We start from the raw sequence: 54,157 nt of genomic DNA, 5'->3' as shown, positions 1-54,157 counted from the left end.
CCGTGGTCGAGGTGCAGCACACGTTCTACGAACCGCCGGCGGACGCCGTGCTGGCGCGCTGGCGGGCCCAGGTGCCGGCCGACTTCGAGTTCACGATCAAGGCCTGGCAGATCGTCACCCACGAGTCGAACAGCCCCACCTACCGGCGGATGAAGCGGCCGCTGCCCGCCAGCGCACGTGGTCAGGTCGGAGCGTTCCGGACGACACCTCCGGTCCTCGACGGCTGGCAGCGGACCCTCGAGTGTGCCCGCGTCCTGCGGGCAAGTGCCGTGCTGCTCCAGTGCCCGAAGAGCTTTCGCCCCACGGCCGACAACGTCGCACGGCTGCGCAGCTTCATGTCGCAGGTGGAGCGGCCGGCCGGGCGGCTGCTGTGGGAGCCCCGTGGCGAGTGGCCCACGCAGCTCCTCACGGAGCTCTGCGCCGAGCTGGACCTCGTCCACGTCGTCGACCCGATGCAGACCGAGACGGTGACGCCCGAGCAGACCTACTACCGGCTGCACGGCACCACGGGCTCGCGGCACGTCCACACCGATGACGAGCTGCGCCGGCTGCGGGACCTGGTCGACGACCGGCCGTCGCCGTACGTCATGTTCAACAACCTGCCCCGCACAGGCGACGCAGAGAGGTTCCTCAGCCTGCTCGAGGGCTGACGGGTACGGCGGGCTCTCCTTTCCGTTGCCCCACCACGCTTGACCTTGACGCAGCGTCAACCCTGCACGCTTTTCCTTGACCACCAGGAACCAGGGGAGGCGCCATGACCAGCGAGCACGCCATCCAGGTGCAGGACCTGCACAAGTCGTTCAAGGACCTGTCTGTCCTGCGGGGCGTGGACTTCAACGTCGCCCGGGGCAGCATCTTCGCCCTGCTCGGCTCCAACGGATCGGGCAAGACCACGGTGGTCCGGATCCTGACCACGCTGCTCAAGGCGGACGCGGGCACGGTGAGCGTGGAGGGTCTGGACGTGGCCACACAGGGGGCGCGGGTTCGCGAGAGGTTCAGCCTCACCGGGCAGTTCACCGCAGTGGACGGGGTCCTCACCGGCCGGGAGAACCTCGTGATGGTCGCCCGCCTCCGCGGCCTGGGCGACCCCGGCCGGATCGCCGACGAGCTCCTCGCGCGCTTCTCGCTGACCGACGCAGCCGGCCGGAAGGTGGCGACGTACTCCGGTGGCATGCAGCGCCGCCTCGACATCGCGATGAGCCTGATCGGGGATCCGTCGGTGATCTTCCTCGACGAGCCCACCACCGGGCTCGACCCCCAGTCGCGTATCGAGGTGTGGAGCAGCATCAAGGCGCTGGCCGCGGCCGGCACCACGGTGCTGCTCACCACCCAGATGCTCGAGGAGGCCGAACAGTTGGCCGATCGGATCGCGATCCTGCACGAGGGCCGGATCATCGTGGACGGCACTCTCGCCGAGCTCAAGGGCCTGCTGCCCCCGGCGCAGGTCGTGTACGTCGAGAAGCAACCCACGCTCGAGGACGTCTTCCTCGCCCTGGTCGGCGACCCTGCCAGCACGACGAGCTGAGGGAACGACCATGACGAAGCAGTTCGCGCGCCACACAGGCATCCTGACGGGACGGTCCCTGCGCCACATCGCCCGCAGCCCCGACACCATCATCACCACCGCGATCATGCCCATCGCCTTCCTGCTGCTGTTCGTCTACGTGTTCGGCGGCGCGATCGAGGCCGGCACGGACGACTACGTGAACTACCTGCTGCCCGGCATCTTGGTGATCACGATCGCCTCGGGTATCGCCTACACCGCGTTCCGGCTCTTCCTCGACCTGCAGGGCGGCATCTTCGAGCGGTTCCAGTCCATGCCGATCGCACGCTCGGCGGTGCTCTGGGCGCACGTGCTGACCTCGCTGGTCGCCAACCTGGTCTCACTCGTGGTGGTCGTGCTCGTCGGGCTGCTGATCGGCTTCCGCACGGAGGCCGGCGTGCTGCCCTGGCTCGGCGTCCTCGGCCTCCTTCTGCTCTTCACCCTGGCCCTGACCTGGCTCGCAGTGATCCCTGGCCTGACCGCGAAGACACTGGACGGCGCGAGTGCGTTCTCCTACCCGCTGGTGTTCCTGCCGTTCCTCAGCTCGGCCTTCGTCCCGACCGAGACCATGCCCGGTCCGGTGCGGGCCTTCGCGGAGAACCAGCCGGTGACCGCGATCGTCAACTCGATCCGCAGCCTGTTCGCCGAGCAACCGGTCGGCAACGACCTCTGGATCTCGTACGCCTGGTGCGGAGGCCTGCTCGTCGTCGCCTACGCGTTCGCGATGGGCGTCTACCACCGCAAGATCGCGTGAGCGTCCGCCACAGGGGCGCCCGATCGGGCAGGGTGGTCCCATGCTGAGCATCGGGCACCTGGCGTCGTACGCCGGCGTCACGGTTCGAGCGGTCCGGCACTACCACCAAGTCGGCCTGCTCCCCGAGCCCGCACGAGATGCTTCCGGCTATCGCTCCTACGGCGCGGACGCGGTCGTTCGCCTGGTCCGGATCCGGACCCTGGCCAACGCCGGGGTGCCCCTGGCGCGGGTGCAGCAGCTGCTGGATGCCGACGAGGAGGCCTATGTCGAGGCGATCGGCGAGATCGACCGCGACCTGCGCGGTCGGATCCGTGAGCTGCAGGCACACCGGCGACAGATCGCGACGCTCACGGCCGGGGACGCCGTGGCGGTGCCAAAGGAGGTGCGCGACTACCTGGATCTGGTGCGTGCCACCGGAGCGCCCGAGCAGCTGATCGCCGCCGAGCGGGATGCCTGGATCCTGGTCGCGGCGCGTTATCCCAGCCTGATCAAGGACTTCATGGCCGACAAGGTCGATCAGCTCCAGGACCCGCGGAACATCCGTTTCTACCAGCTGATCGGTCGGATGCTCGACGGCACCGAGGAGGAGCAGGAGCGGATCGTCCTCGAGCTGGCCGACCTCCTGGTCGAGCTGTTCGAGGAGGCCGCCGCCAGCGGCCAGCTCGAGCAGCAGGAGCTGGCCATGGACGACGATGCCTTCGTGCGGCTGCTGGACTCGATGTCGGAAGGGCAGCCCGTCGTCGCGCGGCTGCGCGAGCTGCTCGCAGAGCGTGGCTGGTCGGGCTGGACCCGCGTCGAGAGACGAACGTCGTGACCCAAGTGGTCGTGCAGCGAACGCAGTCGCGACCCCCATGGTGGTCGAGCAGCGAACGCAGTGGCGACCCCCATGGTGGTCGAGCAGCGAACGGAGTGAGCGGACAGTCGAGACCACTTCGGCACCCCGCGCGCAGTCCTCACCCGTCAGGTGGCTCCCGCCCACCAAGGCTCATCCGGCGTACGCCGGGCGGTGGCACGAACGCGAACTCGTTGGGTCCGGTGGCGATGATGTGCCAGGGCCCGGCGTGGACGAGCCGGTGGTGGTGCCCGCAGAGCAGAATCAGGTTGGCCAGTGAGGTCTCACCGCCGTCCACCCAGTGAATGAGGTGGTGGTCGTGGCACATCACCGGTGGCCGGGTGCAGTTCGGGAACCGGCAGTGCTTGTCGCGGGCGACGAGGGCTTTCCAGATCGCGGCGGTGACCAGGCGCAGCTGGCGGCCGACGTCGAGGACCTCACCGTCGCTGCCGAGAACGATCGGGATCACGTGGGCATCGCACGCCATCCGGCGCACCGCGGCGACGTAGAGGTCCTCGCCGGTCTCCGTGGTCCCGAAGCCGGTCTGCTGTTGCAGGTCGGCCAAGGGAATGGTCACCGAGACCCGCGGGCTCGCTCCGTGGCACTCGGGGAGCAGGTCTGCGGTGGCGGCGCGGTCGCAGAGATCAACCAGCGCATCCAGCATCCGGGCCCCGTGATCGCGCGGGTCGCGGCCGTCGTGCCCGCACCCGGGGATCACGCACGTGCCGGGGTCGCAGACCGGGCCAGCGGCGGGCTGGGGCTTCGCCAGCGGGAGCAGGGTGGCGCGGAGGATAGCGCCGTCCTCGGCCGAGCAGCGGCCCTTGATCCAGCAGCCCCCTGCGGTGTCGAACCGCACCAAGAAGTCCCGGTCGAGGTGGGCGGCGCGGTCCTCACGGTCCAGTTCGCGTTCGGTGCGGCGTTCCTCGCCGTCGGGGTCAACGCTCGTGACCAGGATCCGGCCGAGCTTGGCCAGCTCGGTGGCGTCGAGCGCCTTGGCCTCGGCGAGCATCGCCTGGCAGCCGCGGGTGCGGAGGTCCGGGTCGGTGGGGAGGTCCTCGACGGCTCGTTCGATCACCTGGGCCTTGGTGACCGAGAGCCACCCGTCCGCGAGCGCCACACCGACCGGGGCCAGCACCGGGGTCTGCACGGCTGCCGCGAGCCGCACCGTGGCGGACCCGGCGCCCTTGCGACCGCCCGCAACGGCGGTGACGAAGTCCTGGGTGGAGGCCCACCCGACCGGTTTGACGGCGTTGGTGACCTCGAGCTCGTGGACCACCTGGAGCTCGACGGCATCCAGGGTCGACTTCAGCGCCTCGATCTCGGCGACGGTGTCCATCAGCTCCTCGCTGCGACCGGCCGCCCACAACGTCTCGGTCAGCCCTTGGACCTCGCGGCGGATCCGGGCCAGCTCGGCCGCGACCCGACCGGCGCACGAGGCGCCCGGAGGGGTGTCCGGAGGGGTGTCCGGCTGGCTGGTCATGAATCAATCCAAGCAGCGACCACCGACAGTTTCCGGCGAGATTCCCCTTGTTTGACAGGCCATTCTCGAGGAAATCGAGAAGTTTCCTGTGTGAAGAGCCGGGTTGCTCCGCTCACCCGGTGTGGTCTCGACTTTCCGCTCACTTCGTTCGCTGCTCCACCACCTTGCGGTTGCGGTTCGACCGCTCGACCGCATCGGTCCGCAATGATCGGGCGGCGGGACAGACTGCCCATGCAGGCTGGAACGCGAAAGGAGGACCCCATGATCGCTGCGCTCAACGCAACCGTTGAGGCCGTGGAGACTCTGCTGACGACCGAGCCGTCCACCCAGGTCAACGCAACTGACCTGGCGCGCAACCTCGGCACGACCGAACACCATCTACGGCGGATGTTCTCGTCGCTGGCCGGGATGCCGCTGTCGGAGTATGCGAAGCGGCGGCGGATGTCATTGGCTGCTGCCGATCTCCTCGCCGCTGATGACGACCTGCTCACAGTTGCGGTGCGTTACGGCTACGGCTCGACCGAAGCCTTCGGACGGGCGTTCCGGGCCGTGCACGGCGTCGGCCCGTCCGACGTACGACGGGACGGGGGTCCACTACGCACACAACCGCGGATCAGGTTCCACCTGACCGTGCAAGGAGGCATCCCCATGGAAACTCGCATCGTCGACCTGCCCGCCGTCCGTCTCGTCGGTCACGCCCGACGGGTTCCACTCGTGCACGACGGGGTGAACCCGTTCATCGCCGAACACGTCGCGTCGATCCCTGTCAAGGAGACCGTCCGGCTCAAGACCCTCAACGACACCGAGCCGAAGGGCGTCCTGGCAGTCAGCGACGACCTGGACCCCGACCGCAGCGAGGGCACTGAGCTGACCTACCTGCACGGCGTTGCCACGACCACCGAGCCCGAGGGCCTCGACATCATCGAGGTGCCCGCCGGCACCTGGGCCGTGTTCCGCATCGACGGCCCGTTCCCGGCAGCGCTGCAGGAAGCCTGGGCCGCCACCGCGACTGAATGGTTCCCCTCGCAACCCTGGCGGCTGCGAACCGGACCTGAGATCGTCGCCACGCTCGCGTTCGACCCGGCCGCAGCCACGGCAACCTGCGAGCTCTGGCTGCCCGTCGAACCCGGGTAGGCAGCCGGTGGGACCAAGGATGTCTCGGGGGCGTCGAGGGCGGCATGATCGGATGCCTTGTGATCCTGGCCAGGCAAGAACGGCGCCGTGCCGATCGACATGGTTCGAGTCCCCATCTGCGCCACGGTGGCTGAAGCCATGGTGGACCGCCGGACCGGACTTACCTGGACGAGATCGGTTGGTACGCGGACAACTCCCGCGGTGTCCTGCACCCGGTCACACCCGGTCGAGCCGCAGGGTGGACTCCACAGCCGCGACGGAGACCATGGACCCCGCACCGGCGCCGTACTTGGCGCGGTACGCCGCGTCCACGCCGGAAGTGACGTCCGGGTCCGTGTTGCCGAGGTCCTCGACGGTGACCTCGGCCTCCAGACCCGGCACCCGGATGCCGGCGCGGCGTGCGCGCAGTGCTGCGCCGAACCAGCCGGTGTCCCGGCGATACCAGGTGCGGACGTAGACCTGCCCGTCGCTGCAGACGACCCAGATCGGCACCGAGCGCTGTGCACGGCCGTCCGGGCGGTGCACAGCGATCTCCAGCTCGGTGGCTGCGTCGAGCAGGGCGAGCTCGTCGGCGGTCCAGGGAGCCGTCATTCCAGGGGCCTTCCTCTGCAGGTCACCACTGCTCACCAGGGGACGGTGCCGGCGTCCTCGAAGAACCCGCCGGTGGGGCCGCCGTCGGGCAGGGTCGCGAGGCGGATCGGGGTGGCCGCTCCCTGATCGGGGGTGCGGACGCCGCGGAACCCGTTGAGGTCGGTCGCGACGTAGCCGGGGCAGGCCGCGTTGATCAGGATGTCGGTGTCGGCGAGCTCGCGCACGTACTGCAGCATCACGGCGTTGAGGAACGTCTTCGACGTCGAGTACGCCGCCGCGATCGGCCCGGTGTCGTCCTCAGCGGTGTTGGCCTGCCGCGTCAGGGAGCCGACGCCGCTGGAGACGTTCACGATCCGCGGGGAGGACGCACGCCGCAGCATCGGCAGCATCGCGTTGGTGACGCGCATGACCCCGAAGACGTTGGTGTCGATCACCGTCCGGATGTTGTCGAGGTCCACCAGGGTGGGCTCCTGGGGCAGGGTGCCGGTGATGCCGGCGTTGTTGACGAGCACGTCCAGCCCACCGGCCTGCTCCTCGATCATGGTGGCGGCGGCGTTCACGCTCTGGTCGTCGGTGACGTCGAGGGGTACGCCGAACGCGTCCAAGCCGGCGGCCTGCAGCTTGGCCACGGCGGTGTCGCGCCGGGCGTCGTCGCGGGCGCCGACGCCGACCCGGAAGCCCAGCGCGCCCAGCCCTTCCGCGATGGAGTAGCTGATGCCCTTGTTGGCGCCGGTCACCAGGGCGGTTCGTGTGTGTTGGTTGTTGTTCTCGGTCATGGCTTCATCGTGGCTCCGTGCCCAGCAGCGCTCCAACACCGCTTGGGTGGGCAGCGATACCCTGCCGGTATCGGTGGTCGAGGTGGAGGTGGTCGCTGTGGAGACCAGGGAGCTGCGGTACTTCGTGGCGGTGGCCGAAGAGCTGCACTTCGGCCGCGCAGCCGAACGGCTCGGCATCGCCCAGCCGCCGTTGTCGCGCGCCATCGGTCAGCTCGAGCGGCGCCTAGGCGCGACCCTGCTGGAGCGCAACAGCCGCTCGGTCACCCTCACCGACGCCGGCGCAGTGCTGCTGAGCGAGGCCAGGGCCGTGCTCGACGCGGTGGCGGCTGCGGAGCGCCGTACCCGGCGGGCGGCCGCTGCTCCCACAGGACGGGCGGGTCTGGTGTTCGCCTCCAAGGCCGGAGCCGCCAACGAGCTGGTGGCCAAGCTGCTGGACCGGTACGCCGCTGAGCCGGACGCCGTGCCGGTCGAGGTGCTGCTGTGCGGGCCGGGGGAGCAGGCCCGGACGCTGCGCGACGGCCGGGCCGACGTCGCCATCCTGCATCTGCCGTACGACGACGTCTCTGGCCTGGACACCGAGGTGATGCTGACCGAGGAGCAGGTGGTCCTGCTGCCGGCCGGGCACCCGTTGACCGCGCGCGACCAGGTCCGGCTCACCGAGGTCGAGGAGACGGGCGGCCTGCCCGCCCCACGCTGGCCCGACCGGGACGGCAACTACCCCGAGGGTCCCGGTCCCGCGGTGCGCGACCACAGCCAGCTGCTGCAGCTGATCGCCCTGGGACGCACCTACCTCACGGCGCCGGAGTCGGCCCGCGACCAGCTGGGCGAGGGGGTGGTCGCGGTGCCGCTGGTGGACGCACCGAGGGTGACCACGCTGATCGCCTGGCCGTCCCAGAGCCGGTCCCGGGAGCTCGCCGCGTTCGTCAGCACCGCCTCCAGTCTCTAGGAGCCTCTGCCCGCGGGCAGAGGCCGGGTTCTGCCTCCGGGCCGATGCGCGGAGGGGCTGCCACGGCTTGGAATGGGGGCATGCAACCAACCCCCCTGCACCACCCCTCCGGACACCTCTCTGACCCGGTCGTCACCGTGCGCGGACTGACCAAGTCGTACGGCGGACGCGTCGTCGTCGACCACCTCGACCTGCACGTCGGGGCCGGTGAGATCGTCGGTCTCATCGGCGCCAACGGTGCCGGCAAGACCACCACCGTCGAGATCCTGCAGGGCCTGCGCAGGCCCGACTCCGGCGTGATCCGGGTCCTGGGCATGGACCCGGTCAAGCAGGCCGACCGCCTGCGACTGCAGGTCGGCAGCCAGCTGCAGAGCAGCGGGCTGCCCGACCGGCTGAAGGTCGCCGAGGCGGTGGACCTGTTCGCCGGCCCGCACGCGCGGGACCGGGACCGGCTGCTCGAGCAGTTCGGCCTCGGACGACTGCGCCGCTCCCCGTTCGCCGGGCTGAGCGGGGGAGAGCAGCAACGTCTGTTCCTGGTGCTGGCGCTGCTGAACCGGCCGCGCCTGGTGATCCTCGACGAGCTCACCCAGGGCCTGGACCCCGCCGCCCGCCGGGAGGTGTGGTCGGCGGTCGCGCAGCTGCGCGACGAGGGCACCACCGTCATGCTGGTGACGCACGAGCTCGACGAGGCGGAGGCGCTGTGCGAGCGTGTCGTCGCGATGCGCCAGGGGCGCGTGCTCGACCAGGGCACACCGGCCGAGCTGGTCGCCCGGCACGCCACCGGAGTCACGGTCCGGTTCGGCCTCCCGCAGGACGGCAGCCCGGCGCTCCGGGAACAGCTCGAGCGGCTCCCCGGCGTACACCGGGTGAGCCAGGAGCGCGACCAGGTCGCGATCGAGGGAGCGCGTGAGGCCATCGCCCACGTGGGCGCGTGGCTGGTCGCGTCCGGGCAGCCGGTGCCGGCCGACCTGCGCGTCGACATCCCCGACCTGGAGTCGGCGCTGCTGACCCTGCTCGACCAGCCCACCGACGTCCCCGAGACCAGGAAGGTCGCATCATGAGCACGTTCGCTCCCACCGAGGCAGACACTGCCGGCGCCCATCCACAGTCAACCGCCGGGCCCACGCCGAAGCACCGCTCGGCGACCCGCCGCCTGGTCACCACCGAGCTCCGGCTGCTCAGCCGCGAGCCGTTCACCCTCACCTTCGTGCTGGTGTTCCCGATCGTGTCCATGCTGATCATCGGTGGGTCCTTCGGGACCCAGCCCGACGAGGTGTTCCCGGTGAACCCGTCGCACTGGTACGTCGCTTCCTACTTCACCGTGGTGATCGGAGCGACCGGACTGATCATGCTGCCGGTGCACATCGCCACCTACCGGGAGCGGGGCGTGCTGCGCCGGTTCGCGGCGTCCGGGTTCCCGCGGTGGTCGTTCGCGTTGGCCCAGCTCGTGGTCGGGCTCACCGCGATCGCGGTCTCGGGGGCGCTGCTGCTGGCCGTCGCCGCGCCGGTCTACGGCATCCCCACGGTCGAGGACCCGGTGCGGGTGGTGGCCGGCGTGTTCGTCGCCTCCGTGGCGTTCGTCAGCATCGGGGTCCTGCTCGGGACGCTGCTCCCCTCGGCGCGGGCTGCCCAGGCCGTGGGGCTGCTGCTGTTCTTCCCATCGTTCCTGCTCGGCGTCGGCGGCCCGCCCCCGGCGGTCATGTCCGACGCCCTGCGGGAGATCTCCGAGCGGTTGCCGCTGTCCCTGGCCAACCAGGCGATCCGGGAGCCCTGGCTCGGGATCGGGGACGCCACGGGCGCCCTGCTGGCGGTCACCGTGATTGCCGTGGCTGCCATGGCGCTGGCGGCACGGCGCAGCGCCCTGTGACGTCTAGGGTCGCTCCCATGACGGAGTGGAGGACGCGAGCCGCGGCACCTGCCGCGCTCGCGTTCTTCGCGCTCCTGGGCGTGCTGATGACGCGTCAGCCGACCGTGGTGGCGCTGTGGTCGGCTGCGCTCGTCGTCGTCTCCGCCCTGGCGCTCGCGAGGTGGGCCGTATCGGGGTGGCGGCTCGCCCTCGGGCTGGTGATCCCGGTCGCGGGACTGGTGGTGCTCGGTCACGAGCAGTCCTCCAACCTGTCCTGGATGGGGCTGTGCGTCGTCGCCGCCTGGGCCGCGCTGTCGTCCGCGTTGCCGGTGGCCCTGACGACACTCGCCGTGCTCCTCGCCGGCCCGCTGTGGGAATGGGCGATCCATCCCTCCGAGCCCGGATGGGGTGCCTGGATCATCGGCACCGCCTTCACCACCATCGCCTGCGTCTTCGCGCGAAGACTCCGCCTGACCGTGATCGAGCTCGACCGCACCCGGGCCGAGCTCGCCGCGCGCAGCAAGGCCGAGGAGCGCAGCCGGATCGCGGGCGAGGTGCACGACGTGATCGGCCACGCCCTGACCGTCTCGCTGCTGCACATCGGCAGCGCCCGGCTCGCGCTCGAAGACGAGCCCGAGGAGGCGCGGGCCGCCCTGGTCGAGGCCGAGCGGCTGGCCCGACAGAGCCTGGAGGAGGTGCGCGCCACCGTCGGCCTGATGCGCACCGACGACCCGGCCCGGATGGCCCCGCTGCCCGACGCACGCGACATCGCCGACCTCGTGGACTCCTTCCGCCGGGCCGGCGCCTCCGTCGAGCTCGAGGTCGAGGGAGACCTGTCGTCGATGGGACCCACCCGCGGGCTGGCGGCGTACCGGATCGTCCAGGAGGCCCTCACCAACGCGGCCCGGCACGCGGCCGGCGAGCCGGTCTCGGTGAGCGTCGTCGTCGGCGATGCGGGGGTCTCGGTGACCGTGTGCAACAGCGGCATCCCCGACCCGGCCGCCGCTCCCGGCTCCGGGCTGGCCGGCATGCGCGAGCGCGCCGAGAGCGTCGGTGGCCGGCTCGACGCCGGTGCTGTCGAGCAGGGCTGGCGGGTCGAGGCGGTGCTGCCGTCATGACCGGGGACGTCGTGCGGGTGCTCCTGGTCGACGACCAGGAGCTCGTCCGCACCGGCCTGCGCGGCATCCTGCGCACGCGGTTCGGCTTCGAGGTCGTCGGAGAGCTCGCCAGCGGCGAGGAGATCGTGGATGCGGTGGCGACCCTGCGTCCGGACGTGGTGGTGATGGACGTGCGGATGCCACGGGTCGACGGGGTTGCCGCGACCCGGTTGCTGGCCGACGTACCCGATGCGCCGCCGGTGCTGGTCCTGACGACCTTCGAGGACGAGGAGGTCCTCGCCGGTGCGCTGCGCGCCGGAGCGGCCGGCTTCCTGCTCAAGTCGGTCCCGGCGGAGGACCTGCAACGCGCCGTACGGGCGGTCGCCGCCGGAGACTCCTGGCTGGACCCCGCCGTCACGGGGCGTGTGCTCACCGCCTACCGCGGCGTGCAGGAACCACCGGTGTCCGGCGCGGCGCTCGAGTCGCTGACACCGCGGGAGCGGGAGGTGCTGGCCCTGATCGGCGGCGGCCTGAACAACACCGAGATCGCCGGCCAGCTGTTCCTCGGCGAGGGCACGATCAAGACCCACGTCGGGCACATCTTCGCCAAGCTCGGCCTGCGTGACCGTGCCGCCGCCGTGGTCTTCGCCTTCGACCACGGGCTGGTCCAGCCGGGGCGCCGGTCAGGGTGAGGTCCGCGTCGGGTACGTGGGGTGTCTTGTTGAATGGCTTCGCAAAGGGGGGTGACCCGCCACGCGGCCGTGCTGACCTTGACGTGACGAGGGTGGTGCAGAGAAGTCGGGCATGTCCAGTCAGGCGAAACCCCCTGCCGGTGTTGAAAGCTCCGCTACTTTGGCCCGCCCAGTCCCATCTGGGAGAAGAGAGGCCAGCATGAGCAAGGCAGCATCGGCGAGTGGTACCCCTGGGACCGCTTCCGGCTCCGCGAAGTCCACGTTGAACAAGACAACACCCTCGCCCCCGGCGAAGAAGGCGACGACCGCCGCCAAGAGGGCCCCCGCCGTAAAGAAGGCAGCATCGGCCAACAAATCGATCACCACGGCGACGAAGGCTTCTCCAGCGGCCAAGAAGTCCGGCACGGCCAAGAAGGCGACCCCCTCGGGCACAGAAGAATCCACGACAGCCAAGAAGTCGAACCGGGCCACGACGGCCATCCCCTCGGCTAGGAAGACCTCTCAGGTCGCCAAGCAGCCCAGCAAGGCTGGGAAGTCGCGTTCGGCCGCGAAGAAGGCGACTCCCGCTCGAACCAACGTTGGATCTCGTGCTGCCCGAACCGCGAATGAGCGGACACGTGACCACACGGAGAACGCGGACAGCGCGACCCAAGCAGCCTCTTCGAAGTTCTTCAAGAGAGCGAGACGGAGAGCAGAGAGCGTTCTGAACGACCCGGAGCAGTTGCGACGGATCACTGATGAAGCGAACCGCTCAGGCGCTAACCGGACCGGTCCCTTTACGACTGTGCTCGGTGACTTCAAGGCGCTGATCCGACTGGTGGTCGCCTACGCGCGTGGCTACTACAGAGACATCCCAACCGACCAACTTGTGCTAATCGTGGCCGGGCTGATCTACGTGATCTCACCCGTCGACCTGATCCCTGACTTTCTCCCCGGGGGCTTCGCTGATGACGCTGCAGTGATCGGCTGGTTGCTGAAGATGGTCCACGACGAACTGAACGACTTCCGCGACTGGGAGCAAGGGCAGACGTCCGGCTGAAGACAGCATGCTGAGGATCGAGGAATTCTGTCGGGATGCCTGTGCGACCGGCTCGCACACGTCTCCATAATCGCGGGGCCGACTGACAGAGAACCGGGCTCTCGCCGAAGGCCTACGACGCAATCGTGCGGCGCGGCCGGCACCGGTCCCTTCACTGCGTGCGGGTGGCCACGCAGGATGTTGGCGACAATAAAAAGAGCTCGTGGTCGATGTCGAGATGCCGGGCGGTCGTTCGACGTAGCGCCTGGTCGGCGGGTTGACCACCGCCGAGATCGCTCGTGGGTTCCTGGCCACCGAGTCCACGATGGCCCAGCGCATCTCGCGGGCCAAGAAGACCCTGTCCGAGGCCCACGCCGAGTTCGAGGTGCCTACCGGGCCGGAGCGGACCAAGCGCCTCGACGACGTGATGGCCGTGATCTACCTGATCTTCAACGAGGGCTACACCGCCACCGCGGGTGAGGACTGGATGCGCCCCGACCTCGCGAGCGAGGCCACGCGGCTGGCGCGGATGCTGGCCGAACTGGCTTCCGACGAGCCCGAGGTGCTCGGCCTGCAGGCCCTCCTGGAGATGCGTTCGCGGACCGCAGCCCGGCTCGACGAGCACGGCGTGCCGGTCCTGCTCGAGGCGCAGGAGCGAACGCAGTGGGACCAGCTGCTGATCCGGCGTGGGCTGGCGGCCCTGGCGCAGGCCGAGCGACTGGCTGCGGGCGGCAAGCCGGTCGGGAAGTACTTTCTGCAGGCCATGATCGCCGCCCAGCACGCCCGCGCGCAGAGTGCGGAGGAGACGGACTGGCGCCGGATCGCTGGGCTGTACGACGTGCTGTCCCACGCCGCGCCGGGTCCTGTCGTCGAGGTGGACCGGGCCGTGGCCCACGGGCGGGCGTTCGGGCCGGACGCGGGGCTCGCGGTGCTGGAGCAGGTCGACGAGCGGATGTTGGCCGACTCGCCACTGGTGCCGAGTGTGCGCGGTGATCTGCTCGAGCGTGCGGGACTGCACGCGCAGGCGAGCGCGGCGTTCACCGAGGCGTCCGCGCGCACCTGGAACGACAGGGAGCGCACCCTCCTTGCTCCCCGGGCCGAGCAGAACCGGCCGCAGACGTCCTCGGCCGATTGAGCCCGGCTCGAGGGCCGGCTGCTCCTAGGTCGCGATCAGCGCCGGGTGTGCTGCGTCCACCGGGACGATCTCGCGGCCCAGCGGCCACAACGAGATCGGGATCATCTTGAAGTTCGCCAGCCCCAGCGGGATGCCGATGATGGTGACGCACAGGACCGCACCCAGTAGGGCGTGCCCGATCGCGAGCCATAGACCCGAGAAGATGAACCAGAGCACGTTGCCGATGCCCGAACCGACGCCGGCTCCGGGCTTGGTCACCACCGTCTGGCCGAACGGCCACAGCGCGAAGAGGCCGATCCTGAACGACGCGATCCCGAACGGGATCCCGATGATGGTGATGCACCACAGCACTCCCGCAGCCACGTAGCCGAGGAACAGCCAGAACCCGGAGAAGACGAGCCAGAGGACGTTCAGTACCAGGCGCATGTCTCCCCAAGGGGTTGTCGGGACGATCCTCTCGATGCTCCCACGCCTGCGGAACCTCACGCGGCGAGAACCGGCAGGCCGATGCTCAGGGGGCGTTCGGGGGAGCGATGCTCGCGGGGGGCTGCCATCCGCCCTCGGTGCGGATCGACTGGGTGATCCGTCGGCTGATCTCGCGCAGGTGGCGCGTCTGCGTCTGGGTCAGCGGGTCGAGCACCAGCCGGTGGACCGTGGCCACGTGTCCCGGGGTGGCTTGCTCGACCCTCTCCGATCCGAGGTCGGTGAGGATCGCGAGCGTGTACCGCCCGTCGGTGGGGTCCGTCGTACGTCGCAGCCAGCCCTTGGCCTCCAGCCGCGAGGCCGCGCGGGAGAGCCGGGAAAGCGAGCTGTTGGCATAGCTGGACAGCACGCTCATCCGCAGAGTGCGGTCGGGTGCGTTCGCCAGCGCGTAGAGCACGCCGTACTCGAAGTGCGTCAGGTCGGCGTCGCGCTGGAGCTGGGCGTCCAGTGCGGAGGGGAGCCACTCCAGGACGGTGGCCAGGGCCGACCAGGTCTCGAGGTCCTCCCCGCTGAGCTCGACGGGAGTGCTGGGGTCCGGCATGGCAGCACAGTACGTGACAGGGGCGCCGCACGCCGCTTCGTTGACTTGATCAGGAAAGTCATCACGCGTACTGTTCACTTGACTGAGCAAGTGAATCGGCTGCGACGACGCAGCCGTTCCTGCCCGAGACGATGGAGACACATGGACCTGCACCTGTCCGGCAAGAGCGCGTTCGTGAGCGGCTCGACGCAAGGAATCGGCTACGCGATCGCGAAGTCGCTGGCACAGGAAGGGGTCTCGGTCGTCCTCAACGGACGAGACCACCACCGCGTCCGTGCGGCGGTTGCCGCCCTGGAGCAGGCGGTTCCCGGGGTGGCCATTTCCGGGATCGCCGCGGACTTCGAGGACGCCGGCCAGGTGGCCCGGCTGCTGGAGTCCCTGGGCGAGGTCGACATCCTGGTCAACAACGTCGGCCTCTTCGAGCTTCAGGAGTTCGGCGACATCGCGGACGAGGACTGGCAGCGCTACCTCGAGGTCAACCTGATGAGTGGCGTACGCCTCTCCCGGCACGTGCTCCCCGGGATGCTCGCCCGGAAGTGGGGGCGGATCATCTTCATCGGGAGCGAGTCGGGGGTGAACGTCCCCGGCGACATGGTGCACTACGGCGTCACGAAGGCGGGGATGCTCGCGCTCGGCAACGGCCTCGCGAAGCTCACCCGCGGCACCGAGGTCACCGTGAACACGATCCTCGGCGGTCCGACGTACTCCGACGGTGTAGCTGCCACCGTCGCGCAGATCTCTCAGGCGCAGTCGGTGCCCAGCGAGGTGCTCAAGGAGGCGATCATCGGTGGGAACCAGACCACGCTCCTGCAGCGCTTCATCGACCCGGGCGAGATCGCGCACCTCGCGACCTACCTGGCGAGCCCGCTGGCGTCCGCGACCAACGGCACGGCCGTGCGCGCTGACGGGGGAGTGCTGACCGCGATGCTGTGAGGTTCGGTGCTTTACCCCTCCCGGACGAGCGCGCAGGATGTCGGAGGACGGAGAAGATCCGTGGGCGATGTCGAAGTGCCCGGTGGCTGTTCGACGTACGTGCGAGACGGCAAACGCCCGCAACCACTAGGAGTGATCCAGATGCCACGTTTCATGGGATTCGTCAGGATGGAAGAGAACCTCGACACCCCGCCGCCACCGGCGCTGATGGAGGCGATGGACGCCCACATCGGCGAACGCGCCGAGAAGGGGGTGTTCCTCGACGGCGGCGGTCTCTACGGGACCGAGGACGCCGTGAACTTCGTGGTCCGCAAGGGCGAGGTCAGCCGGGTCGACGGGCCGTACGCCGAGGCCAAGGAGGTCGTCGGCGGCTGGGCCATCATGGAGTACGCCACCCGCGAGGAGGCCGTGGCCGACCAGGAGGAGTTCGCCGCGCTGCACGCGAAGCACTGGCCCGAGGTCACCGTGATCTCGACGCTGCGCCAGATCTCCACCGGTCCGGACAACCCCGGCGACTGAGCGGGGTTCACTACGCTGGCCGCGTGCCGGCAGAGACCACGAGCAACGACCCGGCCGAGGCCGTTCACGCCGCGTGGCGGGCCGAGTCGGCCCGCCTCGTCGGCGCGCTCACCCGGATGACCCGGGACGTCGGGCTCGCCGAGGACCTCGCGCAGGACGCCCTCGTGGCCGCGCTCGAGCAGTGGCCGGCCACCGGTGTCCCGGACAACCCGGGCGCGTGGCTGATGACGACCGCCAGGCGGCGCGGGGTCGACCACTTCCGGCGCGCCGACAACCTGCGCCGCAAGCTCGGCGAGCTCGAGCACGCCCGCCGTGGAGAGGAGGGGGAGGTGCCCGACCTCGACGGCCAGGTCGACCACATCGAGGACGACGTCCTGCGGCTGATCTTCCTGTCCTGCCACCCCAGCCTCTCCGCGGAGTCCCGGGCGGCGCTCACGCTGCGGCTCGTCGGCGGACTCACCACTGCCGAGATCGCCCGCGGGTTCCTGGTCCCCGAGTCCACCATGGGCCAGCGCATCTCGCGTGCCAAGAAGACCCTGTCCCAGGCCCGTGCCGAGTTCGACCTGCCCACGGGAGCCGAGCGGACCAGGCGCCTCGACGACGTGATGGCCGTGATCTACCTGATCTTCAACGAGGGGTACACGGCGACCTCCGGTGAGGACTGGATGCGCCCCGACCTCGTCAGCGAGGCGACGAGGCTGGCGCGGATGCTGGTCGATCTTGCTCCCGGCGACCCCGAGGTGCTCGGGCTGCAGGCGCTGCTGGAGATCCAGGGCTCACGGACGGCCGCCCGGCTCGACGAGAACGGACTGCCGGTCCTGCTGGAGGCCCAGGACCGGACGCAGTGGGACTGGCTGCTGATCCGGCGCGGGCTGGCTGCCCTGACGCAGGCCGAGCGTCTTGCGGCGGGTGGGCGGCCGGTCGGGAAGTACTTCCTGCAGGCCGCGATCGCCGCGCAGCACGCCCGCGCAGCGCGTGCCGAGGAGACCGACTGGCGCCGGATCGTGGCCCTGTACGACGTGCTGGCCGGCGCCGCGCCCGGGCCCGTCGTCGAGGTGAACCGGGCCGTCGCCCACGGGCGAGCGTTCGGCCCCGACGCCGGCCTCGCGGTCCTGGCCGGAGTTGACGAACGGCTGCTCGGCGACGGCCCGCTGGTGCCGAGCGTGCGTGGAGACCTGCTCGAACGAGCCGGATTGCACGCCGAGGCGAGCGAGGCGTTCACCGCGGCGGCCGCGCGCACCAGGAACGTGAGCGAACGCGCCCTGCTGGAGCGCCGGGCCGAGCAGAACCGCAGGTGATGATCGCTCAGGCGCGGTCGTGGAGAGTGATCTGGCAGCCGTCCGGGTCGGCTACGTGACCAGGGCCGCGGAGGCGCCCGCGGGCAGGGCCCTGCCGACGCGACTGACGGCTAGCGGCCGACGCAGCCTCAAGAAGGCGACCGCGGCGGTCCGGTCCGTCGAGGTCAGGATGCTCTCCGGGATGACCGAGGCCGAGCAGGCGAACGCGCTCCGCAGCCTGGAGAGCATGATCCGGTCCCTGCGGGTCTAGCTCACGATCCTCGGCGTCTCGACGGGTCACCGCGTATCCGACAGGCCTTGCAAGGTCGCCAGGACGCCGCCGTGGTCGCTCAGCTTCGCGCCGTCGACCACGTTGTTCCACCCGTCGACCTCGGTCGTGAAGGCTCTGCCTCGTCCGGGTCCTGCACAGACATGGTCGATGGGCGGGTGCTCCAGGACGTCCGCACCGAATCTGTCGGTCGTGGTCAGGCACGTGAGGTCGGCCCGCGTGAGCTCGGCGTTGAGCAGCGCTCGGCAGGCCTTCGTGCCGAAGTAGTGCTTGCCGCCGAGATCCTGGTTCAGGTCGCCGGCCACGACGAGGGTGGCCTCGGGGAAGCGCTGTCGGAGGGAGGCCCATTCAGACCCCTGGGTGGCCACCACCCGAGGGAACTCCTCCCAGCCCTTGGCAGGCCGGTCCTTGTCCGGTCCGACGTCGCCGTTCCAGGGCAGCACCGTCCCGTAGACGATGACCTCGCCGGCGTCGCCGGCATCGAGTCGTGCCGCGATGCACCGGTGCGGATCACCCGTCGGAAGCAGCTCGAGCACAGGAAGCGACGTCCAGATGGTCGTCCACCTGCCGCCGGGCGTCTTGTATCGCTGCTGCGAGTGGATGGGCCTGTGGGTCGCGGACAGGTCGAGGTCGTCATGGGTCTCGGTGAGGACCCACACGTCTGCTGCTCGGGAGGCAAGGAGGTCGAGCCGGAGCTGGTTCTTCTCGACGCCTCGCGCGTACTCGACGTTCCAGGTGCCGATCCGAAGCTCTCTCACCGGGATTCACTCATCACGGGAGCAGAGTAGGCATCAGACGTTTCCGGTGGTTCAGTTCTGCTGCTTGGAACGCAGCCGTGGCGATGACCGGGACCCGTCTTTCGGCGAGTTCCCGGTGGGTCTCGGATTGTGGTCATAACCGCAGGTCAGCCGCCCTTTTGTGTCAGTGATCGGTGCTTCAATTCAGTCATGAGCACCCAGCCGGTCGACCACCTCCACCCGGTGGCCGACTTCGCCAACCGGCTGGTCGCTCGGCTCGACTCGCTTGCGGTCGCGCCAGTGATGTCGATGAGTCCGGCGGAGAAGCGCGAGACGCTGTTGGCGCTGGCCCAGGGACGGGCGCAGCTCGACGCGCTCCGGCTGAGGTTGCTCGCCGAGGCGGAGCGCAGCGAGGCCACCGTGGACACCGGTGCCGCGACGGCCGCGGACTGGCTGGCGGTCGAGACCCGGCAAGTACGCCGCGACGCCCGTTCGGATCTCAACCTGGCGCTGAAGCTGGAGGACCACGAGGTGCTGTCTGCGGCGATGGCGACTGGTGGGGTGAACCTCCCTCAGGCTCGAGCCATTGTCGCGTCATTGGACCGGCTTCCCCGCACCGGCCTGTTCGCGGTCTCGGCCGAGCAGCGGGTGGCTGCGGAGGCCCACCTCGTCGGACTGGCTGCGGATCACGACGCGAAGATGCTCCGTCTGCTGGGGCGGCACCTGTTCGAGGTGATCGCACCTGAGCTGGCCGAGGAGTTCGAGGGCCGTGCGCTGGAACGCGAGGAGGCAGAGGCCCTGCGGCGTACGACGCTGACGATGCACGAGGACGACGAAGGGACCTGCCACGGACGGTTCCGGATCCCCGCCCTGCACGGCCAGATCCTCACCAAGATGATCCTCGCGCTCACGTCACCTTCGCGAGCCGTCGGCGTCAACGCCACCGGGATCGACCCGGACCTGCCCACTCCGGTGCGCCACGGGATTGCTTTCACCCAGCTGCTTGAGGCGGTCCCGTCGAAGTCGCTGCCCCAGGCCGGCGGCTGCGGCGCCACCATCGTCGTGACCATGCCCCTCGACCAGCTCATGGCTCGCCTTGACGCCGCAGGGGTGTGCGCCTTGGACACCGGCGGCCGTACCTCTGTCTCTGAGGCCCGCCGTCTGGCGTGCCGTGCGGGGGTCATCCCGATGGTGCTGGGCGGGAGGAGCCAGGTCCTCGACGTCGGCCGCAAGCGGCGCTTCCACACCGAAGCCATGCGCTTGGCGATGGCCGTCCGCGACGGTGGCTGCACCGCGGAGCACTGCGAGACCCCGCCGGGTCTCTGCCACGCACATCACGACAGACGCTGGGCCGACGGCGGCCACACCAACGTCGCCACGGGTCGCCTGCTGTGCCCGCACCATCACCGCAAGGTGCACGACCCGCGGTACCGCGCGCATCGGTTGCCCAACGGAAAAGTGCGCTTCCACCGACGGGAGTGACGGTCTGGAGACGCGGCGAAGGCTGCTGCGGTGTAGGTGAGGTAGGTCCGGTTGCGCAACACTGCGGTCATGTCGATCGATCCAGGCGCCCTCGTGACTCCAGTCGTGGGTGGGTCGCTGACGCTGCTCTGGCTGGCCGCGCTGGTCCAGGCATGGCGGATGCCGGACGCGGCGTACGCCTCGCAGAAGGAACGAGCAGTCGTGTTCGTGGCGATGGTGCTCTTCACCTGGGCCTCGGCTCTGGTGTGGTTCCTCTGGTACCGACGCCAGCTGCAGGACGAGCTCAACCGAAAGAGTCTCGTCGACCTGTAGGGAGGTGCGTACGTGGGCAGGTCCGAGGATCGCTCAGCCCACGTGCGCGGTGAGGACCTGCCCGTCCTGGACCTGCCAGCGCTGGTCGAGCCGGACGTTGTCGAGCAGCCGGCGGTCGTGGGTGACCAGTAGTAGGGCGCCGTCGTACGCCTCCAGCGCTTCCTCGAGCTGCTCGATCGCGGGAAGGTCGAGGTGGTTGGTGGGTTCGTCGAGGACGAGGAGGTTCACCCCGCGGGCCTGGAGCAGCGCCATCGCGGCACGCGTGCGTTCACCGGGGGAGAGGCTGCCGACCGGGCTGGTCACCTGGTCTGCCTTGAGGCCGAACTTCGCCAGCAGGGTGCGTACGTCGGCGGGAGCCATCTGCGGCAGCACCGCCTCGAACGTGTCCCCCAGCGGGAGGTCCTCGGCGAGCCCGGTCCGGGCCTGGTCGATCTCGCCGACCGCGACGGAGGCGCCGAGACTTGCCCTCCCGCTCTCGGGAGCGAGCCGGCCCAGCAGCAGCCGCAGCAGCGTGGTCTTCCCGGCGCCGTTAGGGCCGGTGACGCCGATCCGGTCGCCCGCGCTGACCTGCAGCGAGGCCGGGCCGAACCTGAAGTCCCCGAGGGTGGCGGTGGCCTGGTCGAGGGTGGCGACCACGGAGCTGGAGCGAGGGGCGCTGCCGATGGTGAACTTCAGCGCCCACTCCTTGCGGGGCTCCTCGACCTCCTGGAGACGCGCGATCCGCGACTCCATCTGGCGGACCTTCTGAGCCTGCTTCTCCGAAGACTCGGCCTGTGCCTTGCGGCGGATCTTGTCGTTGTCGGGCGACTTCTTCATGGCGTTGCGGACACCCTGGGAGCTCCACTCGCGGGTGGTGCGGGCGCGGCCGACCAGATCGGCCTTGGTGTCGGCGTACTCCTCGTAGGCCTCGCGCGCATGCCGGCGCGCGACCGCGCGCTCCTCGAGGTACGCGTCGTAGCCGCCGTCGTAGACCGCCACCTGGTGCTGGGCCAGGTCGAGCTCGACGATGCGGGTGACCACGCGGGAGAGGAACTCGCGGTCGTGGGAGACCAGCACCACCCCGGACCGCAGCCCGCGCACGAACCCCTCGAGGCGCTCCAGCCCGGCGAGGTCGAGGTCGTTGGTGGGCTCGTCGAGGAGCACCAGGTCGAAGCGGCTGAGCAGCAGCGCGGCCAGCGCGGCCCGGGCGGCCTGCCCACCGGACAGCGAGGTCATCAAGGCATCCGGTCCGACGTCGAGACCCAGATCGGCGAGCACAGGCGGCAGCCGGTCCTCCAGGTCCGGGGCGCCGCTGGCCAGCCAGTGGTCGAGGCTCTGGGAGTAGGCGTCCTCGTCGGCGGTCGAGGGGTTGTCTGCGCCGAGCGCCGTGGCGGCCTGCTCCATCGCCTCGGTCGCGGCGGCGGCTCCGGTACGACGGGCGACGTACTGCGCCACCGTCTCGCCGGGGACGCGCTCGTGCTCCTGGGGGAGCCAGCCGACGAACGCGTCGCTGGGTGCTGTCGAGACGGAACCTTCCAGCGGCTCGAGGTCACCGGCGAGGATCCGCAGCAGGGTGCTCTTGCCGGCGCCGTTGGCCCCGACCACACCGACCACGTCTCCGGGCGCCACGGTCAGGTCGAGGGACTCGAACAGGACGCGGTGAGCGTGCCCGCCGGCGAGGTTCTTGGTGACGAGGTGGGCGCTCATGGTGCGAGCGTAGTTTCCCGGCTGGGCGCCGGGAGTAGTGGTGTCACTGCAGAGGCCCGCTCCCAAGGAGCTGGCTCAATCAGCTATTTCGGACAATTGGCTCCGGTGCAGCTGTTGCTAGGGCAATCTCGTGCTATGCCCATATCGCGCACCGCAGCTGGCCAATCGAGCCAGCGAAAGTACGGGGCGCTCGTGCGGTCGTGGCGGCTGCGAAACCGCAGATTGTTCGCTGGTTTGGCGTTGATCTGCGGAGGGGTGCTGGCGGCGTCATTCGTGGCTGCCCAAATCTGGCCCAGCTTTGGATGGATCTTCGGAGTCTTTGGCGGCGCCGCAATGGCGTTTTGGATCATCGCGCGGATGAGCCCGCCGGGGTGGATCGAGAACTGGCAGTCGGGAGCTGTCGGGGAGCAAGCCACCGCAAAGGTCCTACGTGAGCTGGAGCAGGATGGCTGGGTCGTTCTCCATGATCTTTCCGCCGGCCGTGGCAATGTCGACCACATCGTTGTCGGGCCAACAGGGGTGTATCTCTTGGACTCGAAGCGCTTGGGTGGCTCAGTCAGCGTGAATGCCTCAGGCATGACTTTGCAGCGCCTTGACGATCCCAACCTGATGTATCGGCACCCCGGCACGCCCCATCTGCTTGCCTTGGCGCGACAGACACACAGCCGTGTCCTGGCTCGTAGTCGGATCAAGACTTGGGTCACTCCCGTGATGGTGCTGTGGGCGGAGTTTCCGCAACGTGTCGTTGAGGACCGGTGTGTCTATGTGCATGGGGACGAGCTAGTTAGCTTTCTCCGATCCCAGCCGAAGACGATCGCGACGAATCGGGTTCCTCAAGTTGCCGATGCCGTGCGCTCGGCTTGGTTGGATGAGCAGGCGGCTTAGCCGCCATCTATCGCCGTGAGGGACGAACCTCTCGAGGCAACGGCTCCTCACCATGGCAGCGCCCCGGTCTCGTCCTGGAGGGTTCCCGTGGGGCCGTTCGCGTCCAGGGTCGCCAGGCGTACGACGCTGCGGGCGCTGTCCTCTGTGGGGCGTTCCATGTCGAAGGCCGCGGTCATGTCGGTGGCCGTGGTGCGGTGCCCGGCCCGAGGGCGTTGAACTTGATGCCGGGGTGCGCCTTGGCGTACTGCACCGTCAGCATCGTGGCCGCCGCCTTCGAGGCCGAGTAGAGCGCGAGCGGGAGACCGAACTCCGGCCGCTCCGGGTTGTTCACCGGTGTTTCTGTTCCACGTCGTGGTGGGGATCGGGATGACCGTCATTCGACACCGGCGCATCGATCGCAGGAATGTTCGTCGCCGCGGTGCTGCGGGGCTTCGGCTTCGGCGGTATGCCGACGACGCTGCTGAGCTGGGGAGCCAGGAACGCGCCGTCACACCTCGAGCAGGTCGGCGGCCTCATCGTGACGGTCTGCAACGTCGCCATCGCGGTGGGAGCGGTCCTCGGCGGGATCCTCGTCGATGAGGTCGCAGCCGAGGCGCCCCTGTTCGTCGGTGGTGCGGCAGCGAATGTCGGCGGACTGATGCTCACCAGCCTGCGCCAGCGTCGTTGAAACGGCTCCTCGATCCCGGCCGGGCGTTTGCGAGGATGAGCGCATGCGCGCGGTCGTGATCGAGGCAGCCGGGTCGCGGCCCGAGGTCCGCGAGGTGCCGAGGCCCCCGGCTCCCACGGGTGGCGTGGTCGTGCGAGTCGTGGCCACCGGGATGTGCCGCAGCGACTGGCACGCCTGGGCCGGTCACGACGAGGACATCTCTTTCCCGCACGTGCCCGGCCACGAGCTCGCCGGCGAGGTCGTGGAGGTCGGCGAGGGCGTGACGCGGTGGGCGCTCGGAGACCGGGTGACAGTCCCCTTCGTCTGCGGCTGCGGCCGCTGCGAGTGGTGCCTGTCGGGCAACGCCCAGGTCTGCCCCGACCAGGAGCAGCCGGGGTTCACCTACTGGGGCTCGTTCGCCGAGTACGTCGCCCTGTAAGCCGCGGACACCAACCTGGTCGGCGTACCCGAGGGGATGTCGTTCGCGACCGCGGCCAGCCTGGGCTGCCGCTTCGCCACGGCGTACCGCGCGCTCGTGGGACGTGCCCGGGTGACCAAGGGGGAGTGGATCACCGTGATCGGCGCCGGGGGAGTCGGCCTCAGCGCGGTGATGATCGCCCACGCGCTCGGCGCCCGGGTGATCGCAGTGGACCGCAACCCCGAAGCGCTCAGCGTGGCAACGGAGGTGGGCGCGGAGCACGCGATCCTGGCCGACGGGACAGATATCCCCGCGGCGGTGGGTGCCCTCGTCGAGGGCGGCAGTCACGTCGCGATCGACGCAGTCGGCAGCGAGCAGACCTGTGCCGACGCCATCCTCAGCCTGCGCCGTCGCGGCCGCCTGGTGCAGGTCGGGCTCCTGCCACCGATCGGTGGTCACCCGAGCGTGCCGATGTCGCGAGTGATCGCATGGGAGCTCGACGTCCTGGGTGCCCACGGGATGGCCGCGGCCGACTACCCCGGCATGCTGGCCCTTATCGAGGCAGGTGCACTGCAACCGCAACGGCTGATCGAGCGCACCATCGGCCTGAAGGCGGCCGCGGCACTGCTGCCGGGATTCGATCGGGTGAAGGTTGCCGGGATGACGATGATCGATCCCACTCGCTGAGGGTGGTCGGCTCCTTGCAGGGTGCCGGCTGCCAGCCGGGAGCCACCCCCTTGACGGCACGCCTCGAGGCGCGCTTCTCTTCACATCTTGGTTAAGCGAAAGAGGCTGTCGATGGCCAGCACCGACCAGCTCAGCGTGGTCTTCTCCGCACTCGCAGACCCGACTCGACGGGCGATCCTCGTCGAGCTGGCCGAACGCGATGCCAGCGTCACGGAGCTGACCGCACCCCTCCCCATCTCGATGCCGGCGGTCTCTCGACACCTGAAGGTGCTCGAGCGCTCCGCGCTCATCTCGCGGACACGGTCGGGCAAGTGGCGCGGGAGCCACCTCCAGGCCGCCCCACTGCGCGGCGCGGCCGACTGGATCGATCGCTACCCGGAGCTTCTGGGACGCCTCCCTCACCCGCCTCGATGCCCACCTCGCCGCGGAGCAGGCGGGCGAAGGCGCAACGGACCCGGCGGTCGGCGACGCCCACGCACCCGAGACCCAGGAGCCCTGATGGAGACCGAGGCGCGGCACCTCGCCATCTCGCGTGTCTTCGACGCGCCCCGGGGGATCGTCTACCGAGCCTTCACCGATCCGGACCACCTCGCGCTGTGGTGGGGGGTCGAGTTCCACGACGAGGGCGAGGGACGTACGCGACTCGAGATCCGTCAATGGCTCCCACCGCACCTGACGGGACCCAGCGAACAGGGATGGCTCGTGGCGTTCACCAAGCTGGACGCCACGCTGACGGATGCCCACTGACGACCGATCGTGAAGGAGACAGGGTATGAGCAAGCTGATCTACGTCAACAACATGAGCCTGGACGGCTACATCGAGGACGAGCATGGCGCCTTCGACTACTTCCCGGTGGACGACGAGGTGTTCCGATCCCACACGGACCTGCTGCAATCGGCGGGCACGTTCCTCTACGGGCGGCGCCTGTACGAGACCATGGCCGTGTGGGAGACCGACCCCACGCTGGCGGCACAGTCCGACCTCTCGGCCGAGTTCGCGACCACCTGGCAGGCGGCTGACAAGGTCGTCTACTCCACGACGCTGACCGCCGCGTTGACGGCGAACACCCGGATCAAACGCGACTTCGACCCCCACGCAGTGCGCGAGCTGAAGGCCGCGGCCAGCAGCGACCTCACCGTAGGAGGCGCGCACCTCGCGGCCCAGGCTCTCCAGGCCGGGCTGGTCGACGAGTGCCACCTGTACGTCTGGCCCACCGTCATCGGTGGGGGGAAGCCGGCCCTACCGACCGACAAGCGCACCGACCTCGAGCTCGTCGATGAACGCCGGTTCAAGAACGGTGTCGTGCTCCTCCGGTACCGGCCCCTGGGAGGGTGACTCGCTGCCCGGCCTGATCGGCCCGGCGTGAGCCTCACTGACTCGGAGCCATCGATGTCTGGAGCTGGGTTCACCCACAAGCTCCGGCGTCGAGCGACATTCGCGGTGGAAAGAGCGCCCGCCAGCTATCGAAGGCTGAACCCGCGGTGACCAACCACCTGCGTCGCACACGTCACAGCCCCATTCGGTGTCAGCGCGCGTCGTTGTGGGCAATGAGTGGTGCAACAACAAGGCAGTGGAGGCCGGGGCGACCCGAGGACCTCGCCGGTGCGGACTGCCTGTGCTGAGCTGAACTGAGCCGGAGGATCCGGTCGGGGCGGCGACGTACACCGAACCCTGACCACACCGGAGGAAACCCCACGTGTCTGCCGCTCCCGTCGAGCCGGTCCTGTCCCGCTTCCAGAAGCTCGTGCTGGTGGGGTTGCTCGTGCTGTCGATGGCGGCCACCTCCGCGGTGCTGTTCGGGCCCGCGCGTGGGGCTCGCGCCGACCTGGGCGAGGTGCAGAACGACCTCAGTGCCACCCGCGGTGACGTGGACACCACCCTGGAGATCACGCGGGGCACGCTGAAGAAGCTCACCGCTCAGCTCGAGGTCACCAAGACCTCACTCGAGATCCAGGAGGAGGGACTAAGCGTCGCCAAGCGGTCCGAGCGGATCGCCGGCACCACCGCGAAGTCCACCGAGTCCATCCGCCGCCAGACCGCCGCGACCTTGAAGACGGTCCGTCAGGTGATCGCCGCGCTCGGGCCGATCCGCGAGCTCCGCGGCGACGTCAAGACCATGCTCAGGAGCGTCCAGGCCGGCGTCGTGCTGGCGCAGACGACGCTCGACGTCAGTCGTCAGGCCCTGCGCGACGGCAAGAAGGCGCTGGAGGTGGCCGTCACCACCCTGGAGACGCTGAAGCGCTCCGAGCAGATCCAGCGCGACCTGCTCACGGTCGGGCGACAGACGCTGGCCGAGGTCACCGAGATCAACCGCAAGATTCCGCTCCCGCCGATCGTCCCGACCACCAGCGACGCCGCCCGCTGACGTGCCGCGCTCTCAGCGCGGGGCGCACACCCGGCGCAGGAAGTCCTCGAGGTTGGTGAGCAGCCGCGCGGAGCGGTCCTCGATGCTGAGGGTCTCCGGGGTGTTGGCGCCTTCAACGGGGCGCTTGCCGCGGATCGACAGCGAGCACTGCAGGTCCGAGCAGATGTAGGTGCCGACCGTGTTGCCGTGCTGGCCGCGGCTGCCGGCGCGCGGAGCGACCATCAGGGAGACGCCGCCGGAACGCATGCTGATGCACAGCGAGCACATGGATTTGCGGCCGGCGCCGACCGTGGACTGCGGTGCGCGCAGGGTGACGCCCTGCAGGTGTCCGTGGAGGTCGGCGACCAGGTACCCGCGGGCGGGGGACTGCGGGTCGCGCCAGCCGAAGTACTCCAACTGGTCCCACGGGCGTGAGTCGAGGTCGTGGGGGATGTGCATCCGCGAGGCCTCACCCTTGGTGCAGTTCACGAACGACGCACGGATCTCGCGCTGGGTCAGCGGCCTCATGCCGCGACCATAGGTGTGCCTATAGGGTATAGGCAAATCACTTAGTCGTGTAGGGAGTCGGCGTGGGCCGTGTGGGACTGACCCAGGAGAAGCTCGTCATGGCGGCGGCGGAGCTCGCGGACGCCGAGGGCTTCGGGGCGGTGACGATCTCGGCGCTGGCGCGCCACTTCGGCGTCCAGGCCGCGAGCCTCTACTCGCACGTCGCGAGCACCGCCGACCTCAAGTCGCAGATCGCCGTCCTGGCGCTTGGGGAGCTGGCCGAGCGCGCTGGCGAGGCTCTCGCGGGACGAGCGGGACCCGATGCGCTGATGGCGTTCGCGAACGCCTACCGCGACTACGCCCGCCAGCATCCCGGGCGCTATGCCGCCACCCGGCACCCGCTCCCGGAGCACCTGCTGGGCGCCGGCCGGGCACACGCAGAGCTGAGCTTCGCGGTCCTGCGGGGGTACGGCGTGGAGGGCGAGGACGCGGTGCACGCCGTACGGCTGATCGGCAGCGTCCTGCACGGGTTCACCGACCTCGAGCTCAGTGGTGGCTTCTCGCACAGCGAACCGCCCAGCGAGGAGAGCTGGACTCGGGCGGTCGAGGCGCTCGGCGCCACGCTCGCTCGCTGGGGGACCTGAGGGGACGGGGTGGGCCGTGCGTAACGGCCCGCCCCGTCCTGGCTCAGCGGGCGGATCTGCCCTGGACCTCGGCGAGCATCCGCTGGGCTGCCTTGCCGGTGACTGCCGCCTTGGCGGCCGGGTCCGAGGCACCGGTGACCGTCGAGGTGTCGCGGGCGAAGGTGACCACCGCGGCGGCGATGGCGTCGGAGTTCACGTCCAGCGCGTGCTTGTTGATGTTGCCCTTCAGTCGATAGTCCTGCCGCAGCTGGTTGTAGAGGTCCACGTCCTGGCCCGCGCCGGTGAGGTTGTCGCAGGCCTGGTGGTAGCAGGGGTCGTACGCCGCGCCGGCGACTCCGCCGTACAGCTCGGCCTCTGCCTCGGTCTTCTCGTCCTCGGCACCGGTGAACAGCCCGCCCGCCGGGATCCCGGCCACGATGAACGGGCCGTAGTCCGAGCGGCCGTCGAAGGCGCTGTCCTGGAAGGGCTCGCCGCGGTCGGCGTAGAACTTCTCGAACAGGTCCTCGATCGCGGCCGAGCCCTCGGGGATGAAGCCGGGCTCCGCCGTACCACCGGAGTTGTCGCCGTCGTAGACGCCGAACATGTAGTTGGGCGAGGCCACCATGTCGAAGTTCAGGTACAGCGCGATCTGCTTGCGCTGCTCGGCGCTCAGCTGGCTCACGTAGTAGTCCGAGCCGAGCAGGCCCTTCTCCTCGGCGCCCCACCAGGCGAACCGCACGGTGTTCTTCGGCTTCACCTTCGACATCTGGATCGCGGTCTCGAGCAGCGCGGCGCTGCCGGAGCCGTTGTCGTTGATCCCGGCGCCCTTCTGGACGCTGTCGAGGTGGGCGCCGGCCATCACGACGTTGTCGTCGTTGCCGCGCCGGGTCTCGGCGGTGATGTTGTAGGAGGTGCGCTCGTCCTCGGTGTAGTCGACGAGCACCCGGACCTGCGCGCCCGGCGTACTGGCCAGGGCCGCGCCCACCTCCTGGGAGGCAGAGACCGTGGGGATGGTCAGCCCGGTCGCGTCACCGACCATGCCGACCAATCCGTCGGCGTTGTTCCAGATGATCGCCCCGGAGGCTCCCGCCGCCTGCGCGTTGAGCGCCTTGACCGCGAAGCCACAGGTGCCGCGCTGCATCAGCGCGATGGAGCCGGCCGGCATCCCGGCGAAGTCCGCCGCCTCGCAGCCACTGCTCGTGCCGCCCGGTTCGACGACGTGGACGGCGTTGGTCGCCTCGCCCTCCGGGGTGCCCGAGTCGAACCTGTTGCGCAGGAAGTCGACGCCCTGCTCGAACGTCTGCGGCGAGGGGGAGATCCGCTCGAGCTCGGAGTTCTCCTCGGAGTAGGTGAACGGGAACTCCTGCACCTGCGGGGCGTAGCCGGCCCGCTTGAGCCGCTTCACCACGTAGTCCACCGAGGCGGCGTACCCGAGCCGACCCGCCGCCCGGTCGCCGTGCCGGTCGGCGATCCGCTGGAACGCCTTCAGGTGGTCGAGCACCCCCTCGACGGTCACTGCCCTGGTGATCTTGCGGACGCTGTTGTTGTTGGCGACCTGGTCCTTGGGGCCATGCTGGTTCGGGCCGCCAGGTGCGGCGATGGCGGGTGGTGCGGCGGTGGCACCCAGCAGGGCCGCCGCGGCCAGGGAGGCCGCAGCCGCCTTCAGATTCAGGGACATCCGAGATTCTCCTACTCTGCCCGGCCGAGTACCGGTCACAGCAGGCTAGGTGTGATCTGCCTCACAGGGAACCCCCGTGATGGAGTGTGCCCCATGAGCACCGAACGGATCAGCGCGCTGCTGCGCGAGCACGGAGTCATCGACGGGCACAACGACCTGCTGTGGGCGGCGCGGGAGAAGGTCGGCTACGACTTCGACCGCCTCGAGCTCACCGACACCGACATGTGCCGGGCGGTCGGCACCCACACCGACCTGCCCCGGCTGCGGGAGGGGGGAGTGGGCGCGCAGTTCTGGTCGGTGTTCGTCCCCGCGACCCTGACCGGCGGCGCTGCGGTGACCGCGACGCTGGAGCAGATCGACGGCGCCCACACCATGATCGAGCGGTACGCCGACCACCTGGCCCTGGCCACCACGGTCGAGGGCGTGGCCCGTGCTCGTGCGCAGGGGAAGGTCGCCAGCCTGCTGGGCGCCGAAGGCGGTCACCAGATCGACGGGTCGCTCGGCACGCTCCGGATGCTGCACCGGCTCGGCGTGCGCTACCTGACCCTGACCCACAACGACAACGTCCCCTGGGCCGACAGCGCCACCGACGAGCCCGTCCTCGGCGGGCTCTCCGACTTCGGCCGCGAGGTCGTCGCCGAGATGAACCGCATCGGCATGCTGGTCGACCTGAGCCACGTCAGCGCCGACACCATGCGCGACGCCCTGGACACCAGCACCGTCCCGGTGGTGTTCTCCCACTCCTCGGCGCGAGCGGTCACCGACCACCCGCGCAACGTCCCCGACGACGTGCTCGCGAGGCTGGCCACCAACGGCGGCGTGTGCATGGTGACCTTCGTCCCGCAGTTCGTGAACACGCAGATGCGCGAGTGGGACGCGGAGGCCCGGGCGGTCGCCGCCGAACGTGGCGTCGACGAGGACGACCAGCACGACTTCCTGGACCGCTACCGCCTTGAGAGCCCGGCCCCGGTGACGACCATTGCCGACGTGGTGGCGCACCTCGAGCACGTGCGTGAGGTCGCGGGCGTCGACCACGTCGGCCTCGGCGGCGACTACGACGGCGTCGGCTGGCTGCCCCAGGGCCTCGAGGACGTCACCGGCTACCCGCGGCTGCTGGCTGCGCTGGCCGACCGCGGTTGGTCCGACGAGGACCTCACCGCGCTCACGCACCGCAACGTGCTCCGCGCCATGGGCGACGCCGGGCTGACCGACGCCGCGGTCGACGTCACTGGGGCGCAAGAACCGCAGGTGAGCGGCTCGCGGGCATAGACTCGCCGCGCGGCTCCGCGAGGAGCGGCGTCGTCCGATGGCATCGCCCGGGCGGCAGACGCAACCAGGAGGTCTCCGTGCGGATCGGCGTGCCCAGGGAAGTGAAGAACCACGAGTACCGCGTTGCCATCACACCGATCGGTGTGCACGAGCTGGTCGCCCACGGCCACGAGGTGCTCATCGAGAGGGATGCCGGGGTCGGCTCGGCGATCGACGACTCGGCGTACGTCTCGGCCGGCGCCACGATCATCGACTCCGCCGACGACGTGTGGGGCGACGCCGAGATGGTGCTCAAGGTCAAGGAGCCCGTCGCGGAGGAGTACCACCGCATGCGCGAGGGGCTGGTGCTGTTCACCTACCTACACCTCGCCGCGGACCTTCCGCTCACCGAGGAGCTGACCAAGCGCCAGGTCACCGCGATCGCCTACGAGACCGTGCAGACCCCGACCGGCTCGCTGCCGCTGCTCTACCCGATGTCGGAGGTGGCCGGCTGCCTCGCGCCGCAGGTCGGTGCACACGCGCTGCTCAAGGCGCAGGGCGGACGCGGGGTGCTGCTCGGCGGGGTCGGTGGCGTCGCGAACGCCAAGGTCGTCGTGATCGGCGCCGGGGTCTCGGGCCAGAACGCCGCCAACATCGCCCTGGGCATGGGCGCGGACGTGACCATGCTCGACACCGACCTGGACAAGCTGCGGATGTCGTTCTGGCGCTACGACAACAAGGTGCACGGCCTGGCCTCCTCGCAGCTGGCGATCCAGCAGCACGTGCGCGAGGCCGACCTGGTGATCGGCGCGGTGCTGATCCCCGGCGCGAAGGCCCCCAAGCTGGTGAGCAACCAGCTGGTCTCGGAGATGAAGCCGGGCTCGGTGCTCGTGGACATCGCCGTCGACCAGGGCGGCTGCTTCGAGGACACGCACCCGACCACCCACGACGACCCGACCTACACGGTGCACAACTCGGTCTTCTACTGCGTGGCCAACATGCCGGGCGCGGTGCCGAACACCTCGACCTACGCGCTCACCAACGCGACGCTGCCCTACACCGTCGCGCTGGCGAACAAGGGCTGGAAGCAGGCGTGCAGCGACGACCGGTCCCTGGCACTGGGCCTGAACACCCACCAGGGCCAGGTCACCAACGGGCCGGTCGCCGAGGCGCACGGGCTCGACTCGGTCTCCCTCGACAAGGTGCTCGACTAGGTGGTGGCCTCGGTCAGCAGCGCGGCGCCGGCGGGCTCCGCCATCGTCAGGGCGGTCCGGACCTACCTGGACCACCTCGTGGTCGAGCGCGGCCTTGCCGAGAACTCGGTGAAGTCCTACCGCCGTGACCTGCGCCGCTACCTGGGCTACCTCGACCACATCGGCGTCACCGACCTCGACCAGGTCAGCGAGCAGACCGTGAGCGGCTTCCTGATGGCGCTGCGCGAGGGGGACAGCGAGCACCCCCCGCTGAGCGCGACCTCCGCCGGACGCTCGGTGGTGGCGGTCCGCGGGTTCCACAAGTTCGCGGTCAAGGACGGCCTCGCGGTGACGGACCCGTCGGTCGGCGTACGGCCACCGACGCCGGCCAAGCGGCTGCCCAAGGCCATCTCGCTCGGCGACGTGGAGAAGCTGCTCGACGCCGCCGGGGCAGCGGGTACGGCGCTGGCGATGCGCGACCGCGCGCTCCTGGAGATCCTCTACGGCACCGGCGCGCGGATCTCCGAGGCGGTGGGCCTCGACGTCGACGACCTCGAGCTCGACCTCGACGACCCCGCCGGCAGCACGGTGCTGCTGCGCGGCAAGGGCTCCAAGGAGCGGATCGTGCCGGTGGGGAGCTTTGCCCGGGACGCCGTGCAGGCGTACCTGGTGCGAGGGCGGCCGGAACTGGTTTCGACAAGCTCAACCACCAGTAGCGAGCGGGCGGGGGCGATGTTCCTGAACGCGCGCGGGGGTCGGCTCTCGCGGCAGAGTGCTTGGGCGGTGATCGTGAAGGCGGCGGACAGGGCGGGGATCACCGCTGAGGTCTCCCCGCACACGCTGCGGCACTCGTTCGCCACCCACCTGCTCGAGGGCGGCGCCGACGTCCGGGTCGTCCAGGAGCTCCTCGGGCACGCCTCGGTGACCACCACGCAGGTCTACACCCTGGTGACGGTCGACAGCCTGCGCGAGGTGTACGCCGCGGCCCACCCGCGGGCCCTCGAGTGAGCCCCGTCGTGCACACGGCACCTCCTGCGCTCCGCCTGCTCGACGCCGCGGTGGACGGTGAGGTCCACGGCGTCGATGCCGTCGACTCTGCGGCCGGCCGGTTTCACGGCAGTTTCACCGTGCCCTCACCGCGCCGGACCGGACCGGACGTCGTGGTTTCACCGGGGGGCCGTCATACACAGGTTTGTCCACAGGACTAGCAGAACCTGTGCACCTACGGCGCGGCGGTACCCACATCGAGTCCACAGATTCGCAGGATGTTGTCATGGGTTCGCCAACCGCGGTGGCGGTGCATAGAGTCGCGCGGGCGGCTTGGCGGTAAGTCGACAAACAGTGGCGATGTCGATCTCGGGCACGTCACCACTTCGAGAGGACAACACATGAGCGGTGCGGACGGTTTCGGACCACGTTTCGGTAGCGAGGCATCCGAGATGCCCCCGCTGATGCGACCACCAGCCCCGCCCCGCGCAGCCGAACCGGCCGAGCCCTCCGAGCCGCTGGCGTTCCGCGCCACCGCGCCCGCCGCGCAGGCCGAAAGGCTGGTCGAGCAGGCCACCGAGCCCGCCGCGCAGGCCGCCGAGCCCTCCGCGCAGGCCGCCGAGCTGGTCGAGCAGCGAGCGGAGCGAGCGGACAGTCGAGACCACGCCGTCGCCACCATCGCCACCGACGAGCCGGAGGCGCCCGCCGAGGTCGTCCTCGGCCCCACCGGCCGCCCGCTGCCGGAGATCCCCGACCCGCGCCCGGTGACCCTGCCGCGCCACGCCCGGGTGGTCTCGATGTGCAACCAGAAGGGTGGCGTCGGCAAGACCACCACCACGATCAACCTCGGAGCCTCGCTCGCGGAGTTCGGCCGCAAGGTCCTCCTCGTCGACTTCGACCCCCAGGGCTCGCTCTCGGTGGGTCTCGGGCTGAACCCGCAGCAGATGGACCTGACCATCTACAACCTGCTGATGCAGCGTGATGTCACCCTCGAGGACGTCGTGGTCCCCAGCGGGGTGGACGGGATGGACCTGCTCCCGTCCAACATCGACCTCTCCGCCGCCGAGGTGCAGCTGGTCCACGAGGTCGGCCGCGAGCAGACCCTGCAGCGGGTGCTGGCGCCGGCGATCGAGCAGTACGACGTGATCCTGATCGACTGCCAGCCCTCGCTCGGCCTGCTCACCGTGAACGCGCTCACCGCCTCCGACGGGGTGATCATCCCGCTGGAGTGCGAGTACTTCGCGCTGCGCGGTGTGGCCCTGCTGAAGACCACGATCGACAAGGTCCAGGAGCGGCTCAACCCCAAGCTGCAGGTCGACGGGGTGCTCGGCACGATGTTCGACGGCCGCACCCTGCACAGCCGCGAGGTGATGCAGCGCCTCGTCGAGGCCTGGGGCGACAAGGTCTTCCACACCGTGATCCGCCGCACCATCAAGTTCTCCGACTCCACGGTGGCCGGCGAGCCGATCACCAGCTATGCCTCGTCCTCGGCCGGAGCGGAGTCCTACCGTCAGCTCGCCAAGGAGGTCGTGGTCCGGTGTCTCGACGTGTGAGCCTGCCCACCGCCGACGAGCTGTTCCGCGGGCGCCACCACCACACCCCTCCCCGGGAGATGTCCGTGGTCCCCGACCAGCAGAAGGCCGCCCCGGTGGCCCAGGACCAGGTCCAGGAACCTGAGGCAGCCGCTCCGGAGAAGGCGCCCGAGAGCCCGGCGCGCAAGCCGAGCGGCCGGGTGCGCCACGACGAGAAGATGACGGTCTACGTCACCGCCGACGAGCTGCTCGACCTCGAGCACGCGCGGCTCTCGCTGCGTCGCCACCAGGGTCTCGGCGTCGACCGCGGCCGGCTGATCCGTGAGGCGATCGCGATCGCGCTCGAGGACCTCGAGGCCAACGGCGACGACAGCGTGCTGGTGAAGCGGCTCAACGGCGCATGACAGGAGTCGCTGTCGAGCCGGGGGCGGGCAACCGGCAGGTGGCGGACTCCGGCACCGGCGGGTTCGCCGTACGCCTCGACAACTTCGAGGGCCCTTTCGACCTGCTGCTCAGCCTGATCAGCAAGCACAAGATGGACGTCACCGAGGTGGCGCTGGCGAAGGTCACCGACGAGTTCATCGCCCACATCAAGGCCGGCGGCACCACGACCGAGTCCGGCGAGAAGGTCCAGTGGGACCTCGACCAGACGACCTCGTTCCTGCTCGTCGCCTCCACCCTGCTCGACCTGAAGGCGGCCCGGCTGCTGCCCCAGGGCGACGTGGAGGACGAGGAGGACCTCGCGCTCCTCGAGGCCCGCGACCTGCTGTTCGCGCGACTGCTGCAGTACCGCGCCTTCAAGCAGGTCGCCGACGTCCTCGATCGCCGGATCAACGCCGAGGCGCTGCGGCACCCGCGCTCTGTCGGTCTCGAGGAACGCTTCGCGACGCTGTTGCCCGAGGTGCTGATCGGCCTGGGCCTGCAGGACTTCGCCGCGCTGGCGGCTCGTGCGCTGGCTCCCAAGCCCGAGCCGGAGCTGATCGGACTCGGCCACATCCACGCTCCGGCGGTCAGCGTGCGCGAGCAGGCCACCGTGGTGGTGGGCCGGCTGCGGGGGAGTGGGACGATGACCTTCCGGGCGCTGGCTGCCGACGCGCCGGACATGATGACCAGGGTGGCGCGGTTCCTCGCGCTGCTGGAGCTGTTCCGCGAGGGCGTCGTCTCGTTCGACCAGATGACGCCGCTCGGTGAGCTGAGCATCCGGTGGACCGGCAGCGACGACACCGAGATCGAGATCAACGACGAGTTCGACGGTGCTCCTCCCGAGGAGCCGGACACGACGTCCCAGGAGGATGCATGACGAGCGAGACCGTCGAGGAGCCCGAGACGCTGGAGGTACCTCTCGCGGAGCTGCGCCCCGCGCTGGAGGCGGTGCTGATGGTCGCGGACCAGCCGCTCGACGAGAGCACGCTGGCGAGCGCGGTCGGCTACCCGGTGGTCAAGGTCACCGAGGCGCTGGACGCCCTGGCCGCGGAGTACGACGAGTCCGGTCGTGGCTTCGAGCTGCGCAACGTCGCCGGTGGCTGGCGCTACTACACCCGTGAGGACTTCGCGCCGGTCGTGGAGCGGTTCGTGCTCGAGGGGCAGCAGGCCCGGCTGACCCAAGCGGCCCTGGAGACCCTCGCCGTGGTCGCCTACAAGCAGCCCGTCAGCCGCAGCCGCGTCTCCGCGATCCGTGGCGTCAACGTCGACGGCGTGATGCGCACCCTGCTCAACCGCGGCCTCCTCGAGGAGGCCGGCACCGACCAGGAGACCGGCGCCCACCTCTACCGCACCTCGAGCTACTTCCTCGAGCGCATCGGCGTCACCTCCCTCGACGAGCTCCCCGAGCTCGCCCCCTTCCTCCCCGGCGTGGAGGACTTCGACGAGGAGAACGAGACCGCTGCGGTGGTCGCCCCGACCCCGGCGGTTGAGCCGACTCCATCGGTGGTTGAGCCTGTCGAAACCACCTCCGACGCAACCGAGGTCTCGACAAGCTCGACCGACGGCGACCGCTCGACCGACGAGGACCGCTCGACCGACGGCGACCGCTCGACCGATACCGCTGCCGCCCGTCCCGACGAGGACGCATGAGGGAGATCGAGACCGACGAGGAGGGGCTGGTCCGGCTGCAGAAGCTGCTGGCGCAGTCCGGGGTCGCGTCGCGGCGCAAGTGCGAGGAGCTGATGCTCGCCGGCGAGGTCGAGGTCGACGGCGAGGTCGTCACGCGACTCGGCACCAAGGTCGACCCGCGCACCGCGAAGGTGCGGGTCCGCGGGCGCCGGCTGCCGCCGATCACCGACCACGTCTACCTGGTCCTGAACAAGCCCCGCGGGGTCGTCTCCACGATGTCGGACCCGGAGGGACGTCCCACCCTGAGCGACTACGTCGCCGACCGGCCCGAGCGGCTCTTCCACGTCGGGCGCCTCGACACCGACACCGAGGGCCTGATCCTGCTCACCAACGACGGCGACTTCGCCCACCGGATGGCGCACCCGTCGTACGAGGTCGACAAGACCTACGTCGCCGAGGTCGAGGGGATCGTCAAGCGCGAGACCCTGCAGCAGCTCCGCGACGGGGTCACCCTGGAGGACGGCCCGGTGCAGGTCAGTGCAGCCAAGGTCCGCTCCACCCACGGCGAGCGGTCCCTGGTCGAGCTGGTCATCCACGAGGGCCGCAACCGGATCGTGCGCCGGCTGCTGGACCACGTCGGTCACCCCGTACGACGCCTCACCCGCACCCAGATCGGCCCGGTCCGGCTGGCCGGGATCAACCAGGGGAGCCTGCGCGAGCTCGACGAGCGAGAGATCGGCACGCTGCTCGACGCGGCGGGTCTCTGACTGGGTGTGTCCCGTTTCCTGCGACGGTCCTGCCGGGCAAGTCCCGCACGCGTACCCCGCTGGTCCAGTCGAGCAGGGACCGGCCGAGGGATCACCGGCCAACCCGCTGCCTCCGACCCGCAATAAACCCTGCGTACGCTGCGTCCGGCGCATTTCATGGCTACGATCGCTGCCCGGCAGATCGCGGTCGAGGGCCTGCAGCTCCACGATCGGCCCCAAGACGCGCACGACATCGCCGCGACCTACCGGCTCGTCTCCGAGCACCAGCTGGCCACCCTGGTGCCGCGCACCGGCGGCGAACTCGTGGAACTGCTGCGCGGCCACCACGCCACGCTGATGGCCCGAGGTGGCACCGGAGATCCTGCTGCTGCGCGACCCGAGCTGGCGGCACGCTTCGTCAGGGACGAGCTGAACTCCCTGGCCGAGGACACCGATGAGAACGCGCGCCTGCGCGAGACGCTGGAGGTGTCCTATCGGCACGGCAGCCACGTCGCCGCGGCGGCGCTCAGGCAGAGCCGTCGAGGTGCTCCGAGACGAGCGAGACCGTTCTGCCCGGCTGCTCGATGACGGCCGCGTGCCGGGCGCCGTCGAGCCAGGCGACCTTGCCGGGGCCGGGGAGGAGCTCGGCCAGCTCGGTGGCCGCTGAGACGAAGGGGGGCTTGTCGTCCTCGCCGCAGATCACCAGCGTGGAGGCGCGCACGCCCGGCAGGGCAGCAGTGGTGTCCGCACCCCGGAGCGCCTCGCACGCCCGCGCGTAGGCCTCCGCCTGCGTCGCTGCGAGCATCGTCAGGCAGTCCGCCCGCAGCTCGGGGCGCCGGGCCACCGCGTCAGGGCTGAACCACATGTCGATGGTGGCCGCTGCGATCGCCGCGGTGCCGTGCGCGCGCACCGTGGCAGCGCGCTCGGTCCACATCTCCCGCATGGGCTCGGGGTAGGTCATCACGGTGTCGGCGAGCACGACGTGCGTGACCACCTCGGGCCGCAGGGCCGCCACGTGCTGCGCCACGATCCCGCCGTAGGAGACGCCGAACAGCGCCACCGTTCCGTCCCCGTCGCCCAGCACCTCGTCGTCGATGGTGCGGGCGACGGTCTCCGACAGCGCCGCCAGTGAGTACGCCGCCTCCGGAACTGCCGAGTCGCCATGACCCCCGAGGTCCATCGTCCAGACCTCGCGGCCCTCGAACCCGCTGAGCAGCGGCCCCCAGAACCGGGAGTCGGCGCCCAGCGGGTGCAGGAGCGCGAGGCTCGGGCCGCGGCCGCTGGAGACCTGCGTGAGCGAGACGCTCATCCGTGGTCCCCGGCGATGCCGGGTCGTCGCGGCGAGCTCATGCCTCGGCCTTGTTCACCCGCGGCATGACCTCGGTGGCCATCAGCTCCATGGAGCGGCGGCCGAGCTTCTCGTCGGCCCAGTCGAGGCCGGCGTACACCAGCTCGCCGAAGGGACCGGTCTCGGCCTGGAACTCGAGGATCTGCTCGGCCACGCTCTCCGCGGTGCCGTGGATGACCAGCTTGTCCATCACGTAGTCGAGGGTGATCTCCTCGTCGGGCTGCTCGCGGTAGGACTTGAACAGCTCCAGCCGGCCGAGCATCCGCATCTTGGTGAGCATCTGGCTGTAGTAGAACCGGTAGGGGCTGGCCTCGTCGTCGCGGCCGTAGGCACGGGCGGTCTCCTCGTCGTCGGCCACGAAGACGGTCCGGGCCACGCGCCAGTCGGCGATGTCGGCGACCTGTCCCACCGACTCCTTGCCCTGGACGTAGTTCCCCCAGTGGGTGGCGACCCACTGCGGCAGCAGGAAGTTGGCCGACAGCGGGTGGAAGTCCTTGGCACCCATCGCGATGACGCCCTTGGAGAACGGCGCCACCACGGTGCCGACGATCTCCGGGCGGGGCTGCTGGAGCGGGCGGCCGATCATGCCGACGCCGAGGTCCCGGTTGATCGTCGAGGCCGTGGTGACCGTGAACTGGTTGTCCCCGCCACCGAGGTCGTAGGGCGCCTCGGTCTCCCAGAGCCCGGTGATGATGTCGATGGCGTCGCCGAACATCTTGTTGCGGTCCTTGTCGAGGATGCCGAGCAGCTCGGCGTCGGAGGACAGCGCCCCGGGGCTGACGCCCAGGATGAACCGGCCGTCGGCGAGGTGGTCGAACATCGCGGAGTTGACCGCGACGAGCGCCGGGTGCATGTGCGAGAGGTTCGTGGTGCCGGTGCCCAGGCGGATCTGCTCGGTCGAGTGGATCAGGGTCGCCAGGAACAGCAGGCTGTTGGTGATGTTCTCGTGCCGGTCCGTGAGGTGCTCACCGATGAACGCGTCGTGGAAGCCGAGCTGGTCGGCGAGGATCACCGCCTCGCGGTCCTCGCGCAGGGTTTCGGCCCAGGTCCTGCCCTCGGGGTGCAGGGGCATGGAGAAGTATCCGAGTCGCATCGGTGCGCTCCTTGAGTGTGAGTAGGGGCCGACCGCATCGTCGGTGCGCTCAGTCAAGAACGGTCGCGGCGCCGAAGCACTAGCGCGTGCCGACAGCGCCCGGCCCTCGAGGTGACGGATTCAGACAACCGGCCGGATCAACTTCAACCCGCTCGCCGCGATGTGCGGGCGGTTGACGATCGCCGAGGTCGAGCACCTGGTGGAGCCCGGTGAGCTGGATCCCAACGAGGTGCACACCCCGGGTGTCTTCGTGCAGCGGGTGGTCGAGCTGACCCCGGAGCAGGCCGCGGACAAGCGGATCGAGAAGCGCACGGTGCGACCCCGTTCGTCGGTCGAGCCTGTCGAGACCAAGGGAGGCAACTGACGATGGCGTGGAGTCGTGAGGAGATGGCGGCGCGGGCAGCCTCGGCACCGGCGCCTACCCCGTCGGGGGTGAGGAGGACGCCGACCTGATCAACGCGGGCAAGGAGACGGTCACGTTGCGTCCGGGTGCCTCGTTCTTCGACTCCGCGACCAGCTTCGGGATGATCCGGGGCGGGAAGATCGATGCGGCGATCCTGGGGGCGATGCAGGTCTCCAGGACCGGTGACATCGCGAACTGGATGATCCCGGGGAAGATGGTCAAGGGCATGGGTGGTGCGATGGACCTGGTCCATGGCGCCAAGCGGGTGATCGTGTTGATGGAGCACAACGCCAAGGACGGGTCCTACAAGATCGTCGAGGAGTGCTCGCTGCCCTACACCGGTCGTGGTGTGGTGGAGCGGATCATCACCGATCTGTGTGTCCTCGACGTCACCGAGAACGGTCTCGAGCTCGTGGAGCTCGCCCCCGGAGTCACCGAGGACGAGGTCCGCGAGAAGACCGAGCCCGAGGTCCTCAGCCCGCGACGATAGGCTGCTGCAGGCGGCATACTGACCTCCGCCGACGAACCCCCAGCCCAGGAGGAGCCGTGTCCGTCCGCGCCGTGCGTGGTGCCACCCAGCTCGAGACCGACACCCGCGACCACATGCTCGACCGGGTCGCCGAGATGGTCCGGGACGTGATGACCTCGAACTCCCTGGAGCTCGAGGACTTCGTCAGCATCATCTTCACCGCCACCTCCGACCTCCACTCCGAGTTCCCGGCGTACGCCGCCCGGCAGCTGGGCTTCGACGACGTACCCCTGATCTGCGCCCGCGAGCTGGAGATCGAGGGATCGATGCCCCGCGTCGTGCGGATGATGGCGCACGTCGAGACCGACCTCTCCCGCAAGGACGTCACCCACGTCTACCTGCACGGTGCCGCCGCGCTGCGACGCGACCTGAACCGGGTTCGCGAGGTCCCGGATGCCTGACCGGACCAGCGATCGGCATGGCTGAGCCCGGTCAGGCTCTCGAACGGCTGGTCGGTCCGGTCCACGTCGTCGGCGCCGGCCTGCTGGGGACCTCGGTCGGCCTGGCCGCGGCCGGGGCCGGGCTCGAGGTGTGGCTCAGCGACGCCAACCGCGAGCACGTGCGCACGGCGAGCGGCCTGGGCGCGGGCATCCCCGCGCCCGCAGCCGGGGTGGCCCAGCTCACCGTCGTCGCCGTACCTCCTGACCACATCGCGTCTTCGGTGGTCGAGGCGCTCGAACGCGGCGGCGTCGTCACCGACGTCGGCAGCGTGAAGAGCCTGCCGCTGGCCCAGATCGCCGACCACGTCGGGGAGGACCTGCTGGCGCGCTACGTGGGCAGTCACCCGATGGCCGGCAGCGAACGCTCCGGACCGCTGGCCGCGACGGCTGCCCTGTTCGACGGCCGGCCGTGGGCGATCACCCCGCACGTCCACTCCTCGCCCGACGCGGTGGCACTGGTGGAGTCCCTGGCCGTGCTGTGTCGTGCGGAGCCGGTCCGGCTCTCCCCTGTCGAGCACGACCGTGCCGTCGCACGCACCTCCCACCTGCCGCACCTGCTCGCCGTACTCACCGCCGGGCAGCTCGCCGAGGCCGAGCCCGAGCACCTCTCGCTGTCGGGTCAAGGCGTGCGCGACGTCACCCGGATCGCGGGCGGCGACCCCGACCTGTGGAGCCAGATCCTGCGCGCCAACCACGCCGCCGTGGGGGAGATCCTGCGCGACGTGCAGGGGGAGCTGGGTCGTCTCGTGGAGGTGCTCGCCTCCGACGACCCCGACCAGCTCGGGGAGATCCTCACCCGCGGTGTCGCAGGCACCCGCGCGATCCCGGGCAAGCACGGTGGTCCGCTGCTCCGCACCGCCTCGGTGTTCGTCTCGGTGCCCGACCACCCCGGAGAGCTCTCCCGGCTGTTCGCCGACGTGGGCGACATCGGGGTCAACATCGAGGACCTGCACATCGACCACGACCCCGGCCGACCGGTCGGCCTGGTGGAGCTGGTGGTGCAGGACACAGCGGCGGAGTCGCTCCGCGCCTCGCTCGAGACCAGGGAATGGGTCACTCACCGGTAAGGTTGAGGTTTGCAGCAACGCCCCCGCCGGGGGACTCGAGACAGCGGGAGTTCAGCGCAGTGTCCATCACCGGATCCACCACTGGGATCAGCAGCGTCGTCGTGGCGATGGACGGCCCCTCCGGGTCGGGCAAGTCCAGCACTGCTCGTGGCGTCGCGACGCGCCTCGGCCTGCGCTACCTCGACACCGGCGCCCAGTTCCGCGCGATGACCGCCTGGATGCTCCAGCACGCCGTCGACCTCCAGGACCCGGACTCCATCGCGGCCCGCTCCGGCGAACCCGAGCTCGTCTCCGGCACCGACCCGCAGGACCCCACGATCACCGTGGACGGCGACGACGTCGCCATCAGGATCCGCTCCCAGGAGATCACCGACCACGTCAGCGCGGTCGCCTCGGTGCCGCAGGTTCGCCAGCGCCTCCTGGAGCTGCAGCGCTCGATCATCGGTGCCGGCGGGATCGTCGTGGAGGGCCGGGACATCGGCTCCGTGGTGGCCCCCGACGCGACGGTGAAGCTGTTCCTCACCGCTGACCCGGCAGCCCGCGCGGCCCGCCGTACGGCGGAGAACGGCGCCGGGACCGTCGAGGCGACCCAGGCCGACCTGCTCCGCCGCGACGCGATCGACAGCGGCCGCGCCGCTGCGCCGCTGCTGATGCCCGACGGTGCCATCCACCTCGACACCACGCCGTACACCCTCGACGAGGTCGTCGAGCAGGTCGTCGACATCATCGGGCAGGCCGTCGCGGCTCCCGTCGAACCCACCCGGTCCTCAGCGTCCTCGGGGGCGCCGGGATGAGCCGGTCATGAGCCAGGCTCTCCCCATCGCCGGTGGAGAGCTGCCCTCGACCATCGGGGTGCCGGCCCCGCGCACGGGACTGCTCCGCGGCGGTCGTCCGGTCGCGCAGCGGCTGCTGCGGGCGTGGTACGACGTCGAGCTGTACGGCGCCGACCGGGTGCCCTCGACCGGACCGCTCGTGATGGCGGCCAACCACGTGGGCTGGATCGACGGTCCGCTGCTGGCGATCTTCACACCGCGGCCAGTGCACGCACTGACCAAGCAGGAGATGTTCGACCGGCGTGGCCTCGGAGAGTTCCTGCTGGCCGCGGGACAGATCCCGCTGGACCGGTTCCGGGTCGACGTGGCGGCGATCCGCAGCGCGGTCCGGACGCTCCAGGCAGGGCGGGCCGTCGGGGTGTTCCCCGAGGGCACCCGCGGCCCGGGGGACATGACCTCCCCGCGTGCCGGAGCCGCCTACCTGGCGCTGGTCACCGGAGCCCCCGTGGTCCCGGTGTCCTTCCTCGGCACGCGGGTGCCCGGCGGCGCGGACGGGTCCATCCCGCCGCGCGGCACCAGGATCGCGATGACCTTCGGGGAGCCGGTCCACCTGCCGAAGAGCCCGTGGCCGCGCACCCAGCACCAGGTTGCCGAGGCGGCGCAAGCCGTGACCTCGGCGATCCTCCAGACCATCCGAGAGGCCCAGGAGAGGACCGGCATGACCTTGCCCGGTCCGCTGGGTCCCAAGCGTGAGAAGAAGAAGGCATGAGCAACGACATCGACACCACCGAGTCCGCCGACGTGCGGGTCCCGATCCTGGCCGTCGTCGGCCGCCCCAACGTGGGCAAGTCGACGCTGGTCAACCGCATCATCGGCCGGCGGGAGGCGGTGGTCGAGGACAAGCCCGGCGTCACCCGCGACCGTGTCTCCTACGACGCGCACTGGAACGGCCGCGCGTTCACCGTCGTGGACACCGGTGGCTGGGACCCCGATGCCAAGGGGCTGGCCGAGAGCATCCGCGCCCAGGCCGAGATCGCGGTGAACATCGCCGACGCGGTGATGTTCGTCGTGGACGCCGGGGTGGGGGTGACCGACCACGACGAGGCCGTGGTCCGGATCCTGCGCAAGTCGGGCAAGCCCGTCGTACTCGCAGCGAACAAGGTGGACGACCAGCGGGCCGAGGCCGAGGCCTACGGGCTGTGGAACCTCGGGCTCGGTGAGCCGATCCCGGTATCCGCACTGCACGGCCGGGGCTCCGGCGACCTGCTCGACGCGGTGCTGGAGGCCCTGCCGGAGACCCCGCAGGAGTCCTTCGAGCCGGTTGGCGGGCCGCGCCGGATCGCGATCATCGGACGCCCCAACGTCGGCAAGTCCTCGCTGCTGAACAAGCTGGCGGGGGAGAACCGCGTGGTCGTCGACGACGCCTCCGGCACCACCGTCGACCCGGTCGACGAGCTGATCGAGCTCGGCGGCAGGACCTGGCGGTTCATCGACACCGCCGGCATCCGCAAGCGGGTGAAGACCGCGTCGGGGCACGAGTACTACGCCTCGCTGCGCACCGAGACCGCCATCGAGCGCGCCGAGGTCTGCATCCTGGTGATCGACGGCTCCCAGTCGGTCTCCGAGCAGGACATGCGGATCATCCAGACGGTGCGCGACTCCGGCCGCGCGCTGGTGATCGCGTTCAACAAGTGGGACCTCGTCGACGAGGAGCGCCGTTACTACCTCGACCGCGAGGTGGAGCGCGACCTGGTGCAGGTGCAGTGGGCGCCACGGATCAACGTGACGGCCCGCACCGGCTGGCACATCGACCGGATCGTGCCGGCGCTGGAGAAGGCCCTGGAGGGCTGGGAGACCCGGGTCACCACCGGCCAGCTCAACTCCTTCCTGGGCCGCCTGGTCGCCGAGCACCCGCACCCGGTGCGCAGCGGCAAGCAGCCGAAGGTCCTGTTCGGCACCCAGGCCACCACCGCCCCGCCGATCTTCGTGCTGTTCACCAGCGGAAAGCTCGACGCCGGCTACGAGCGCTTCATCGAGCGCCGCCTGCGCGAGGAGTTCGGCTTCATCGGTACGCCGATCCAGCTCGAGGTGCGTCCGCGGGAGAAGCGCAAGCGCTAGGTCCGGCCTCCCCATGTAAATCGGGGTTATGGACGCTCATCAAGGCCTGGACCGGCCGGTGGGCGTCCACAAGCCTTGCGAAGTTGGGGCCGTGGGAACGGGGGCGACCAGCCCGATTCGGGGACGACGCAGGGGCTGGGGTAAGGTTCCATTCGCCTCGCCAATCGACCAGAACACCGGGTTGATCGAGGCTTTCGGGCTGTGGCGCAGCTTGGTAGCGCACTTGACTGGGGGTCAAGGGGTCGCAGGTTCAAATCCTGTCAGCCCGACCGAAAAACCGCCTCTGACCTGCGGAAACGCAGATCGGAGGCGGTTTCTGTTTTGACGTGGAACCGCAGAATGGTCGTTTACTAGTCGTAAACGAATTCGCGGGCTACGGATAGTCGCTCTCAGCGAGTCGCTCGAGGAGCTCGGAGAGGTCGGCTGAGACCGGCGGCTTGGCGATGTAGTGGTCCCGGGTGACCTGGCTCGAGGAGTGGCCGAGCTGGCGGGAGGCGAGCTCGGAGGTCGTTGCATCGGAGATCAGCGTCGCCACCGTCTTGCGGAAGGTGTGCGGGGTCACCCACGCATACCCGGTGTCCTGGCGGATCTGCCGCCATCGCCGCTCGATGTTGACGACCTGGTGCCAGGTGCCGTTGCGGGTGGCGAAGACGGCGTCGTTCTCATTGGCCGTCGCAAACTGCTGGCGCTCGCGGAGCAGTTCGGCTGCGAATCGGGGTAGCACCACGACCTGAGCGCCAACCTGACCGACGAGCAGCGAGCCGCGGCGATCGCACAGATCGACGCAGAAGAAGTCCCAGCCGGCAGCAGGCACGCTGTGGCCGGCTATGACTTCACCTTCAGCGTCCCGAAGTCGGTCTCCGCGTTGTGGGGCGTCGCTGACGCCGGCACCCAGGCGAGACTCCTCGATGCCCACCATCAGGCAGTCAACGAAGTGGTCGCCTTTCTCGAGCGCAAAGTCGCAACGACGCGGCGCGGTGTCGATGCCGGTGATGGTGCCGTCGCGCAAGCCGACATCGTCGGGATCATCGCGACGGCCTTCGACCACTGGGACTCGAGGATGGGAGACCCACAACTCCACACCCACGTCGTGATTTCCAACAAGGTCCTCACCGTGCAGGACGGACATTGGCGAAGCCGGGACGGAGGACCTCTGCACGCCGCCGTCGTCGCGATCTCGGAGCACTACAACGCTGTCCTCGCCGACCGCATCACGCGAACCTTCGGGATCGAGTGGGAACAGAGAGACCGCGGCAAGAACCACAACGCGGCCTGGGAGCTGGCCCCGGTGAGCGAGGGATTGATTCAGGAGTTCTCCAGCCGATCACAGTGAGATCGAGGGGGAGACGGACCGCTTGGTCGAGGCGTACGTCGACCGGCGCGGGCGGCGCCCGTCCGCTGCCGAGGTGATCCGTCTGCGTGCCATGGCCACGCTGACGACTCGGCCGGAGAAGCGGATCCGGTCACTGGCTGACCTGACTGACGAGTGGCGAGGACGCGCGGACAAGATCCTTGGCATGGACGCGGCCTCGTGGACGCGGCGGCTGGTCACGAGGGGCGCTGCTCGCCCCAGGCTCCGCGCCGACGACATCCCACTCGACGTGGTCAGCGCCGTCGCATCGACGGTCGTCGGAGCTGTCAGCGAGAAGCGGGCGACGTGGCGGCATTGGAACCTGTGGGCTGAAGCGTGCCGGCAGACGATGGGGTGGCGATTTGCGACCGTTCAGGATCGCGAGGCGGTCGTTGGCATGATCGTCGGGGCAGCCGAGGAACGATCGCTCAGGCTGACACCGCCAGAACTGGCAATGAGCCCCGAGGTCTTCCAGCGCGAAGACGGCACTACGGCCTTCCGGCCGCGTCACTCGGTGGTCTTCACCTCGGAGGAACTCCTTGCGGCCGAGGATCGCCTTCTTCAGAGATCCGCGGACACCAGTGCCCCCATCGTGGACTCCCAGGTCATCGATCGCGTCGTTCGAAAGGAAGAGCGCGGCGGCCTCCTCAGCAGTGAGCAAGCCGCGATCCTCGCCCGGATCGCCGGGTCCGGACGTCAGGTCGACCTTCTCGTCGGCCCGGCGGGGCAGGCAAGACCACAGCGATGCGCGCACTGCGCCACGCGTGGGCACGGGAGCATGGTGAGGGCAGCGTGGTCGGTCTCGCACCGAGTACGGCCGCCGCCCAGGTGCTCGCCGACGACCTCGGCATCGACTGCGAGAACACAGCCAAATGGCTCCACGACTACGACCGAGGCCGGACGACCTTCCGCGCGGGTCAACTGGTGATCATCGACGAAGCAACCCTCGCCGGGACGCTGACGCTTGACCGCCTCACCGCTCTGGCCGCCGGAGCTGGGGCGAAGGTGCTGCTCGTGGGCGACTGGGCGCAACTCCAGTCCGTCGAAGCGGGGGGCGCCTTCACGCTCCTGGCCTCGACCCGTCCTGACACCCCGGAGCTGGCCGAGATTCATCGGTTCAGCAACGAGTGGGAGAAGAGTGCCTCCCTCGACCTGCGCTTCGGTCGCGCGGAAGTGATCGGTGAGTACATCGAGCACGAACGAGTCAGGGAGGGGCGCACCGCTGAAATGCTCGACGCCGCGTACGCCGCTTGGCGCTCCGATACTGGCGCCGGACGGGCAAGCGTTCTCGTCACCGAAGCGACCCAGTCAGTCATTGAACTGAACCAGCGGGCCCGCGCCGAGCGACTCCTCAACGGTGACACGATTGCCGGTCGAGAAGTGCACCTGGCCGACGGCACACAGGCATCCGAGGGCGACATCATCATCACCCGAAGCAATGACCGCCGACTTCACACCATGCGCGGCGGCTGGGTCCGCAACGGCGACCGATGGCGAGTCATCGAGGTCAACCGGGACGGCTCGGTGCGCGTCGGACCGGTGGGTTCAGACAACGGGGGAGCGGTCACCCTCCCAGCGACGTATGTCGCCGAGCACGTCGATCTCGGCTACGCCGTCACAGCTCACCGCGCCCAGGGCATCACCGTCGACACCTCCCACGTCGTCGCCTCGGCGAGCACCACTCGCGAGAACTTCTACGTCTCGATGACCCGCGGGCGCGACTCCAACATCGCCTACGTTGCCCTCGACAAACCACACGACAGTCACGCCGCTCCCGAACCGGAAGAGGTCAACGCACGAACGGTCCTCTTCGGCGTACTCCAGCACTCCGGAGCGGAAATGTCGGCCCACCAGATGATCCATGCCGAGCAGGACCGCTGGTCATCGATCGCACAAGTCGCAGCCGAGTACGAGACCATCGCAGCCGTCGCCCAGCGCGACCGCTCTACCAGGCTCCTGCAGACATGCGGCTTGACAGAGGAGCAGCTCGAACTCGTGCTCGCCTCCGACTCATTCGGACCGCTGACCGCCGAGCTCCGCCGAGCCGAGGCCAACCACCACGACGTGGACTCTCTGCTGCCCAGAATCGTCACGCGCCACTCCTTGGACGACGCCGAGGATGTCGGCGCGGTGCTGATCAGCCGACTCCGTCATGAGGCCAGTCGACCAAAGCGCGGCACCAGTCGAGACGGGGCCAATCTGATAGCTGGTCTGGTCCCGGCGGCCGCCGGCCCAATGAGCCAGGAGATGGCCGCGGCACTCGCGCAGCGTGAACGCCTCATCGAAGCGCGGGCGCTCGCTCAGGCCGAGGTAGCCATCGAGCGCGATGATCCGTGGCTCAGGAGACTTGGTAAACCGCCCACCAGTCGACATCTGCGAACGCGTTGGATCCATGAAGTCAGGACGGTCGCCGCTTACCGAGACCGCTACGGGGTCGACCCACGCACCGCGTTCGGGGGCGGACAGTGCACCGCCGCCCAGAAGCTAGACGCTGGCCGTGCCCAGCAGGCAGTCCGACGTGCGCGAGCGATCGCTGACGAGGCGGCGAGTGTTCGGCCCCGTTCCAGGCCATGGCAGCGAAGGGACCTGTGCTGCGGTAGCTGTCGAGTCCACAGTTCTGCCTCCTCGGTGAGTTATGCACAACCCCAGGCAGTGGAGACGCGGCGCCGTCGGGTCGGGCGTATTCGTCGAGTGAGTCGACTCGAAGGAGGCGTCATGCTGACTCTGATCTGGAATATCAGCACAGCTGTCCGGGGCTACCTGCGTTGTTCCATGCTCACCAACATCGCCCTCGACCTGCTCCGCAGCCCCCGCGGGCTCAAGTGGGCCCTGCCAGCTGCCCTTGCAGCGCTGTTCATCTACCTGTACGCCACAAGCGTCTGCGCGACCATCGTCGTGAACGGAGGGCCGGGCTGGGTCAACTTGCTGGTCATCTTGTTCTTCTGGAACGCAGCGAAGTTCACTTGGATGGCGGTGGTCGGCCCGCTTCTCTGGGTGGGCAATCTTGGGAAGCGGCGGACCCGAATTTGTTCAGCGTCGGATCGATGAACGCGGAGACGCCAGTCTGAGGCCCATCGCCGCGCGGAAGGAACTGCTGCACGGATAGGCGACATCGTGACCTGTCACCCGTTCGTGCAGCAGACCCCAGCAACCCCGCCCTGTCCTGAGTGGGGCGGCCAGTCAGTACATTCCCCTCGGGTGTGCAGTGGTCCTGACCTGCGCAAATGTCACTTCACGAACCGTCAGAACGCCGAATTCCATGCTTCCGCAAGCCAGGGTGTGGAAATGGTGTGCAAAGATGCAGGTCAGCGGCCCGGAAACCCGGTAAGGGTCATGAACGCCTTCTCGCGCAGCAGCGAATAGAAACAGCTGTCGTCAGCCCCGTCTTCGTCGATCCAGATCTCGTCATGAACGCCTTCTCGCGCAGCAGCGAATAGAAACACGTGACGGCGGCGGTAGTCGGTACAGCCAGAGTCGGGTCATGAACGCCTTCTCGCGCAGCAGCGAATAGAAACGCCGGCGCAGGCGCCGGTGTCGGCCGAGGCTTCGGGTCATGAACGCCTTCTCGCGCACAGCGAATAGAAACTCTTCGCCGTGGCCGGTGTGGCCGAAGCGCCCGTCATGAACGCCTTCTCGCGCAGCAGCGAATAGAAACGCGTTCCACCCGGCGGTCCTCGTGGCTCGGCCTGCGGCCAGGAACGTCTCTCGGTCGGCAGCGGAGAGCAATTTCTGGGCTCTTCACACTTGAGGGTGTGCCGGGTGGGGGGCTTGGGATAGAGAGCTCGAGGTCTCCCGAGACGGTTGCGCTCCTAGGCCAGCCCCGACGACACCGTCAACTGTGACGAGCCGTTATGAGGCTGTGGCCAGATTTCCATAGCTGGGAGTGGCAATATGCTTTAAGGGAGATTTGTCGGGCAATACGGGAGGGATCTGGACCAATGAAGCCTCAATAGCGCCGAATGTTGGCGCACGACTTGACGCCCAATGCCCTGGCCGCTGGAGTCTCGACATGACAAATGCGGAGTTCTCTGCGCCAAGCGCCGCGAGGACCGTCATCTCAAACGGCTCACTGCATGCCTCCGGCTGCAAGCTTCGCGACGTCGCCCGCAGGTTTAGTACGGAAGGTGCAAAGGCACGCGATGTGCATGAAGGTCCGCGAGGTGCGCACCGCCCGGCCGCTGCTCGAATATTGGGGAGAGCATGGCGTTCCTTGCGCCCTGATCGCACACCAAGACTGGAGTTCCTGAGTCGGTGCCGCGAGCCCGAGCGTCACATCAGGCTCGACGACAGATCGGCCCGGGAGATTGAGTGGCCTGCGCAATGCTCCGAGCAAAGCGGCGCATGTTCGATGAGCGCACCTCGTGGCTGAGAGCTCGAGCATCCTCCGAGCCCTGCGGGGAAAACTGGATGTCATGCAACGGGGGTGGAGGAACATCACCCCCGGTCGGCGCTTCCTTTCCCGGACGGGTGCCGGATGGTTGCAGGCCGCCGCCCTCGCGTGTGTGGTCGCCTTCGTAGGGCTCCTCCTGGAGGATTTCGCAGAGGGCGTGCTCCTGAGGTTCGTGATGCTCTTCCTGAGTCTGGGCCTGTTGGGTCTGGGCACTTGGTGGCTAACCAAGGTCAATCACGACGCGGGCACGTTGTACTACCTCAGCGCGCAAGCAGTGGGGAGCACCGACGACAAGGAACTGCTGTCGATGGCAGGTGATGTCCGCCGCCAACACTTGGACGTCCGGAGCCTACGACGCAAGATCAGGGTGACCGGAGACGAGAACTGCCTCGACATCGTCGCCCAGGTAGACGGCTACAGCCATGACCTCGAGATGGCGATGAACGAGGACTCGTTCGACACCAAGTTCTACTTTGCTGTGAACCTGCTCTACCCGTTCGCCTATGCGCTTGGGCAGCGGGCTGCGCTCCCGGACGAGTTGGATCTTGTGGAGGTGAACCCTGCGAACAGCCTTCCTGGTGTGACATGGTCGCCGAGCAGGGTGGCGACCGCTGAACTGCTCGACATTCCTCGCGATGAGGAGAAGGGCGATCAAGCACCGAGGGCTGGTGCCGTTCTGGTCACCCTGGGTCCTGACGCCGCGTTGTCCCCGTTCGCGGGCCCCCGCGTACGGGTCGACGCTGGACCGATACAAGTGGTGGGTCGCGTTAGAAACAGTGGCGACGTTGCCGCGCCCGACCTCATCAAGACCTACGCGCTTCGGCTGTTAGAGGCGCTGCGGGATCATCCGAACCAGATCATCTTCGTGCGCGCTCGACTGCTGAAGACTGCCTCGCTCGCCCTGGGATGGGTGCTGGCTGACCCGGAGCGCCTTGGGGGCGAGGCGGAGGAGTTGCGCGAGTACTTCAAGCCCCGGCACATCGAGCGGCTCGTGCCAGTCCTTTTCGACAGGGACACGAATGCCAGCATCCCTGTGCGCGTGCATGCCAAGCAGCCACCGGCGGACGAGTTGGGGTGCCTGTGGGCAGCGGCGACGAAGACCCCAGTGGCATGAACAGCAGCGCAACCGTGCTGGTGAACCTGACTCCCCATCCGCTGGTCTTGTGGCGGGACGATGAGGTGGTTGCCACCTGGCCTGGGCCTGCGGCTGGGACTCGCATCCCCCGAGTTGCCGAGCCGCGTCTGGGCTCGTCCGAGATGGTGCTGGGTGGAGTCTCCGCGTCGGTCGTAGAGGTTGAGGCCTCCCTGGTGCTTGACCCGGTTCCGTCGGTGGTCCCGGGCACCGTGTACGTCGTCTCCCGCCTCGCCGCCATGGCGGTCCCCGGCCGGTCGGACGTCCTGTTCCCAATCGACTACCGCGATACGGCTGGTGTGGTCGTGGGTTGTTCGGGCTTCGGCCGCTTCGTCTCGGCTGTGCAGGAGGGTCACCGTTGAGGTTCGTCAATCCCTATTCGTTCGTACCGCTGCCGCCGATTGTGGAGCGCGGCCCGGTTCCGGACCAGTCCTACCGTGCGCCCGGCACACTGAGCGGCACCATCGGCTACGAGTTCGAGGCCGAGTCGCCCGTCTCGGTCGGCGGTGGTGCGACCCCGGTCCTGTGGGGGTCCTCCGTGCACGGCGCCCTCCGGTCGCTGCACGAGGCGTTGACCGACAGCTGCTTCCGAGTGGTCGACACGGACTTTGTTCCGCACTACCGCGAGACACCGTCCCAGAGGGTGAATGAGCGGGTGGCACGGATCGTCAAGGTGGACGGCCACAAGGTGACCGTTCGTATGCACCTCCTCGAGGACGCTGTGTGGTGCGACACCGTGTCCCTCCTCAAGGCCGCTGAAAGTAAGTACCAGCGCGTGCGGACGGGTGCATTGGTCAGGATTCCTCGGGGCGAGACAGAAATAAGGAACAACAAGCGGGTGGCTACAGGCAGGATCGAGTTCCTCGATGCCGAGCAGCCTCACGACGCTGGCGTGGACGACTATGTCCTACTGGTCACGGACACCAGCGTTCGGAGCGGGACGCACTATGTGAGGGCACTGCAGGAGGACGTCGTCACGCGTTGGCGGTTCGTGGCGGTTCCTGCGGGGCGGGGGCCCGGCGGCAGGAGGCCAATGGGGGTGCCATCGGACGTCCTCGCGCGGTTTGAGAAGGCCGTCGCCGGGACCGACGATTCCCGTCCCGGGAGCGATGCGACCTTCGGGGACTACGTGGACGTGTCGGGGCACCCCCTGCGACAGGGCGGAGTGGTCACGGGGCAACGACGAGCAGTCGTGGCGTCACCGGATCCGAGTCGGGCCTCGTTGCAGGAGGGTGACCCGCTGTGGGTGCGAGTCGATGACGAAAATCGTATTGACTGGATCGCTCCCGCACGGTTCTGGCGCGTGCCGGGGGAGGGGCCGGTCAAAGATCGACTTGGTGAGGCGGCTCCGTGTGTCGACCCCGATATGGCCTGCCCGTCGTGCCGGATCTTCGGTCTGGCCGACACGAGCGGTCGCGAGGACGACGATCGGGCGGAGCAGAACTCGGTCCGTGGGCGAGTCAGGGTCGCGGACCCGAGTGTGGTTGAGACGCCGGGCTTTGAGGAGCACAGGTATCGGTTGCTGAGCCCGAAGCCGAGCTCGGGCACCTTCTATCTCGCGCCGGGCAGCAAGGGCGGCGAGAAGCGGTGGCAATCCGGGCAGGGACACCGCGAGGTGGCGGGCCGCAAGATGTACTGGACCAGCTCCTGGAAGCAACAGAGCAAGGCAACCCAAGCCACCGAGGGAAAGACCGTCACGACGCTGAAGGCATTCGAGGTCGGCACCCGTTGGCAGGGCCAGCTCCATTTCGAAGGGCTGACTGCATCCGAGCTGGGGGGGCTCCTGATGGCGCTGCAACCGGAGCTGCTCCATCCCCATGCACGATTCCGGCTCGGTGGCGGGAAACCCTACGGTCTGGGGGT

At 69.3% G+C, this 54,157-nt stretch carries 61 protein-coding genes, 1 tRNA gene and 2 pseudogenes (2 of these 64 running past the window's edge); 49 read left to right on the top strand and 15 right to left on the bottom strand.

The window, feature by feature from the left end; all coding sequences use genetic code 11:
- The 4 genes from AC4BGC_RS10885 to AC4BGC_RS10870 all read left to right on the top strand — a co-directional run.
- Positions 1-650: the 3' portion of a DUF72 domain-containing protein gene (locus tag AC4BGC_RS10885; protein WP_490555660.1), read on the top strand. It extends 64 nt beyond the left edge of the window; the window shows 650 of its 714 coding nt (coding positions 65-714); its start codon lies beyond the left edge, outside the window; the stop codon is at positions 648-650.
- Positions 651-754: 104 nt separating this feature from the next.
- Entirely contained in the window at positions 755-1,525 is a 771-nt protein-coding gene (locus AC4BGC_RS10880; RefSeq protein ID WP_490555659.1) for an ABC transporter ATP-binding protein, read from the top strand.
- Between the two features lie 10 nt (positions 1,526-1,535).
- On the top strand, positions 1,536-2,297 hold the full coding sequence (locus tag AC4BGC_RS10875) for an ABC transporter permease (protein WP_490555658.1): 762 nt from the start codon (positions 1,536-1,538) through the stop codon (positions 2,295-2,297).
- Between the two features lie 40 nt (positions 2,298-2,337).
- On the top strand, positions 2,338-3,111 hold the full coding sequence (locus AC4BGC_RS10870) for a helix-turn-helix domain-containing protein (protein ID WP_490555657.1): 774 nt from the start codon (positions 2,338-2,340) through the stop codon (positions 3,109-3,111).
- A gap of 139 nt (positions 3,112-3,250) precedes the next feature.
- Here AC4BGC_RS10870 and AC4BGC_RS10865 read toward each other — a convergent pair whose 3' ends face one another.
- Positions 3,251-4,609, bottom strand: coding sequence for an HNH endonuclease signature motif containing protein (locus AC4BGC_RS10865; RefSeq protein ID WP_490555655.1), 1,359 nt, complete (start codon positions 4,607-4,609; stop codon positions 3,251-3,253).
- A 261-nt stretch (positions 4,610-4,870) separates the two neighbouring features.
- Between AC4BGC_RS10865 and AC4BGC_RS10860 the strand changes: the two genes are divergently transcribed.
- Positions 4,871-5,743 (top strand): AraC family transcriptional regulator, encoded by an 873-nt coding sequence (locus tag AC4BGC_RS10860; RefSeq protein WP_490555654.1) that lies wholly within the window; start codon positions 4,871-4,873, stop codon positions 5,741-5,743.
- Between the two features lie 216 nt (positions 5,744-5,959).
- Here the strand turns inward: AC4BGC_RS10860 and AC4BGC_RS10855 are convergent, their stop codons facing one another.
- Positions 5,960-6,334 carry a DUF2255 family protein gene (locus AC4BGC_RS10855; protein WP_490555653.1) on the bottom strand — a complete coding sequence of 125 codons (375 nt, stop codon included), beginning with the start codon at positions 6,332-6,334 and terminating at the stop codon, positions 5,960-5,962.
- Positions 6,335-6,366: 32 nt separating this feature from the next.
- Positions 6,367-7,110, bottom strand: coding sequence for an SDR family oxidoreductase (locus tag AC4BGC_RS10850; RefSeq protein WP_490555652.1), 744 nt, complete (start codon positions 7,108-7,110; stop codon positions 6,367-6,369).
- On the opposite strand from AC4BGC_RS10850, the gene AC4BGC_RS10845 reads away from it, so the two are divergent.
- The 5 genes from AC4BGC_RS10845 to AC4BGC_RS10825 all read left to right on the top strand — a co-directional run bounded on the left by AC4BGC_RS10845 (position 7,109) and on the right by AC4BGC_RS10825 (position 11,691).
- Positions 7,109-8,056, top strand: a complete 948-nt coding sequence (locus AC4BGC_RS10845; RefSeq protein ID WP_490555650.1) for a LysR family transcriptional regulator — start codon at positions 7,109-7,111, stop codon at positions 8,054-8,056. The genes AC4BGC_RS10850 and AC4BGC_RS10845 overlap by 2 nt on opposite strands.
- 80 nt (positions 8,057-8,136) lie before the next feature.
- On the top strand, positions 8,137-9,117 hold the full coding sequence (locus AC4BGC_RS10840; protein WP_490555649.1) for an ABC transporter ATP-binding protein: 981 nt from the start codon (positions 8,137-8,139) through the stop codon (positions 9,115-9,117).
- Positions 9,114-9,923: an ABC transporter permease gene (locus AC4BGC_RS10835; RefSeq protein ID WP_490555648.1), complete on the top strand. Its 810-nt coding sequence runs from the start codon at positions 9,114-9,116 to the stop codon at positions 9,921-9,923. The genes AC4BGC_RS10840 and AC4BGC_RS10835 overlap by 4 nt, the downstream gene beginning before the upstream one ends.
- 17 nt (positions 9,924-9,940) lie before the next feature.
- A complete protein-coding gene (locus AC4BGC_RS10830; protein ID WP_490555647.1) occupies positions 9,941-11,020 on the top strand; it encodes a sensor histidine kinase in 1,080 nt (359 codons plus the stop codon).
- Positions 11,017-11,691: a response regulator transcription factor gene (locus AC4BGC_RS10825; protein WP_490555645.1), complete on the top strand. Its 675-nt coding sequence runs from the start codon at positions 11,017-11,019 to the stop codon at positions 11,689-11,691. The genes AC4BGC_RS10830 and AC4BGC_RS10825 overlap by 4 nt, the downstream gene beginning before the upstream one ends.
- 120 nt (positions 11,692-11,811) lie before the next feature.
- Here the strand turns inward: AC4BGC_RS10825 and AC4BGC_RS10820 are convergent, their stop codons facing one another.
- A complete protein-coding gene (locus tag AC4BGC_RS10820; RefSeq protein ID WP_490555643.1) occupies positions 11,812-12,162 on the bottom strand; it encodes a hypothetical protein in 351 nt (116 codons plus the stop codon).
- Between the two features lie 313 nt (positions 12,163-12,475).
- Here AC4BGC_RS10820 and AC4BGC_RS10815 point away from each other — a divergent pair, with 313 nt between their 5' ends.
- On the top strand, positions 12,476-12,730 hold the full coding sequence (locus tag AC4BGC_RS10815; RefSeq protein WP_490555641.1) for a YkvA family protein: 255 nt from the start codon (positions 12,476-12,478) through the stop codon (positions 12,728-12,730).
- Between the two features lie 256 nt (positions 12,731-12,986).
- Entirely contained in the window at positions 12,987-13,844 is an 858-nt protein-coding gene (locus AC4BGC_RS10810) for an RNA polymerase sigma factor (RefSeq protein ID WP_490555639.1), read from the top strand.
- A 24-nt stretch (positions 13,845-13,868) separates the two neighbouring features.
- Here the strand turns inward: AC4BGC_RS10810 and AC4BGC_RS10805 are convergent, their stop codons facing one another.
- Together AC4BGC_RS10805 and AC4BGC_RS10800 are read right to left on the bottom strand one after the other, a co-directional pair.
- Positions 13,869-14,270, bottom strand: coding sequence for a YccF domain-containing protein (locus tag AC4BGC_RS10805; protein WP_490555637.1), 402 nt, complete (start codon positions 14,268-14,270; stop codon positions 13,869-13,871).
- 85 nt (positions 14,271-14,355) lie between these two features.
- A complete protein-coding gene (locus tag AC4BGC_RS10800) occupies positions 14,356-14,868 on the bottom strand; it encodes a MarR family winged helix-turn-helix transcriptional regulator (protein WP_490555635.1) in 513 nt (170 codons plus the stop codon).
- Positions 14,869-15,009: 141 nt separating this feature from the next.
- Here AC4BGC_RS10800 and AC4BGC_RS10795 point away from each other — a divergent pair, with 141 nt between their 5' ends.
- The 4 genes from AC4BGC_RS10795 (at position 15,010) to AC4BGC_RS10780 (ending at position 17,868) form a co-directional block, all read left to right on the top strand.
- Positions 15,010-15,801, top strand: a complete 792-nt coding sequence (locus AC4BGC_RS10795) for an SDR family NAD(P)-dependent oxidoreductase (protein ID WP_490555634.1) — start codon at positions 15,010-15,012, stop codon at positions 15,799-15,801.
- Between the two features lie 168 nt (positions 15,802-15,969).
- On the top strand, positions 15,970-16,320 hold the full coding sequence (locus AC4BGC_RS10790) for a YciI family protein (protein ID WP_490548993.1): 351 nt from the start codon (positions 15,970-15,972) through the stop codon (positions 16,318-16,320).
- Positions 16,321-16,343: 23 nt separating this feature from the next.
- Positions 16,344-17,618: an RNA polymerase sigma factor gene (locus AC4BGC_RS10785; RefSeq protein ID WP_490555633.1), complete on the top strand. Its 1,275-nt coding sequence runs from the start codon at positions 16,344-16,346 to the stop codon at positions 17,616-17,618.
- 19 nt (positions 17,619-17,637) lie between these two features.
- Positions 17,638-17,868 carry a hypothetical protein gene (locus AC4BGC_RS10780; protein ID WP_490555631.1) on the top strand — a complete coding sequence of 77 codons (231 nt, stop codon included), beginning with the start codon at positions 17,638-17,640 and terminating at the stop codon, positions 17,866-17,868.
- A gap of 26 nt (positions 17,869-17,894) precedes the next feature.
- Here the strand turns inward: AC4BGC_RS10780 and AC4BGC_RS10775 are convergent, their stop codons facing one another.
- Positions 17,895-18,644 carry an endonuclease/exonuclease/phosphatase family protein gene (locus AC4BGC_RS10775; RefSeq protein ID WP_490555630.1) on the bottom strand — a complete coding sequence of 250 codons (750 nt, stop codon included), beginning with the start codon at positions 18,642-18,644 and terminating at the stop codon, positions 17,895-17,897.
- 189 nt (positions 18,645-18,833) lie between these two features.
- Between AC4BGC_RS10775 and AC4BGC_RS10770 the strand changes: the two genes are divergently transcribed.
- Together AC4BGC_RS10770 and AC4BGC_RS10765 are read left to right on the top strand one after the other, a co-directional pair.
- Positions 18,834-20,105 (top strand): HNH endonuclease signature motif containing protein, encoded by a 1,272-nt coding sequence (locus tag AC4BGC_RS10770; protein ID WP_490555628.1) that lies wholly within the window; start codon positions 18,834-18,836, stop codon positions 20,103-20,105.
- Positions 20,106-20,174: 69 nt separating this feature from the next.
- Complete coding sequence (locus tag AC4BGC_RS10765) at positions 20,175-20,417, top strand: hypothetical protein (protein ID WP_490555627.1); 243 nt, start codon at positions 20,175-20,177, stop codon at positions 20,415-20,417.
- A gap of 33 nt (positions 20,418-20,450) precedes the next feature.
- On the opposite strand, the gene abc-f is transcribed toward AC4BGC_RS10765, so the two are convergent.
- A complete protein-coding gene (gene abc-f / locus AC4BGC_RS10760) occupies positions 20,451-22,103 on the bottom strand; it encodes a ribosomal protection-like ABC-F family protein (protein ID WP_490555626.1) in 1,653 nt (550 codons plus the stop codon).
- Between the two features lie 135 nt (positions 22,104-22,238).
- Here abc-f and AC4BGC_RS10755 point away from each other — a divergent pair, with 135 nt between their 5' ends.
- Entirely contained in the window at positions 22,239-22,988 is a 750-nt protein-coding gene (locus tag AC4BGC_RS10755; protein ID WP_490555625.1) for a nuclease-related domain-containing protein, read from the top strand.
- Between the two features lie 172 nt (positions 22,989-23,160).
- Here AC4BGC_RS10755 and AC4BGC_RS10750 read toward each other — a convergent pair whose 3' ends face one another.
- Positions 23,161-23,319 carry a hypothetical protein gene (locus AC4BGC_RS10750; protein WP_490555624.1) on the bottom strand — a complete coding sequence of 53 codons (159 nt, stop codon included), beginning with the start codon at positions 23,317-23,319 and terminating at the stop codon, positions 23,161-23,163.
- A 72-nt stretch (positions 23,320-23,391) separates the two neighbouring features.
- Between AC4BGC_RS10750 and AC4BGC_RS10745 the strand changes: the two genes are divergently transcribed.
- From AC4BGC_RS10745 to AC4BGC_RS10715, 7 genes and pseudogenes are all read left to right on the top strand, one after another.
- Positions 23,392-23,655, top strand: coding sequence for a hypothetical protein (locus tag AC4BGC_RS10745; protein WP_490555623.1), 264 nt, complete (start codon positions 23,392-23,394; stop codon positions 23,653-23,655).
- A gap of 43 nt (positions 23,656-23,698) precedes the next feature.
- Positions 23,699-24,073 carry an alcohol dehydrogenase catalytic domain-containing protein gene (locus AC4BGC_RS10740; RefSeq protein WP_490555621.1) on the top strand — a complete coding sequence of 125 codons (375 nt, stop codon included), beginning with the start codon at positions 23,699-23,701 and terminating at the stop codon, positions 24,071-24,073.
- Positions 24,074-24,109: 36 nt separating this feature from the next.
- Complete coding sequence (locus tag AC4BGC_RS10735; protein WP_490555619.1) at positions 24,110-24,739, top strand: zinc-binding dehydrogenase; 630 nt, start codon at positions 24,110-24,112, stop codon at positions 24,737-24,739.
- A gap of 111 nt (positions 24,740-24,850) precedes the next feature.
- Positions 24,851-25,024, top strand: a pseudogene (locus tag AC4BGC_RS10730) (ArsR/SmtB family transcription factor); the annotation flags it as partial.
- Between the two features lie 213 nt (positions 25,025-25,237).
- Positions 25,238-25,486: a hypothetical protein gene (locus tag AC4BGC_RS10725; protein WP_490555747.1), complete on the top strand. Its 249-nt coding sequence runs from the start codon at positions 25,238-25,240 to the stop codon at positions 25,484-25,486.
- 25 nt (positions 25,487-25,511) lie between these two features.
- A complete protein-coding gene (locus AC4BGC_RS10720) occupies positions 25,512-26,075 on the top strand; it encodes a dihydrofolate reductase family protein (RefSeq protein ID WP_490555618.1) in 564 nt (187 codons plus the stop codon).
- Positions 26,076-26,436: 361 nt separating this feature from the next.
- A complete protein-coding gene (locus tag AC4BGC_RS10715) occupies positions 26,437-27,105 on the top strand; it encodes a hypothetical protein (RefSeq protein ID WP_490555617.1) in 669 nt (222 codons plus the stop codon).
- Positions 27,106-27,117: 12 nt separating this feature from the next.
- On the opposite strand, the gene AC4BGC_RS10710 is transcribed toward AC4BGC_RS10715, so the two are convergent.
- Positions 27,118-27,612, bottom strand: coding sequence for an FBP domain-containing protein (locus AC4BGC_RS10710; protein WP_490555616.1), 495 nt, complete (start codon positions 27,610-27,612; stop codon positions 27,118-27,120).
- 62 nt (positions 27,613-27,674) lie between these two features.
- On the opposite strand from AC4BGC_RS10710, the gene AC4BGC_RS10705 reads away from it, so the two are divergent.
- Positions 27,675-28,235 carry a TetR/AcrR family transcriptional regulator gene (locus AC4BGC_RS10705; RefSeq protein WP_490549015.1) on the top strand — a complete coding sequence of 187 codons (561 nt, stop codon included), beginning with the start codon at positions 27,675-27,677 and terminating at the stop codon, positions 28,233-28,235.
- A 43-nt stretch (positions 28,236-28,278) separates the two neighbouring features.
- Here the strand turns inward: AC4BGC_RS10705 and AC4BGC_RS10700 are convergent, their stop codons facing one another.
- Positions 28,279-29,892 carry a M28 family metallopeptidase gene (locus AC4BGC_RS10700; RefSeq protein ID WP_490555615.1) on the bottom strand — a complete coding sequence of 538 codons (1,614 nt, stop codon included), beginning with the start codon at positions 29,890-29,892 and terminating at the stop codon, positions 28,279-28,281.
- 93 nt (positions 29,893-29,985) lie between these two features.
- On the opposite strand from AC4BGC_RS10700, the gene AC4BGC_RS10695 reads away from it, so the two are divergent.
- From AC4BGC_RS10695 to AC4BGC_RS10655, 9 genes are all read left to right on the top strand, one after another.
- Positions 29,986-31,161 carry a dipeptidase gene (locus AC4BGC_RS10695; RefSeq protein ID WP_490555614.1) on the top strand — a complete coding sequence of 392 codons (1,176 nt, stop codon included), beginning with the start codon at positions 29,986-29,988 and terminating at the stop codon, positions 31,159-31,161.
- Positions 31,162-31,238: 77 nt separating this feature from the next.
- The gene (gene ald, locus AC4BGC_RS10690) at positions 31,239-32,354 is read left to right on the top strand and encodes an alanine dehydrogenase (RefSeq protein WP_490555612.1); all 1,116 of its coding nucleotides are present in this window, start codon (positions 31,239-31,241) and stop codon (positions 32,352-32,354) included.
- A gap of 3 nt (positions 32,355-32,357) precedes the next feature.
- Positions 32,358-33,341, top strand: a complete 984-nt coding sequence (gene xerD / locus AC4BGC_RS10685) for a site-specific tyrosine recombinase XerD (protein ID WP_490555611.1) — start codon at positions 32,358-32,360, stop codon at positions 33,339-33,341.
- 431 nt (positions 33,342-33,772) lie between these two features.
- Positions 33,773-34,873 (top strand): ParA family protein, encoded by a 1,101-nt coding sequence (locus AC4BGC_RS10680; protein ID WP_490555610.1) that lies wholly within the window; start codon positions 33,773-33,775, stop codon positions 34,871-34,873.
- Positions 34,858-35,256: a hypothetical protein gene (locus AC4BGC_RS10675; protein ID WP_490555608.1), complete on the top strand. Its 399-nt coding sequence runs from the start codon at positions 34,858-34,860 to the stop codon at positions 35,254-35,256. The genes AC4BGC_RS10680 and AC4BGC_RS10675 overlap by 16 nt, the downstream gene beginning before the upstream one ends.
- A complete protein-coding gene (locus AC4BGC_RS10670; RefSeq protein WP_490549022.1) occupies positions 35,253-36,152 on the top strand; it encodes a segregation and condensation protein A in 900 nt (299 codons plus the stop codon). Before AC4BGC_RS10675 ends, AC4BGC_RS10670 begins: the two co-directional genes overlap by 4 nt.
- Positions 36,149-36,925, top strand: a complete 777-nt coding sequence (gene scpB / locus AC4BGC_RS10665) for an SMC-Scp complex subunit ScpB (protein WP_490555607.1) — start codon at positions 36,149-36,151, stop codon at positions 36,923-36,925. The genes AC4BGC_RS10670 and scpB overlap by 4 nt, the downstream gene beginning before the upstream one ends.
- Positions 36,922-37,671 carry a pseudouridine synthase gene (locus AC4BGC_RS10660; protein WP_490549025.1) on the top strand — a complete coding sequence of 250 codons (750 nt, stop codon included), beginning with the start codon at positions 36,922-36,924 and terminating at the stop codon, positions 37,669-37,671. The genes scpB and AC4BGC_RS10660 overlap by 4 nt, the downstream gene beginning before the upstream one ends.
- 156 nt (positions 37,672-37,827) lie before the next feature.
- Positions 37,828-38,238, top strand: a complete 411-nt coding sequence (locus AC4BGC_RS10655) for a hypothetical protein (protein ID WP_490555606.1) — start codon at positions 37,828-37,830, stop codon at positions 38,236-38,238.
- Here the strand turns inward: AC4BGC_RS10655 and AC4BGC_RS10650 are convergent.
- Positions 38,177-38,959 carry an alpha/beta fold hydrolase gene (locus AC4BGC_RS10650; protein WP_490555605.1) on the bottom strand — a complete coding sequence of 261 codons (783 nt, stop codon included), beginning with the start codon at positions 38,957-38,959 and terminating at the stop codon, positions 38,177-38,179. The genes AC4BGC_RS10655 and AC4BGC_RS10650 overlap by 62 nt on opposite strands.
- Before the next feature lie 37 nt (positions 38,960-38,996).
- Positions 38,997-40,091 (bottom strand): LLM class flavin-dependent oxidoreductase, encoded by a 1,095-nt coding sequence (locus AC4BGC_RS10645; RefSeq protein ID WP_490549028.1) that lies wholly within the window; start codon positions 40,089-40,091, stop codon positions 38,997-38,999.
- A 118-nt stretch (positions 40,092-40,209) separates the two neighbouring features.
- Here AC4BGC_RS10645 and AC4BGC_RS10640 point away from each other — a divergent pair, with 118 nt between their 5' ends.
- From AC4BGC_RS10640 to AC4BGC_RS10605, 8 genes and pseudogenes are all read left to right on the top strand, one after another.
- Positions 40,210-40,455, top strand: coding sequence for a CoA-transferase (locus AC4BGC_RS10640; RefSeq protein ID WP_490555743.1), 246 nt, complete (start codon positions 40,210-40,212; stop codon positions 40,453-40,455).
- Positions 40,456-40,489: 34 nt separating this feature from the next.
- Positions 40,490-40,984: pseudogene (locus tag AC4BGC_RS10635) on the top strand (CoA-transferase); the annotation flags it as partial.
- 56 nt (positions 40,985-41,040) lie between these two features.
- Positions 41,041-41,424, top strand: coding sequence for a chorismate mutase (aroH, locus tag AC4BGC_RS10630; RefSeq protein ID WP_490555603.1), 384 nt, complete (start codon positions 41,041-41,043; stop codon positions 41,422-41,424).
- Positions 41,425-41,441: 17 nt separating this feature from the next.
- The gene (locus AC4BGC_RS10625) at positions 41,442-42,530 is read left to right on the top strand and encodes a prephenate dehydrogenase (protein WP_490555602.1); all 1,089 of its coding nucleotides are present in this window, start codon (positions 41,442-41,444) and stop codon (positions 42,528-42,530) included.
- 59 nt (positions 42,531-42,589) lie between these two features.
- Entirely contained in the window at positions 42,590-43,324 is a 735-nt protein-coding gene (gene cmk, locus AC4BGC_RS10620; RefSeq protein WP_490555600.1) for a (d)CMP kinase, read from the top strand.
- Between the two features lie 7 nt (positions 43,325-43,331).
- A complete protein-coding gene (locus AC4BGC_RS10615; RefSeq protein ID WP_490555599.1) occupies positions 43,332-44,072 on the top strand; it encodes a lysophospholipid acyltransferase family protein in 741 nt (246 codons plus the stop codon).
- Positions 44,069-45,421 (top strand): ribosome biogenesis GTPase Der, encoded by a 1,353-nt coding sequence (gene der, locus AC4BGC_RS10610; protein ID WP_490555598.1) that lies wholly within the window; start codon positions 44,069-44,071, stop codon positions 45,419-45,421. Before AC4BGC_RS10615 ends, der begins: the two co-directional genes overlap by 4 nt.
- A gap of 195 nt (positions 45,422-45,616) precedes the next feature.
- A tRNA-Pro gene (locus tag AC4BGC_RS10605) sits at positions 45,617-45,690 on the top strand.
- 104 nt (positions 45,691-45,794) lie between these two features.
- On the opposite strand, the gene AC4BGC_RS10600 is transcribed toward AC4BGC_RS10605, so the two are convergent.
- Positions 45,795-46,340 (bottom strand): tyrosine-type recombinase/integrase, encoded by a 546-nt coding sequence (locus tag AC4BGC_RS10600; protein WP_490555597.1) that lies wholly within the window; start codon positions 46,338-46,340, stop codon positions 45,795-45,797.
- Between AC4BGC_RS10600 and mobF the strand changes: the two genes are divergently transcribed.
- Complete coding sequence (gene mobF, locus AC4BGC_RS10595) at positions 46,239-46,754, top strand: MobF family relaxase (RefSeq protein ID WP_490555594.1); 516 nt, start codon at positions 46,239-46,241, stop codon at positions 46,752-46,754. The two genes, AC4BGC_RS10600 and mobF, sit on opposite strands and share 102 nt — an antisense overlap.
- 130 nt (positions 46,755-46,884) lie before the next feature.
- Here mobF and AC4BGC_RS10590 read toward each other — a convergent pair whose 3' ends face one another.
- Positions 46,885-47,526: a hypothetical protein gene (locus tag AC4BGC_RS10590; protein ID WP_490555593.1), complete on the bottom strand. Its 642-nt coding sequence runs from the start codon at positions 47,524-47,526 to the stop codon at positions 46,885-46,887.
- Between AC4BGC_RS10590 and AC4BGC_RS10585 the strand changes: the two genes are divergently transcribed.
- From AC4BGC_RS10585 to AC4BGC_RS10570, 4 genes are all read left to right on the top strand, one after another.
- Positions 47,517-49,820: an AAA family ATPase gene (locus AC4BGC_RS10585; RefSeq protein ID WP_490555592.1), complete on the top strand. Its 2,304-nt coding sequence runs from the start codon at positions 47,517-47,519 to the stop codon at positions 49,818-49,820. The genes AC4BGC_RS10590 and AC4BGC_RS10585 overlap by 10 nt on opposite strands.
- Before the next feature lie 1,313 nt (positions 49,821-51,133).
- Positions 51,134-52,276: a hypothetical protein gene (locus tag AC4BGC_RS10580; protein ID WP_490555591.1), complete on the top strand. Its 1,143-nt coding sequence runs from the start codon at positions 51,134-51,136 to the stop codon at positions 52,274-52,276.
- Positions 52,273-52,656: a hypothetical protein gene (locus AC4BGC_RS10575; RefSeq protein WP_490555589.1), complete on the top strand. Its 384-nt coding sequence runs from the start codon at positions 52,273-52,275 to the stop codon at positions 52,654-52,656. The genes AC4BGC_RS10580 and AC4BGC_RS10575 overlap by 4 nt, the downstream gene beginning before the upstream one ends.
- Positions 52,653-54,157: the 5' portion of a hypothetical protein gene (locus tag AC4BGC_RS10570; RefSeq protein WP_490555588.1), read on the top strand. The gene runs 346 nt beyond the window's last position; only the first 1,505 of its 1,851 coding nucleotides appear in the window; it begins with the start codon at positions 52,653-52,655; the stop codon falls past the right edge of the window. Before AC4BGC_RS10575 ends, AC4BGC_RS10570 begins: the two co-directional genes overlap by 4 nt.

The sequence above is a fragment of the Nocardioides sp. Z38_18 genome (assembly GCF_058215695.1).
Note: the sequence above shows the minus strand (reverse complement) of the source record. Positions and strands in the feature narration are given on the sequence as shown.

Bases quoted from the DNA above. Each gene is read 5' to 3' on its own strand.
- AC4BGC_RS10830 (WP_490555647.1), top strand. From the start codon at position 9,941: ATGACGGAGTGGAGGACGCGAGCCGCGGCACCTGCCGCGCTCGCGTTC.
- AC4BGC_RS10740 (WP_490555621.1), top strand. From the start codon at position 23,699: ATGCGCGCGGTCGTGATCGAGGCAGCCGGGTCGCGGCCCGAGGTCCGC.
- AC4BGC_RS10790 (WP_490548993.1), top strand. From the start codon at position 15,970: ATGGAAGAGAACCTCGACACCCCGCCGCCACCGGCGCTGATGGAGGCG.
- AC4BGC_RS10865 (WP_490555655.1), bottom strand. From the start codon at position 4,609: ATGACCAGCCAGCCGGACACCCCTCCGGACACCCCTCCGGGCGCCTCG.
- AC4BGC_RS10680 (WP_490555610.1), top strand. From the start codon at position 33,773: ATGCCCCCGCTGATGCGACCACCAGCCCCGCCCCGCGCAGCCGAACCG.
- abc-f (WP_490555626.1), bottom strand. From the start codon at position 22,103: ATGAGCGCCCACCTCGTCACCAAGAACCTCGCCGGCGGGCACGCTCAC.
- AC4BGC_RS10870 (WP_490555657.1), top strand. From the start codon at position 2,338: ATGCTGAGCATCGGGCACCTGGCGTCGTACGCCGGCGTCACGGTTCGA.
- AC4BGC_RS10725 (WP_490555747.1), top strand. From the start codon at position 25,238: ATGGAGACCGAGGCGCGGCACCTCGCCATCTCGCGTGTCTTCGACGCG.
- AC4BGC_RS10695 (WP_490555614.1), top strand. From the start codon at position 29,986: ATGAGCACCGAACGGATCAGCGCGCTGCTGCGCGAGCACGGAGTCATC.
- AC4BGC_RS10585 (WP_490555592.1), top strand. From the start codon at position 47,517: ATGCGCGCACTGCGCCACGCGTGGGCACGGGAGCATGGTGAGGGCAGC.
- AC4BGC_RS10645 (WP_490549028.1), bottom strand. From the start codon at position 40,091: ATGCGACTCGGATACTTCTCCATGCCCCTGCACCCCGAGGGCAGGACC.
- AC4BGC_RS10800 (WP_490555635.1), bottom strand. From the start codon at position 14,868: ATGCCGGACCCCAGCACTCCCGTCGAGCTCAGCGGGGAGGACCTCGAG.
- AC4BGC_RS10710 (WP_490555616.1), bottom strand. From the start codon at position 27,612: ATGAGGCCGCTGACCCAGCGCGAGATCCGTGCGTCGTTCGTGAACTGC.
- AC4BGC_RS10855 (WP_490555653.1), bottom strand. From the start codon at position 6,334: ATGACGGCTCCCTGGACCGCCGACGAGCTCGCCCTGCTCGACGCAGCC.
- AC4BGC_RS10770 (WP_490555628.1), top strand. From the start codon at position 18,834: ATGAGCACCCAGCCGGTCGACCACCTCCACCCGGTGGCCGACTTCGCC.
- der (WP_490555598.1), top strand. From the start codon at position 44,069: ATGAGCAACGACATCGACACCACCGAGTCCGCCGACGTGCGGGTCCCG.
- AC4BGC_RS10600 (WP_490555597.1), bottom strand. From the start codon at position 46,340: ATGGTGGGCATCGAGGAGTCTCGCCTGGGTGCCGGCGTCAGCGACGCC.
- AC4BGC_RS10840 (WP_490555649.1), top strand. From the start codon at position 8,137: ATGCAACCAACCCCCCTGCACCACCCCTCCGGACACCTCTCTGACCCG.
- AC4BGC_RS10880 (WP_490555659.1), top strand. From the start codon at position 755: ATGACCAGCGAGCACGCCATCCAGGTGCAGGACCTGCACAAGTCGTTC.
- AC4BGC_RS10795 (WP_490555634.1), top strand. From the start codon at position 15,010: ATGGACCTGCACCTGTCCGGCAAGAGCGCGTTCGTGAGCGGCTCGACG.
- AC4BGC_RS10875 (WP_490555658.1), top strand. From the start codon at position 1,536: ATGACGAAGCAGTTCGCGCGCCACACAGGCATCCTGACGGGACGGTCC.
- AC4BGC_RS10860 (WP_490555654.1), top strand. From the start codon at position 4,871: ATGATCGCTGCGCTCAACGCAACCGTTGAGGCCGTGGAGACTCTGCTG.
- AC4BGC_RS10655 (WP_490555606.1), top strand. From the start codon at position 37,828: ATGGCTACGATCGCTGCCCGGCAGATCGCGGTCGAGGGCCTGCAGCTC.
- AC4BGC_RS10850 (WP_490555652.1), bottom strand. From the start codon at position 7,110: ATGACCGAGAACAACAACCAACACACACGAACCGCCCTGGTGACCGGC.
- AC4BGC_RS10700 (WP_490555615.1), bottom strand. From the start codon at position 29,892: ATGTCCCTGAATCTGAAGGCGGCTGCGGCCTCCCTGGCCGCGGCGGCC.
- AC4BGC_RS10670 (WP_490549022.1), top strand. From the start codon at position 35,253: ATGACAGGAGTCGCTGTCGAGCCGGGGGCGGGCAACCGGCAGGTGGCG.
- AC4BGC_RS10765 (WP_490555627.1), top strand. From the start codon at position 20,175: ATGTCGATCGATCCAGGCGCCCTCGTGACTCCAGTCGTGGGTGGGTCG.
- AC4BGC_RS10615 (WP_490555599.1), top strand. From the start codon at position 43,332: ATGAGCCAGGCTCTCCCCATCGCCGGTGGAGAGCTGCCCTCGACCATC.
- AC4BGC_RS10835 (WP_490555648.1), top strand. From the start codon at position 9,114: ATGAGCACGTTCGCTCCCACCGAGGCAGACACTGCCGGCGCCCATCCA.
- AC4BGC_RS10755 (WP_490555625.1), top strand. From the start codon at position 22,239: ATGCCCATATCGCGCACCGCAGCTGGCCAATCGAGCCAGCGAAAGTAC.
- AC4BGC_RS10825 (WP_490555645.1), top strand. From the start codon at position 11,017: ATGACCGGGGACGTCGTGCGGGTGCTCCTGGTCGACGACCAGGAGCTC.
- AC4BGC_RS10575 (WP_490555589.1), top strand. From the start codon at position 52,273: ATGAACAGCAGCGCAACCGTGCTGGTGAACCTGACTCCCCATCCGCTG.
- AC4BGC_RS10625 (WP_490555602.1), top strand. From the start codon at position 41,442: ATGGCTGAGCCCGGTCAGGCTCTCGAACGGCTGGTCGGTCCGGTCCAC.
- AC4BGC_RS10720 (WP_490555618.1), top strand. From the start codon at position 25,512: ATGAGCAAGCTGATCTACGTCAACAACATGAGCCTGGACGGCTACATC.
- AC4BGC_RS10845 (WP_490555650.1), top strand. From the start codon at position 7,109: ATGGCTTCATCGTGGCTCCGTGCCCAGCAGCGCTCCAACACCGCTTGG.
- AC4BGC_RS10805 (WP_490555637.1), bottom strand. From the start codon at position 14,270: ATGCGCCTGGTACTGAACGTCCTCTGGCTCGTCTTCTCCGGGTTCTGG.
- AC4BGC_RS10745 (WP_490555623.1), top strand. From the start codon at position 23,392: ATGTTCGTCGCCGCGGTGCTGCGGGGCTTCGGCTTCGGCGGTATGCCG.
- AC4BGC_RS10735 (WP_490555619.1), top strand. From the start codon at position 24,110: ATGTCGTTCGCGACCGCGGCCAGCCTGGGCTGCCGCTTCGCCACGGCG.
- AC4BGC_RS10660 (WP_490549025.1), top strand. From the start codon at position 36,922: ATGAGGGAGATCGAGACCGACGAGGAGGGGCTGGTCCGGCTGCAGAAG.
- scpB (WP_490555607.1), top strand. From the start codon at position 36,149: ATGACGAGCGAGACCGTCGAGGAGCCCGAGACGCTGGAGGTACCTCTC.
- AC4BGC_RS10650 (WP_490555605.1), bottom strand. From the start codon at position 38,959: ATGAGCGTCTCGCTCACGCAGGTCTCCAGCGGCCGCGGCCCGAGCCTC.